This window comes from Allobosea sp. Tri-44 (assembly GCF_004123845.1).
Taxonomy (GTDB): domain Bacteria; phylum Pseudomonadota; class Alphaproteobacteria; order Rhizobiales; family Beijerinckiaceae; genus Allobosea.
The window spans coordinates 1-53,954 of sequence record NZ_NBDP01000053.1 but is presented as its reverse complement, the minus strand read 5'-3'; the positions used below and the strand labels follow the sequence as shown (position 1 = coordinate 53,954).

The 53,954-nt window shown below is 65.1% G+C and carries 63 protein-coding genes and 1 tRNA gene (1 of these 64 running past the window's edge); 27 read left to right on the top strand and 37 right to left on the bottom strand.

The window, feature by feature from the left end:
- Together B6S44_RS25295 and B6S44_RS25290 are read right to left on the bottom strand one after the other, a co-directional pair.
- A protein-coding gene (locus B6S44_RS25295) for an FAD-binding oxidoreductase (protein WP_129159643.1) crosses the window boundary here: on the bottom strand, positions 1–114 show its 5' end (the start). It extends 1,314 nt beyond the left edge of the window; 114 of the gene's 1,428 nt are visible here — the first part of the coding sequence; its start codon is at positions 112–114; the stop codon falls past the left edge of the window.
- On the bottom strand, positions 111–1,439 hold the full coding sequence (locus B6S44_RS25290; RefSeq protein ID WP_129159642.1) for a cytosine deaminase: 1,329 nt from the start codon (positions 1,437–1,439) through the stop codon (positions 111–113). The genes B6S44_RS25295 and B6S44_RS25290 overlap by 4 nt, the downstream gene beginning before the upstream one ends.
- A 184-nt stretch (positions 1,440–1,623) precedes the next feature.
- On the opposite strand from B6S44_RS25290, the gene folD reads away from it, so the two are divergent.
- Positions 1,624–2,478, top strand: coding sequence for a bifunctional methylenetetrahydrofolate dehydrogenase/methenyltetrahydrofolate cyclohydrolase FolD (folD, locus tag B6S44_RS25285; protein WP_129159641.1), 855 nt, complete (start codon positions 1,624–1,626; stop codon positions 2,476–2,478).
- Positions 2,479–2,647: 169 nt separating this feature from the next.
- On the opposite strand, the gene lpdA is transcribed toward folD, so the two are convergent.
- The 12 genes from lpdA to B6S44_RS25225 form a co-directional block, all read right to left on the bottom strand.
- On the bottom strand, positions 2,648–4,048 hold the full coding sequence (gene lpdA / locus B6S44_RS25280; RefSeq protein WP_129159640.1) for a dihydrolipoyl dehydrogenase: 1,401 nt from the start codon (positions 4,046–4,048) through the stop codon (positions 2,648–2,650).
- A 21-nt stretch (positions 4,049–4,069) separates the two neighbouring features.
- Positions 4,070–4,501 (bottom strand): VOC family protein, encoded by a 432-nt coding sequence (locus B6S44_RS25275; RefSeq protein WP_129159639.1) that lies wholly within the window; start codon positions 4,499–4,501, stop codon positions 4,070–4,072.
- Between the two features lie 63 nt (positions 4,502–4,564).
- A complete protein-coding gene (locus B6S44_RS25270; protein WP_129159638.1) occupies positions 4,565–4,951 on the bottom strand; it encodes a phosphopantetheine adenylyltransferase in 387 nt (128 codons plus the stop codon).
- 10 nt (positions 4,952–4,961) lie between these two features.
- Positions 4,962–6,248 (bottom strand): 2-oxoglutarate dehydrogenase complex dihydrolipoyllysine-residue succinyltransferase, encoded by a 1,287-nt coding sequence (gene odhB, locus B6S44_RS25265; protein ID WP_129159637.1) that lies wholly within the window; start codon positions 6,246–6,248, stop codon positions 4,962–4,964.
- Between the two features lie 37 nt (positions 6,249–6,285).
- Positions 6,286–9,243 (bottom strand): 2-oxoglutarate dehydrogenase E1 component, encoded by a 2,958-nt coding sequence (locus B6S44_RS25260; protein WP_129159636.1) that lies wholly within the window; start codon positions 9,241–9,243, stop codon positions 6,286–6,288.
- 131 nt (positions 9,244–9,374) lie between these two features.
- Positions 9,375–10,259 carry a succinate--CoA ligase subunit alpha gene (sucD, locus tag B6S44_RS25255; protein WP_129159635.1) on the bottom strand — a complete coding sequence of 295 codons (885 nt, stop codon included), beginning with the start codon at positions 10,257–10,259 and terminating at the stop codon, positions 9,375–9,377.
- Positions 10,260–10,268: 9 nt separating this feature from the next.
- Entirely contained in the window at positions 10,269–11,465 is a 1,197-nt protein-coding gene (sucC, locus tag B6S44_RS25250) for an ADP-forming succinate--CoA ligase subunit beta (protein WP_129159634.1), read from the bottom strand.
- Between the two features lie 88 nt (positions 11,466–11,553).
- The gene (gene mdh, locus B6S44_RS25245) at positions 11,554–12,516 is read right to left on the bottom strand and encodes a malate dehydrogenase (RefSeq protein WP_129159633.1); all 963 of its coding nucleotides are present in this window, start codon (positions 12,514–12,516) and stop codon (positions 11,554–11,556) included.
- 245 nt (positions 12,517–12,761) lie between these two features.
- Positions 12,762–13,361 carry a TetR/AcrR family transcriptional regulator gene (locus tag B6S44_RS25240; RefSeq protein ID WP_248309755.1) on the bottom strand — a complete coding sequence of 200 codons (600 nt, stop codon included), beginning with the start codon at positions 13,359–13,361 and terminating at the stop codon, positions 12,762–12,764.
- A 6-nt stretch (positions 13,362–13,367) separates the two neighbouring features.
- Entirely contained in the window at positions 13,368–13,847 is a 480-nt protein-coding gene (locus B6S44_RS25235; protein WP_129159632.1) for a GNAT family N-acetyltransferase, read from the bottom strand.
- Between the two features lie 11 nt (positions 13,848–13,858).
- The gene (zapE, locus tag B6S44_RS25230) at positions 13,859–15,037 is read right to left on the bottom strand and encodes a cell division protein ZapE (RefSeq protein ID WP_129159631.1); all 1,179 of its coding nucleotides are present in this window, start codon (positions 15,035–15,037) and stop codon (positions 13,859–13,861) included.
- 80 nt (positions 15,038–15,117) lie between these two features.
- Positions 15,118–15,981: a LysR family transcriptional regulator gene (locus tag B6S44_RS25225; protein WP_248309754.1), complete on the bottom strand. Its 864-nt coding sequence runs from the start codon at positions 15,979–15,981 to the stop codon at positions 15,118–15,120.
- A 96-nt stretch (positions 15,982–16,077) separates the two neighbouring features.
- Between B6S44_RS25225 and B6S44_RS25220 the strand changes: the two genes are divergently transcribed.
- Both B6S44_RS25220 and B6S44_RS25215 read left to right on the top strand, forming a co-directional pair.
- The gene (locus B6S44_RS25220) at positions 16,078–16,674 is read left to right on the top strand and encodes a LysE family translocator (protein ID WP_129159629.1); all 597 of its coding nucleotides are present in this window, start codon (positions 16,078–16,080) and stop codon (positions 16,672–16,674) included.
- Positions 16,675–16,835: 161 nt separating this feature from the next.
- The gene (locus B6S44_RS25215; RefSeq protein ID WP_164985959.1) at positions 16,836–17,453 is read left to right on the top strand and encodes a GNAT family N-acetyltransferase; all 618 of its coding nucleotides are present in this window, start codon (positions 16,836–16,838) and stop codon (positions 17,451–17,453) included.
- A gap of 21 nt (positions 17,454–17,474) precedes the next feature.
- On the opposite strand, the gene B6S44_RS25210 is transcribed toward B6S44_RS25215, so the two are convergent.
- Positions 17,475–18,197, bottom strand: coding sequence for an AprI/Inh family metalloprotease inhibitor (locus B6S44_RS25210; protein WP_129159627.1), 723 nt, complete (start codon positions 18,195–18,197; stop codon positions 17,475–17,477).
- Between the two features lie 168 nt (positions 18,198–18,365).
- On the opposite strand from B6S44_RS25210, the gene B6S44_RS25205 reads away from it, so the two are divergent.
- Complete coding sequence (locus B6S44_RS25205; protein ID WP_129159626.1) at positions 18,366–18,794, top strand: RidA family protein; 429 nt, start codon at positions 18,366–18,368, stop codon at positions 18,792–18,794.
- Positions 18,795–18,971: 177 nt separating this feature from the next.
- On the opposite strand, the gene B6S44_RS25200 is transcribed toward B6S44_RS25205, so the two are convergent.
- Entirely contained in the window at positions 18,972–20,549 is a 1,578-nt protein-coding gene (locus B6S44_RS25200) for an OpgD/OpgG family glucan biosynthesis protein (RefSeq protein WP_129159625.1), read from the bottom strand.
- Positions 20,550–21,248: 699 nt separating this feature from the next.
- Here B6S44_RS25200 and B6S44_RS25195 point away from each other — a divergent pair.
- From B6S44_RS25195 to B6S44_RS25165, 7 genes are all read left to right on the top strand, one after another.
- The gene (locus B6S44_RS25195; protein ID WP_129159624.1) at positions 21,249–22,394 is read left to right on the top strand and encodes a type III PLP-dependent enzyme; all 1,146 of its coding nucleotides are present in this window, start codon (positions 21,249–21,251) and stop codon (positions 22,392–22,394) included.
- A 232-nt stretch (positions 22,395–22,626) separates the two neighbouring features.
- Positions 22,627–23,163 carry a GNAT family N-acetyltransferase gene (locus tag B6S44_RS25190; protein ID WP_129159623.1) on the top strand — a complete coding sequence of 179 codons (537 nt, stop codon included), beginning with the start codon at positions 22,627–22,629 and terminating at the stop codon, positions 23,161–23,163.
- 159 nt (positions 23,164–23,322) lie between these two features.
- Positions 23,323–24,264, top strand: coding sequence for a carbohydrate ABC transporter permease (locus B6S44_RS25185; protein WP_129159622.1), 942 nt, complete (start codon positions 23,323–23,325; stop codon positions 24,262–24,264).
- A complete protein-coding gene (locus B6S44_RS25180) occupies positions 24,261–25,112 on the top strand; it encodes a carbohydrate ABC transporter permease (RefSeq protein ID WP_129159621.1) in 852 nt (283 codons plus the stop codon). The genes B6S44_RS25185 and B6S44_RS25180 overlap by 4 nt, the downstream gene beginning before the upstream one ends.
- A gap of 13 nt (positions 25,113–25,125) precedes the next feature.
- Positions 25,126–26,460: an ABC transporter substrate-binding protein gene (locus tag B6S44_RS25175; protein ID WP_129159620.1), complete on the top strand. Its 1,335-nt coding sequence runs from the start codon at positions 25,126–25,128 to the stop codon at positions 26,458–26,460.
- 106 nt (positions 26,461–26,566) lie between these two features.
- Entirely contained in the window at positions 26,567–27,397 is an 831-nt protein-coding gene (locus tag B6S44_RS25170; protein WP_129159619.1) for a phosphodiesterase, read from the top strand.
- Positions 27,398–27,495: 98 nt separating this feature from the next.
- Positions 27,496–28,932: a homospermidine synthase gene (locus B6S44_RS25165; protein WP_129159618.1), complete on the top strand. Its 1,437-nt coding sequence runs from the start codon at positions 27,496–27,498 to the stop codon at positions 28,930–28,932.
- Positions 28,933–28,991: 59 nt separating this feature from the next.
- On the opposite strand, the gene B6S44_RS25160 is transcribed toward B6S44_RS25165, so the two are convergent.
- Both B6S44_RS25160 and B6S44_RS25155 read right to left on the bottom strand, forming a co-directional pair.
- Entirely contained in the window at positions 28,992–29,297 is a 306-nt protein-coding gene (locus B6S44_RS25160; RefSeq protein WP_129159617.1) for a hypothetical protein, read from the bottom strand.
- A gap of 236 nt (positions 29,298–29,533) precedes the next feature.
- Positions 29,534–30,532, bottom strand: a complete 999-nt coding sequence (locus B6S44_RS25155; protein ID WP_129159616.1) for a hypothetical protein — start codon at positions 30,530–30,532, stop codon at positions 29,534–29,536.
- Between the two features lie 499 nt (positions 30,533–31,031).
- On the opposite strand from B6S44_RS25155, the gene B6S44_RS25150 reads away from it, so the two are divergent.
- From B6S44_RS25150 to B6S44_RS25140, 3 genes are all read left to right on the top strand, one after another.
- On the top strand, positions 31,032–32,066 hold the full coding sequence (locus tag B6S44_RS25150) for an aspartate-semialdehyde dehydrogenase (protein WP_129159615.1): 1,035 nt from the start codon (positions 31,032–31,034) through the stop codon (positions 32,064–32,066).
- 170 nt (positions 32,067–32,236) lie between these two features.
- A complete protein-coding gene (locus tag B6S44_RS25145; protein ID WP_248309786.1) occupies positions 32,237–33,151 on the top strand; it encodes a DMT family transporter in 915 nt (304 codons plus the stop codon).
- Positions 33,152–33,222: 71 nt separating this feature from the next.
- The gene (locus tag B6S44_RS25140) at positions 33,223–34,086 is read left to right on the top strand and encodes an alpha/beta hydrolase (protein ID WP_129159614.1); all 864 of its coding nucleotides are present in this window, start codon (positions 33,223–33,225) and stop codon (positions 34,084–34,086) included.
- On the opposite strand, the gene B6S44_RS25135 is transcribed toward B6S44_RS25140, so the two are convergent.
- Complete coding sequence (locus B6S44_RS25135) at positions 34,083–34,757, bottom strand: TetR/AcrR family transcriptional regulator (protein WP_129159613.1); 675 nt, start codon at positions 34,755–34,757, stop codon at positions 34,083–34,085. The genes B6S44_RS25140 and B6S44_RS25135 overlap by 4 nt on opposite strands.
- 149 nt (positions 34,758–34,906) lie before the next feature.
- Here B6S44_RS25135 and B6S44_RS25130 point away from each other — a divergent pair, with 149 nt between their 5' ends.
- From B6S44_RS25130 to B6S44_RS25110, 6 genes are all read left to right on the top strand, one after another.
- Entirely contained in the window at positions 34,907–36,112 is a 1,206-nt protein-coding gene (locus B6S44_RS25130) for an HlyD family secretion protein (protein WP_129159612.1), read from the top strand.
- Positions 36,113–36,345: 233 nt separating this feature from the next.
- Positions 36,346–37,935 carry a DHA2 family efflux MFS transporter permease subunit gene (locus B6S44_RS25125; RefSeq protein ID WP_129159611.1) on the top strand — a complete coding sequence of 530 codons (1,590 nt, stop codon included), beginning with the start codon at positions 36,346–36,348 and terminating at the stop codon, positions 37,933–37,935.
- 170 nt (positions 37,936–38,105) lie between these two features.
- Positions 38,106–38,639: an iron response transcriptional regulator IrrA gene (gene irrA / locus B6S44_RS25120; protein WP_129159610.1), complete on the top strand. Its 534-nt coding sequence runs from the start codon at positions 38,106–38,108 to the stop codon at positions 38,637–38,639.
- On the top strand, positions 38,636–38,923 hold the full coding sequence (locus B6S44_RS29505; protein ID WP_164985958.1) for a (2Fe-2S)-binding protein: 288 nt from the start codon (positions 38,636–38,638) through the stop codon (positions 38,921–38,923). The genes irrA and B6S44_RS29505 overlap by 4 nt, the downstream gene beginning before the upstream one ends.
- 108 nt (positions 38,924–39,031) lie before the next feature.
- Entirely contained in the window at positions 39,032–39,520 is a 489-nt protein-coding gene (gene bfr / locus B6S44_RS25115) for a bacterioferritin (protein WP_129159609.1), read from the top strand.
- 125 nt (positions 39,521–39,645) lie between these two features.
- A complete protein-coding gene (locus B6S44_RS25110) occupies positions 39,646–40,185 on the top strand; it encodes an MOSC domain-containing protein (protein ID WP_129159608.1) in 540 nt (179 codons plus the stop codon).
- 122 nt (positions 40,186–40,307) lie between these two features.
- On the opposite strand, the gene B6S44_RS30125 is transcribed toward B6S44_RS25110, so the two are convergent.
- The 4 genes from B6S44_RS30125 to B6S44_RS25090 form a co-directional block, all read right to left on the bottom strand.
- Entirely contained in the window at positions 40,308–40,967 is a 660-nt protein-coding gene (locus B6S44_RS30125) for a cold-shock protein (RefSeq protein WP_129159607.1), read from the bottom strand.
- 177 nt (positions 40,968–41,144) lie between these two features.
- Positions 41,145–41,864: a carbonic anhydrase gene (locus B6S44_RS25100; protein WP_129159606.1), complete on the bottom strand. Its 720-nt coding sequence runs from the start codon at positions 41,862–41,864 to the stop codon at positions 41,145–41,147.
- A 72-nt stretch (positions 41,865–41,936) separates the two neighbouring features.
- Complete coding sequence (locus B6S44_RS25095) at positions 41,937–42,251, bottom strand: DUF167 family protein (RefSeq protein WP_129159605.1); 315 nt, start codon at positions 42,249–42,251, stop codon at positions 41,937–41,939.
- 5 nt (positions 42,252–42,256) lie between these two features.
- Complete coding sequence (locus B6S44_RS25090) at positions 42,257–42,547, bottom strand: YggT family protein (RefSeq protein WP_126115610.1); 291 nt, start codon at positions 42,545–42,547, stop codon at positions 42,257–42,259.
- 108 nt (positions 42,548–42,655) lie between these two features.
- Between B6S44_RS25090 and B6S44_RS25085 the strand changes: the two genes are divergently transcribed.
- A tRNA-Ala gene (locus tag B6S44_RS25085) sits at positions 42,656–42,731 on the top strand.
- 242 nt (positions 42,732–42,973) lie between these two features.
- Here B6S44_RS25085 and B6S44_RS25080 read toward each other — a convergent pair.
- From B6S44_RS25080 to B6S44_RS25045, 9 genes are all read right to left on the bottom strand, one after another.
- The gene (locus B6S44_RS25080; RefSeq protein WP_129159604.1) at positions 42,974–43,273 is read right to left on the bottom strand and encodes a PRC-barrel domain containing protein; all 300 of its coding nucleotides are present in this window, start codon (positions 43,271–43,273) and stop codon (positions 42,974–42,976) included.
- Between the two features lie 41 nt (positions 43,274–43,314).
- Positions 43,315–43,632, bottom strand: a complete 318-nt coding sequence (locus B6S44_RS25075; protein WP_129159603.1) for a hypothetical protein — start codon at positions 43,630–43,632, stop codon at positions 43,315–43,317.
- The gene (locus tag B6S44_RS25070) at positions 43,629–44,066 is read right to left on the bottom strand and encodes a hypothetical protein (RefSeq protein WP_129159602.1); all 438 of its coding nucleotides are present in this window, start codon (positions 44,064–44,066) and stop codon (positions 43,629–43,631) included. Before B6S44_RS25070 ends, B6S44_RS25075 begins: the two co-directional genes overlap by 4 nt.
- 289 nt (positions 44,067–44,355) lie before the next feature.
- Entirely contained in the window at positions 44,356–44,529 is a 174-nt protein-coding gene (locus tag B6S44_RS29500; protein ID WP_164985957.1) for a hypothetical protein, read from the bottom strand.
- A complete protein-coding gene (locus B6S44_RS25065; protein ID WP_129159601.1) occupies positions 44,526–45,005 on the bottom strand; it encodes a hypothetical protein in 480 nt (159 codons plus the stop codon). Before B6S44_RS25065 ends, B6S44_RS29500 begins: the two co-directional genes overlap by 4 nt.
- A 37-nt stretch (positions 45,006–45,042) precedes the next feature.
- A complete protein-coding gene (locus tag B6S44_RS25060; protein ID WP_129159600.1) occupies positions 45,043–45,678 on the bottom strand; it encodes a hypothetical protein in 636 nt (211 codons plus the stop codon).
- Positions 45,679–45,712: 34 nt separating this feature from the next.
- Positions 45,713–46,081: a hypothetical protein gene (locus tag B6S44_RS25055; RefSeq protein WP_129159599.1), complete on the bottom strand. Its 369-nt coding sequence runs from the start codon at positions 46,079–46,081 to the stop codon at positions 45,713–45,715.
- Positions 46,082–46,084: 3 nt separating this feature from the next.
- The gene (locus tag B6S44_RS25050; RefSeq protein WP_129159598.1) at positions 46,085–46,423 is read right to left on the bottom strand and encodes a hypothetical protein; all 339 of its coding nucleotides are present in this window, start codon (positions 46,421–46,423) and stop codon (positions 46,085–46,087) included.
- A 4-nt stretch (positions 46,424–46,427) separates the two neighbouring features.
- Entirely contained in the window at positions 46,428–46,808 is a 381-nt protein-coding gene (locus B6S44_RS25045; protein WP_129159597.1) for a hypothetical protein, read from the bottom strand.
- A gap of 91 nt (positions 46,809–46,899) precedes the next feature.
- Here B6S44_RS25045 and B6S44_RS25040 point away from each other — a divergent pair, with 91 nt between their 5' ends.
- From B6S44_RS25040 to B6S44_RS25030, 3 genes are all read left to right on the top strand, one after another.
- Positions 46,900–47,139 (top strand): helix-turn-helix domain-containing protein, encoded by a 240-nt coding sequence (locus B6S44_RS25040; protein WP_129159596.1) that lies wholly within the window; start codon positions 46,900–46,902, stop codon positions 47,137–47,139.
- Positions 47,114–47,629 carry a hypothetical protein gene (locus tag B6S44_RS25035; RefSeq protein ID WP_129159595.1) on the top strand — a complete coding sequence of 172 codons (516 nt, stop codon included), beginning with the start codon at positions 47,114–47,116 and terminating at the stop codon, positions 47,627–47,629. The genes B6S44_RS25040 and B6S44_RS25035 overlap by 26 nt, the downstream gene beginning before the upstream one ends.
- Before the next feature lie 282 nt (positions 47,630–47,911).
- Positions 47,912–48,664, top strand: coding sequence for a hypothetical protein (locus B6S44_RS25030; RefSeq protein WP_129159594.1), 753 nt, complete (start codon positions 47,912–47,914; stop codon positions 48,662–48,664).
- Positions 48,665–48,672: 8 nt separating this feature from the next.
- Here B6S44_RS25030 and B6S44_RS25025 read toward each other — a convergent pair whose 3' ends face one another.
- Positions 48,673–49,095: a hypothetical protein gene (locus B6S44_RS25025; protein WP_129159593.1), complete on the bottom strand. Its 423-nt coding sequence runs from the start codon at positions 49,093–49,095 to the stop codon at positions 48,673–48,675.
- Between the two features lie 520 nt (positions 49,096–49,615).
- Here B6S44_RS25025 and B6S44_RS25020 point away from each other — a divergent pair.
- From B6S44_RS25020 to B6S44_RS25010, 3 genes are all read left to right on the top strand, one after another.
- Positions 49,616–50,443 carry a GAF domain-containing protein gene (locus B6S44_RS25020; protein ID WP_248309753.1) on the top strand — a complete coding sequence of 276 codons (828 nt, stop codon included), beginning with the start codon at positions 49,616–49,618 and terminating at the stop codon, positions 50,441–50,443.
- A 114-nt stretch (positions 50,444–50,557) separates the two neighbouring features.
- Positions 50,558–50,821 (top strand): DksA/TraR family C4-type zinc finger protein, encoded by a 264-nt coding sequence (locus B6S44_RS25015; protein ID WP_129159592.1) that lies wholly within the window; start codon positions 50,558–50,560, stop codon positions 50,819–50,821.
- A gap of 183 nt (positions 50,822–51,004) precedes the next feature.
- Positions 51,005–51,214: a hypothetical protein gene (locus B6S44_RS25010; protein ID WP_129159591.1), complete on the top strand. Its 210-nt coding sequence runs from the start codon at positions 51,005–51,007 to the stop codon at positions 51,212–51,214.
- A gap of 105 nt (positions 51,215–51,319) precedes the next feature.
- Here B6S44_RS25010 and B6S44_RS25005 read toward each other — a convergent pair whose 3' ends face one another.
- The 4 genes from B6S44_RS25005 to B6S44_RS24990 all read right to left on the bottom strand — a co-directional run bounded on the left by B6S44_RS25005 (position 51,320) and on the right by B6S44_RS24990 (position 53,302).
- Positions 51,320–51,532: a hypothetical protein gene (locus tag B6S44_RS25005; RefSeq protein WP_129159590.1), complete on the bottom strand. Its 213-nt coding sequence runs from the start codon at positions 51,530–51,532 to the stop codon at positions 51,320–51,322.
- Positions 51,533–51,622: 90 nt separating this feature from the next.
- Complete coding sequence (locus B6S44_RS25000) at positions 51,623–52,405, bottom strand: SOS response-associated peptidase (RefSeq protein ID WP_129159589.1); 783 nt, start codon at positions 52,403–52,405, stop codon at positions 51,623–51,625.
- Entirely contained in the window at positions 52,372–52,989 is a 618-nt protein-coding gene (locus tag B6S44_RS24995) for a hypothetical protein (RefSeq protein WP_129159588.1), read from the bottom strand. The genes B6S44_RS25000 and B6S44_RS24995 overlap by 34 nt, the downstream gene beginning before the upstream one ends.
- Entirely contained in the window at positions 52,928–53,302 is a 375-nt protein-coding gene (locus tag B6S44_RS24990; RefSeq protein ID WP_129159587.1) for a hypothetical protein, read from the bottom strand. The genes B6S44_RS24995 and B6S44_RS24990 overlap by 62 nt, the downstream gene beginning before the upstream one ends.
- Positions 53,303–53,954: the final 652 nt, after the last annotated feature.

The following is a 53,954-nucleotide window of genomic DNA, read 5'->3' as shown; positions in this document are numbered from 1 at the left end:
CGGCGAATACCAGAAGAAGTCGCGGCTCTTCTGCTTGACGAGCGCCGGATTATCCTCGGTACGGATGCCGTTCAGGCGACGCTTCAAAGCGTCGATGTCGTAGCGTGCGGTCATGCTGAGCGGCTCATGAGGTGATCGAGTTCGCGATAATCGGGCAAGGAGCGGTCGATGGCGCGGCCATTGACCAAAACGGTCCGGTCGGCCTGCGGCCTGGCGAAGAACTCCGTCCAGTCGCGGGCGCGTGTCAGGATCAGATCGGCAGGACCGCCGGCTGCGAGGCGGCCGGTGCCGGGGAGCCTCATGACCTCGGCCGGCGTGGCGGCGATCGCCTTCGCCCAGTCGCGATCGGAATGGTCAAGCTGGAGGATGCGGGTGCCCTCGCGCAGCGTCTCGACGAGGTCGAGATCGCCATAGGCGTAGAACGGATCGCGGGTGTTGTCGGAGGCGATCATCACCGGGACGCCCGCCGCCTTCAACTCATGCAGCGCAGTGACGCCGCGCCAGCGCGGCGTGCGTCCCCGCTGGCGGTCCTGCAGATACATGTTGCACATCGGCAGCGAGACCACGGCGATACCGGCCTCCCTGACCTTCGCAATGATGCGCGCCTCATCCTGCGGCGCCTGCAAGGAGAGCGAGCAGCAATGCCCCGCCAGGATCTTGCCCTGAAAACGGTGGCGCAGGGCCGCATCGGCGATGTGCTCGAGCGAACGCGCCGCCGGATCATTGGCCTCGTCGACATGGAAGTCGAGATCGAAGCCATGCTCGATCGCGGTCCGGAAGAGCGTATCGAGCGCGGCGTCGAGTTCCGGCACCATATAGGTGACGGCGCCGAGCAGGTTGTCGCCATAGGTGGTCACGGCGCGGGTTATCGCCTGCATATGCGCGGGATCGGTGACGGCATCGACGCCGAAGAGCGGAGAGGCCTGCAATGCGATCCGCCCGGCCCATTCGGCCCGCAACTCTGCATAGACCGGCCAGGAGATCTCGATCTGCTTGCCGAGCGAGTCGAGATGGGTGCGGATCGCCGCCGTGCCATGGGCATAGGCACAGCGCAAGCCGAACTCCATGCGGGCCCGCACGTCTCCCGCGGACCAGTTCGCCTCGCGATCGGCCGCGACAGCGCTCAGCGCACCCATGAAGCTGCCATCCGGATTGGGTCGGCGCGGCCAGATGTGGCCCTTGTCGAGATGGGTGTGGACATCGACCAGCCGCGGCAGCGCGATGCCGCCATCGAGATCGAGCGCCGGCGCAGCGTCGAGCGCGGGCGTGCCCGCCGGCAGGATCGAGCCGATGACGCCGTCCTCGACTATGATGTCCAGCAAAGCGAGACCGTCGCGGTCGCTCGCCAGGCTGCCGGCTTCGACCAGACAGGCAGGCGCCCTGGCATTGCGCAGCACATAGCTGCCGGAAGCCGGGATCGCCGCAAAGCCGGTGGTCACGTCACTGTCTCCGGCTAGCAGGCCGCTTGCTGAATCACGCGCCGACCATGCTGGCTCGACGCGTTGCGATCAAGCGGCAGCGACGACATCCCCGCCCGCGCCACACTCAGGACGCGACGGCCCTTGTCCGTTTCGCCGCGATGCAGCATGAGGACGGCTCGAAATGCGCAGGACGGAGCTGGTCATGACGGCACGCATCATCGACGGCAAGGCGGCGGCGGCGGAGCTGCGCGCCGAGATCGGCCACGAGGTCGCAGCGCTCAAGGCCGCCGGCAAGCCCTCGCCCGGCCTGCACGTCGTCCTCGTCGGCGAGGACCCAGCCAGCAAGGTCTACGTCGCCTCCAAGGAGAAGCTCGCGGCCGAGATCGGCATGAACTCGATCGCCCATCGCCTGCCGGCCGAGACCACCGAGGCGGCGCTACTCGCCAAGATCGCCGAGCTGAACTCCGATGACGGCGTCGACGGCATTCTCGTCCAGCTGCCGCTGCCGAAGCACATCGATACCGGCCGTATTATCGACGCGATCGACCCTGCCAAGGATGTCGACGGCCTGCACCCGATCAATGCCGGCCTGCTCGCCGGCGGCAAGAATGGCCTCGTTCCCTGTACGCCGCTCGGCTGCATGTTGCTGCTGAAGCAGACGCTGCCGTCGCTCTCGGGGCTGGAAGCCGTCGTCGTCGGCCGTTCGGAGCTGGTCGGGCGTCCCGTCGCGCAATTGCTGCTCCAGGCCGACTGCACCGTCACCATCGCCCATTCGCGCACGCGCGACCTCGCGGCCGTGGTGAAGCGCGCCGATATCGTCGTCGCCGCAGTGGGACGCCCGCGGATGGTCAAGGGCGACTGGCTGAAGCCCGGTGCCACGGTTATCGATGTCGGCATAAACCGCATGCCCGACGGCAAGCTCGCCGGCGATGTCGACTATGCCGAGGCGGCGCAGGTCGCCGGCGCGATCACGCCGGTCCCCGGCGGCGTCGGCCCGATGACCATCGCCTGCCTGCTGCGCAACACGCTGACGGCCTATCGCGCGCGGCGGGGCTGAAGCCCTCGCGTCGTACGAATACGACGCCATTCCAGTTCGTCATGCTCGCCCTTGTGGCGAGCATCCACGTCTTGAACACTGCACTGCCCGAAAGAAAGCGTGGATGGTCGGGACAAGCCCGACCATGACGGGTACGTGCGTGAGGGCGCTGCCGCGGTAGCGGCCCCGATCACATATGGATCGGGCGCTTATCGACGGCGAGCGCCGCTTCCTTGACCGCCTCTGCCAGCGTCGGATGGGCGTGGCAGGTGCGGGCGAGATCCTCGGCGGAACCACCGAACTCCATCAGCACGGTCACCTCGGCGATCAGGTCGCCGGCATGCGGGCCGATGATGTGGCAGCCGAGCACCCGGTCGGTCGCCGCATCGGCGAGAAACTTGACGAAGCCGTCGGTATGCTTGATCGCGCGCGCCCGGCCATTGGCCGTGAACGGGAATTTGCCGACCTTGTACGCCACGCCCGCCGACTTCAGTTCCTCCTCGGTCTTGCCGATCGCGGCGACCTCGGGGCCGGTGTAGACGATGCCGGGAATGGCGTCGTAGTTCACATGGCCGTGCTTGCCGGCGAGGATCTCGGCGACGGCGACGCCCTCATCCTCGGCCTTGTGCGCCAGCATCGGTCCGCGCACCACGTCGCCGATCGCGTAGATGCCCGGCACATTGGTCTGGAAATGATCGTCGATGACGACCCGGCCGCGCTCGGTCGCGACGCCGGCCTTGTCGAGGCCGAGCCCATCCGTGTTCGGGCGCCGGCCGATCGCAACCAGCACGATGTCGGCGTTGAGCGTCCTGGCCTCGCCGCCGGCGGCGGGCTCGACGCTGACGGTGGCGCCGCCCTTCTTGGCCGTCTCGACCTTGGTGACCTTCGAGCCGAGATGGAAGGTGAAGCCCTGCTTCTGCAGCATCCGCTGGAACTGCTTGGCGATCTCGTCATCCATGCCGGGCAGGATGCGGTCGAGGAATTCGACCACCGTGACCTTGGCGCCGAGCCGGGCCCAGACCGAGCCGATCTCGAGCCCGATCACACCTGCACCGACCACCAGCAGCTCCTTCGGCACGGAGCCAAGTTCGAGCGCACCGGTCGAGGTCACCACCGTCTTCTCGTCAGTGGTGACGCCCGGCAGTGCCGCGGATTCCGAGCCGGTGGCGATGACGATGTTCTTGGTTTCGAGTTCCTGCGTCTTGCCGTCCTCGCCGGTGACGACGACCTTGCCGGCTGCCGGGATCGAGGCCGTGCCGTGGAACGGCTCGATCTTGTTCTTCTTCAAGAGGAAGGCGACACCGTTGACGTTGGCGTCGACCGTCTCCTGCTTGTGGACCATCATCTGCTTCAGATCGAGCTTGGGCTTAGCCGTGATGATGCCGAGGCTGGGGAAGGTGTGGGAGACCTCGTCGAACATCTCGGAGGCGTGCAGCAGCGCCTTCGAGGGGATGCAGCCGACGTTCAGGCAGGTGCCGCCATGGGTCTTGCGCTTCTCGACCACAGCGACCTTGAGGCCGAGCTGGGCGGCACGAATGGCGCAGACATAGCCGCCGGGGCCGGTTCCGATGACGACGAGATCGTAGGACATGGTCTCTCTTTCGTTCAGACTTTACGATTGCTGTTGCGCCAGCGGCGCGTTGAAGGCCCAGACATGGCAGAAGGGATCGCGCAGGCGGCCATAGCGGACGCCCCAGAACACGTCGCTCGCCGGCATAACGATTTCGGCGCCCGCAGCCGCAGCCCTGGCGATGGCGGCGTCGACATCGACCGGCTGCGGCAGGTTGATGCTTATCGTCATGCTGGCGCCGCTACGCGAGCTCGGCGCCAGCACATCGCCGCCGAACTCGGGGAATTCGTCGTGCAGCATCACCTCGCTGCCGAAGAGCGCGAGATTGGCATGCATCACGCGTCTGCCGTCCTCGGCCATGGCCTTGAAGCTGCACTGCGCGCCGAAGGCCTTCTCGTAGAAGGCGATCGCCTCGTCGCCGCCCTTGACGCAGATATGCGCCTGGATCGGTGGCGGGTTGGGTCCGAAGGCCATGCTCCGTCTCCTAAGCGGATCCAACGATCACATCGGGCTGCGTAGGCACTTCGTTACCCCACCCTATCGATGCGACGGCGCCAACCGCGCGACGATCGCCGGCACGAGGGCCAGAAGCCCGACGATGTCGGCGATCACAACCTTCCTGATGGCAGGGCCATAGCCGCCGACGAGGAGCGCGATCACGATGAAGCTCGCCATGCTCGCGCCAGCGACGAGCACGGCTACATCGCGCAGTCCAGGGCGGAGGGCGGCCGCCAGCAGCAGCGCGCCCACAATCCCGAACAGCAGAGCGCGGTGCCGCAGCAGGATTTCGAGATCGGGATTGGCGATCTCGAAACCGTAGAGCGAGCGTAGCCAGCCGACCCCGGCCACGCCGATCGTCGGCAACAGGTTGATGATGCCGGCAATGGCGAGGCCAACAGAGACGAGCTTTGCCGGGATCGCCATCAGGCAGGTCTCAGAGGTCGAGCACGAGGCGCGCCGGATCCTCCAGGCCTTCCTTGACGCGGACAAGGAAGGTCACCGCCTCCTTGCCGTCGATGATGCGGTGATCGTAGCTGACCGCAAGGTACATCATCGGCCGGATCACGATCTGGCCGCCGACGACCATCGGCCGCTCCTGGATCTTGTGCATGCCCAGGATCGCTGATTGCGGCGCGTTCAGGATCGGGGTCGACATCAGCGAGCCGTAGACGCCGCCATTCGAGATGGTGAAGGTGCCGCCCTGCATCTCCTCGATCTTGAGGGCGCCGTCACGAGCCTTCTTGCCGAACTCGCCGATCTTCTTCTCGACGCCGGCAATGGAAAGCTCGTCGGCATCGCGCACCACCGGCACGACCAGGCCCTTGTCGGTGCCGACCGCGACGCCGATGTGGTAGTAGTTCTTGTAGACGATGTCGGTGCCGTCGATCTCGGCATTGACCGCCGGAAGCTCTTTCAGCGCCTGCACACAGGCCTTCACGAAGAAGCCCATGAAGCCGAGCTTCACGCCGTGCTTCTTCTCGAACACGTCCTTGTACTGGTTGCGCAGCGCCATGACATTGGTCATGTCCACCTCGTTGAAGGTGGTCAGCATGGCGGCGTTGGTCTGCGCCTCCTTGAGCCGGCGCGCGATGGTCTGGCGCAGCTTGGTCATCTTGACCCGCTCTTCGCGCGAGGCGTCGTCTGGAGCCGACGGCGCCCGGACCTGAACCGGAGCAGCAGGCGCCGCAGAGGCAACAGCCGGGCCGGTCGCGATCGCCGCCAGCATGTCGCCCTTGGTGACGCGGCCATCCTTGCCGGAGGCGGCAACCTTGGACGGGTCGACACCGCTCTCGGCGGCAAGGCGCGAGACGGCTGGGCCGGAATCGGCAGCCTTCGTCGCCGGCTTGATCTGCGTGTCGCCCGCAACCTCGCCGGCCTTCTTCTGCGCGTCGGCGGAGGTCTCGGCGCCGGCCTTGCCGGCGGCCTGGGCCACGGCGGCGTCGGCCTTCTTCTCGTCCTTTGCCGGGGCGGCGGCCTTGCCGTCGCCGGCCGAGATCATGCCGAGCAAGGCGCTGACACCGACGGTCTCGCCTTCCTTGGCAACGATCTCGCCGAGCACGCCGGCGGCCGGCGCATTGACCTCCAGCGTCACCTTGTCGGTCTCGAGCTCGACCAAGGGCTCGTCCGCCTTCACCGCGTCGCCCGGCTTCTTGAACCACTTGCCGATGGTGGCCTCGGAGACGGATTCGCCGAGGGTGGGAACGCGGATTTCGGTCGCCATGTCAGGCCTCTTCTCGTGTCTTTAATCAGGCGAAGGATCAGACCGCGAAGGTCTCGTCCAGGAATGCGTTGAGCTGGGCTGTGTGCTTCGACATCAGGCCGGTCGCGGTCGCGGCCGAAGCCGGGCGGCCGACATAGCGCGGCCGCTTCGACTTCGAGCCGGCATGGCCCAGCACCCACTCCAGATAGGGCTCGACGAAGGTCCAGGAACCCTGGTTCTTCGGCTCTTCCTGGCACCAGACGACGTCGGCGCTCTTGAAGCGCGCCAGCTCCTGCGCCAGCGACTTCAGCGGGAACGGATAGAGCTGCTCGACGCGCATCAGATAGACATCGTCGATACCGCGTTTCTCACGGTCTTCGAGCAGGTCGAAATAGACCTTGCCCGAGCAGAGCACGACACGGCGAATCTTCGAATCCTTGACCAGTTTGGTGGTCGACTTGCCGCGCTCGGCATCGTCGTGCAGCACGCGGTGGAAGGTCGAGCCCTCCGCCAGTTCGCTGAGGTCGGAGACGCAGCGTTTGTGGCGCAGCAGCGACTTCGGTGTCATCAGGATCAGCGGCTTGCGGAAGTCGCGCTTCAGCTGGCGGCGCAGGATGTGGAAATAGCTCGCCGGGGTCGAGCAGTTCGCGACCTGCATGTTGTCCTCGGCGCACATCTGCAGGAAGCGCTCGAGCCGGGCCGAGGAGTGCTCCGGACCCTGGCCCTCATAACCATGCGGCAGCAGGCAGACCAGGCCCGACATGCGCAGCCACTTGCGCTCGCCCGAGGAGATGAACTGATCGAACACGACCTGCGCGCCATTGGCGAAGTCGCCGAACTGCGCTTCCCAGCAGGTCAGCGCGTTCGGCTCCGACAGGGTGTAGCCGTACTCAAAGCCAAGGACCGCCTCTTCCGAGAGCATCGAATTGATGACCTCATAGCGGGTCTGGCCCTCGCGGATATGGTTCAGCGAGGTATGGCGTGCCTCGGTCTCCTGGTCGATCAGCACCGAATGACGCTGCGAGAAGGTGCCGCGCTCGCAATCCTGGCCGGAGAGCCGCACCGGATTGCCATCGAGCATCAGCGAGCCGAAAGCGAGCGCTTCCGCCGTCGCCCAATCGATGCCCTGCCTGCTCTCGACCGCCTTGCGGCGGTTGTCGAGGAAGCGCTGGATCGTCTTGTGGACGTTGAAGCCTTCCGGGATTTCGGTGATCTTCTGCGTGATCTCCTTCAGCACCGCTTCAGGCACGCCGGTCGCACCGCGGCGCGGATCGTCCTCGTCGGCGCGGATCGCCTTCATCCCGGCCCAGCGGCCGTCGAGCCAGTCGGCCTTGTTCGGCTTGAAGGCCTGGCCGGCGTCGAACTCGACCTCGAGCTTCTCCTTCCAGGCGGCGCGCATCTGGTCGAGCTCGCCGGGCTGAATCACGCCCTCGGCCTCGAGCTTGGTGCCGTAGAGCTCCAGCGTCGACTTGTGGCCGCGGATCTTGCGGTACATCAGCGGCTGGGTGAAGCCGGGCTCATCGCCTTCGTTATGGCCGAAGCGGCGATAGCAGAACATGTCGATCACGACCGGCTTGTGGAACTTCTGCCGGAACTCGATCGCAATCTTGGCGGCGAAGACGACCGCTTCCGGATCGTCGCCGTTCACATGGAAGACCGGGGCCTCGACCATCTTCGCCACGTCGGACGGATAGGGCGAGGAGCGCGAATAGCGCGGATAGGTGGTGAAGCCGATCTGATTGTTGATGATGAAGTGCAGCGAGCCGCCGGTGCGGTGGCCCTTCAGCCCGGACAGGCCGAGGCACTCGGCGACAACGCCCTGGCCGGCGAAGGCGGCATCGCCATGGATCAGCAGCGGCAGCACCTTGGAGCGCTCGACGATGTCGCCGAACTGGTCCTGCTTGGCGCGGACCTTGCCGAGCACGACCGGGTCGACGATCTCGAGATGCGACGGATTGGCGGTCAGCGAGACGTGGACATTGTTGCCGTCGAACTCGCGGTCCGACGAGGCGCCGAGATGGTATTTGACGTCGCCCGAGCCCTCGACGTCGTCGGGGGCAAAGGAGCCGCCCTTGAACTCGTGGAACAGCGCCCGGTGCGGCTTGCCCAGCACCTGGGTCAGCACGTTGAGGCGGCCGCGATGAGCCATGCCGAAGACGATGTCGCGCACGCCGAGCGACCCACCGCGCTTGATGATCTGCTCCAGCGCCGGAACCAGCGACTCGCCGCCGTCGAGGCCGAAGCGCTTGGTGCCGGTGAACTTCAGGTCGAGGAACTTCTCGAAGCCTTCGGTCTCGATGAGCTTGTTCAGGATCGCCTTCTTACCCTCGCGGGTGAAGGCGATCTCCTTGTCCGGCCCCTCGATCCGTTCCTGCAGCCAGGCCTTCTGCTCGGGATCGGAGATGTGCATGAACTCGATGCCGATGGTCTGGCAGTAGGTCCGCTGCAGGATCGCCGTCATCTCGCGGATGGTGGCGAACTCCAGGCCGAGCACGTTGTCGATGAAGATCTTGCGGTCGAGATCGGCGTCGGAGAAGCCGAAAGCCGCCGGGGAGAGCTCCTCTGGATCCTTCTGGCTCTCGATCCCGAGCGGGTCGAGCTGGGCATGGAGATGGCCGCGCATGCGGTAGGCGCGGATCAGCATGATCGCGCGCACCGAGTCGCGCGTCGCCTGCTGGACATCGGCCGCCGACAGCGTCGCGCCGGCCGCCTTGGCCTTGGCGCCAAGCTTCTCGCCGACCGCTTTTTCGACCGCGGCCCAGTTGCCGTCGAGCGCCGAGACGAGCTCGCCGCCGGCCGGGATCGGCCAGTTCGGCCGCTTCCAGGACGCCCCCTTGGCGTTGTCGACGACTGCCTGCTTGTCGTCGTTCAGCCCGGCGAAGAAACCCTGCCACTCCGGATCGACCGACTTCGGATCGGCTTGATAGCGGGCGTAGAGATCCTCGATATAGGCCGCGTTGCCGCCATAGAGGAACCCGGTCTGCGCGAGAGCCTCGTTGATGTCCTGGCGAGCCATGGTCGTCCTGCCTTCTTCCTGCCTGCCGCTTCGTCTTGCCGTCATGCTCGGGCAAGGCCCGAGCATCTCTTTATCGAGCCTGGCTGGTCATGAGATGGTCGGCTCAAGGCCGACCATGACGCAGCCTACCCTCAACCCTTCAACACCTCGACCAAGGTCTTTCCGAGGCGAGCCGGCGACGGCGAGACCCGGATACCGGCCGCCTCCATCGCCGCGATCTTGTCCTCGGCTCCGCCCTTGCCACCGGAGATGATCGCGCCGGCATGACCCATGCGACGGCCCGGAGGCGCCGTGCGGCCGGCGATGAAACCGACCATCGGCTTCTTGCGGCCGCGCTTGGCCTCATCCTTGATGAACTGAGCGGCTTCCTCCTCGGCCGAGCCGCCGATCTCGCCGATCATCACGATCGAGGTGGTCTTCTCGTCGGCGAGGAACATCTCGAGCATGTCGATGAACTCGGTGCCCTTGACCGGATCGCCGCCGATGCCCACGGCCGTGGTCTGGCCGAGGCCCTCATTCGTGGTCTGGAACACCGCCTCATAGGTCAGCGTGCCGGAGCGCGAGACGATGCCGACCGAGCCGGGCTTGAAGATGTTGGCCGGCATGATGCCGATCTTGCTCTCACCGGCGGTGACGACGCCCGGGCAGTTGGGCCCGATCAGCCGCGACTTCGAGCCGGAGAGCGAACGCTTCACCCTGACCATGTCGAGCACCGGGATGCCTTCGGTGATGCAGATGATCAGCGGGATCTCGGCATCGATCGCCTCGCAGATCGCGTCAGCCGCGCCCGGCGGCGGCACATAGACCACCGAGGCGGTGGCGCCGGTCTTGTCGCGCGCCTCGGCGACGGTGTCGAAGACGGGCAGGCCGAGATGCAAGCTACCGCCTTTGCCCGGTGACGTGCCGCCGACCATCTGCGTGCCATAGGCGATTGCCTGCTCGGAATGGAAGGTGCCGTTCTTGCCGGTGAAGCCCTGGCAGATGACCTTGGTGTTCTTGTCGATCAGGATGGACATCGGTTTACCTCAAGCCTTCTTGATCGCAGCGACGATCTTCTGCGCCGCATCGTCGAGATCGTCAGCCGGGATGACATTCAGGCCCGAGGTCCGAATGATCTCCTTGCCTTCCTCGACATTGGTGCCTTCGAGGCGCACCACCAGCGGAACCTCGAGGCCGACGGTCTTCACTGCCGCGATCACGCCGCGGGCGATGACGTCGCACTTCATGATGCCGCCGAAGATGTTGACCAGAATGCCCTTCACCTTCGGATCGGCGGTGATGATCTTGAAGGCTGCTGTGACCTTCTCCTCGGAGGCGCCGCCGCCGACATCGAGGAAGTTCGCCGGGCTTTCGCCGTAGAGCTGGATGATGTCGAGCGTCGCCATGGCGAGGCCGGCGCCGTTGACCATGCAGCCGATCGTGCCGTCGAGCGCGATATAGGCGAGGTCGTATTTCGACGCCTCGATCTCCTTGGCATCCTCCTCGGTCTCGTCACGCAACTCCATCAGCTCGGGATGGCGGTAGAGCGAGTTCGAATCGAACGAGACCTTGGCGTCGAGGCACTTGACCTGGCCCTGCGTCGTCACGATCAGCGGGTTGATCTCGAGCATCGCCATGTCCTTGCCGACGAAGGCGGCATAGACTTGGCCGAGCACGCTCGCAGCCTGCTTGGCCTGCTCGCCGGCAAGGCCGAGCGCCTTGGCAACGGTGCGGCCATGGTGCGGCATGATACCGGTCGCCGGATCGACCGAGAAGGTCAGGATCTTTTCCGGCGTGTCATGGGCCACCTTCTCGATGTCCATGCCGCCCTCGGTCGAGACCACGAAGGCGACGCGCGAGGTCTCGCGGTCGACCAGCGCCGAGAGGTAGAATTCCTTCGAGATATCCGAGCCGTCCTCGATATAGAGGCGGTTGACCTGCTTGCCGGCAGGGCCGGTCTGCGCCGTCACCAGCGTGTTGCCGAGCATTTCCCTGGCGTGGCTCTCGACCTCTTCGATCGACTTGGCGAGCCTAACGCCGCCCTTGGCGTCGGCCGGCAGTTCCTTGAACTTGCCCTTGCCGCGACCACCGGCATGGATCTGGCTCTTCACCACATAGAGCGGGCCGGGCAGCTTCCTGGCCGCCTCGACGGCCTCGGTCACCGAGAGCGCCGGGAAGCCGGCGGAGACGGGCGCGCCGAACTCCTTGAGAACCGCCTTGCCCTGATATTCGTGGATGTTCATGCCTGATGTCCTGTGCCGGTAAAGGGAAAGGCGGCGGCGGGAAGGCCAGCGGCGTCGCTGCCGCCGGCCATCACGCCACCCGTCTGTCTCACGCCAATGACGGATCGACGCTCTTGCAGGCGTCGATGAGGCCCTGCACCGAGGCGACCGACTTCGCCAGCATCTCCTTCTCGGCGCCGTTGAGGCGGATCTTCACGACCCGCTCGACGCCCTTGGCGCCGATCACCACCGGCACGCCGACGAACATGTCCTTGACGCCGTACTGGCCCCTGAGCGCGGCAGCCGCCGGCAGGACGCGCTTCTGGTCCTTGAGGTAGCTCTCGGCCATGGCGATCGCCGAGGCGGCTGGGGCATAGAAGGCCGAGCCGGTCTTGAGCAGGTTGACGATCTCGCCGCCGCCCTTGCGAGTGCGCTCGACGATGGCGTCGAGGCGCTCCTGGGTCGTCCACTTCATCTTGACGAGGTCGGGCAGCGGGATGCCGGCGACGCCGGAATAGCGGACCAGCGGCACCATATCGTCGCCATGGCCGCCGAGCACGAAGGCCGAGACGTCCTTGACCGAGACCTTGAACTCGTCGGCGAGGAAGTGGCGGAAGCGGGCCGAGTCGAGCACGCCGGCCATGCCGCAGATCATGTTGGGCTTGAGGCCCGAGAACTTCTGCAGCGCCCAGACCATCGCGTCGAGCGGGTTGGTGATGCAGATCACGAAGGCCTTGGGGGCGTAGGTCTTGATGCCCTCGCCGACCGACTTCATCACCTTGAGGTTGATGCCGATCAGATCGTCGCGGCTCATGCCGGGCTTGCGCGGCACACCTGCGGTGACGATCACCACATCGGCGCCCTTGATGTCCTCATAGGACTGCGTGCCCTTGTAGCCAGCGTCGAAGCCGTCGACCGGGGCGGACTCGGCGATGTCGAGGCCTTTGCCCTGAGGGATGCCCTCGGCGATGTCGAACAGGACGACGTCGCCCAGCTCCTTGAGGCCGGCGAGGTGAGCGAGCGTGCCGCCGATCTGTCCGGCGCCGATGAGGGCGATCTTCTTGCGGGCCATTGCCGAATCCTTGTTGTTGGATGCGAGAGCAGTTGAAGCCAAAAAGCCGACGGTTCTTTGACCCAAGCCGCTTCCGGGCTCAACCCCGCGCACGAAGGGACATTGGAATAGTCCGAAATACCCGCCTAGCGCCTTAAAACACGGAATACCTAGGAAAAACAATATGTTAGAAGCTAATCACCCGTGATCCGCCGTCAAGCCGTCTCGCAATGGGGCAGTTACAATTTACAAATTCTGTCATTTTCTTAGATCACGCCGGTCGCAAGCGTACGCAGCGCCACCCTGATTAAAGTGGCGAGCCTGGCGTCGACCGAGGCCTGCGGCACATCCGCCTCGAGCTCCAGCGAAGCAGGGTGGATGAAACGGTGCGTGGCATCGATCACGAAGGCGATAGCACGGTCGCGATCCCGCGGCTCGAAGGCCCCTGTGGCGATGCCGTCGTCGATCACGCGTTCGAATAGCGCACGCACGCGGGTACGGTTGCGCCGGCTGATCGCATGGCGCTTCGCCACCGCCTGCGACAGCGCCGCGAACAAATGCGGCTCCTCGTGCAGCAGATTGCGGTTCGCCTTGGCGAGCGCGAGAATCAGGCGCTCGAGCTTGTCCTCGGCCGGGTCCGGTCCATCCGCGATGTCGGCGAGCGAGCGCTCGGCCGCCTTCAGCCAGACATCGACGACGGCATCGATCAGCGCCGTACGGGAGGGGAAGTAGCGATAGACATTGGCGTGCGTCATGCCCGCCTCTTCCGCCACCGCGACCACGGTGAAACGGCGCAGGCCGTGCTGGCGCAAATGCTCGCCGGCGACCGAGAGAATGCGCATCTCGCTCGGTTCACGGGACGGCATCTGCACTCAGCCTTGCTCGGTCGAAGGAGTGAGCAACTTCACCATCACGATGACCCGCTCCTGCCCTTGAAGCTCATCGCGCAGATGCACGAACCCCAGCCGGCGATAAAACCCTTCGGCATTGATCGATGATGGCACCGAAATCTGCCTGGTGCCCTGTGCGTCGGCACATTCTTCGATGGCCTGCATGAGCCGGGCGCCAATGCCCAGCCCTTGCCCGTCGGGCCGTACGAAAACGCTTCGCACCCAGCTGCCATGCAAGCTCGCCGTCCCGATGATTCCACTCTCGACAGTCGCCACCAGAACGATCCGATCAACTAGCCTCGCCGCGATTTTCTCCGGAGAGAAATTCTCGATGACAGAGGCCATGATACTGGCGGCATAGTACTGCGCGTTGGTCTCGCGCAGGCAACGCAGCACGATCGCACTGATCTCCTCCACGTCCGCGGGCGTCGCCTGCCTGATCTCGACCGCGCCATGAGACATGGGATGCGCCGTCACGTATCGACCAAGCCGGTCGTATCGCCGCTCGCAGCCGAATCGGCCCGCCCATGCGGCAAGGCGAGATATTCCTCCGAGCGCATCTCGATCAGGCGCGACACCGTCCGGTCGAACTCGAAGGCTTCGCGGCCGGCCTGCGCGACGTAAAGGCCTGTCGGCTCAGCCGCCGCCGAGGCGACGAGCTTCACATGGCTCTCATAGAGCGTGTCGATCAGGATGATGAAGCGCTTGGCCTCGTTGCGCCGTTCGATGTCCATGATCGGGATCCCGTCAAGGATCAGCGTATGGAAGCGCTGGGCGAGCGCAAGATAATCCGAAGCGCCATAGGCCTGCGCGCAGAGATCGGAAAAGCTCGCCCGTGCGACCGCGCCGGCCGCCTGCGGCAGCTTCAACTCATGGCCCTTGATCGAGATCGTGGTCGGCGCGCCCTGCGCCACGCCGGAGAGCTGGCTGAAGGCCTTGTCGAGCGCAGCCCTGGCCTTGTCGTCGGCGGGAACGTGATAGGTCGGCGCGCCGCCGAGCTTCTCCAGCCGGAAATCGGTGCGGGCCTCCAGCTTGATGACGTCGACCTTGCTGGCGAGCAGGTCGATGAAAGGCAGGAAGAGCGCGCGGTTGAGGCCCCCTTCATAAAGCCGTGACGGCTCGACGTTGGAGGTCGCGACCACAATGACGCCGTCGGCGAACAGCTTCGTGAACAGCCGCCCGAGGATCATCGCGTCGGCGATGTCGGTGACGGTGAACTCGTCGAAGCAGAGCAGGCTCGCCTCTTCCGCCAGCTCGGCCGCCACCGGGCCGATCGGATCCGGCTCCTTGACCGTCCCGGCCTTGAGCGCCTGGCGATAGGCGTGGATGCGTTCGTGCACATCGGCCATGAAGGCATGGAAATGCACCCGCCGCCGCGCCGTAACCGGGACCGTCTCGTAGAACAGGTCCATCAGCATGGTCTTGCCGCGGCCGACCGAGCCCCAGATGTAGAGGCCCTTGACCGTATCCGCATCCGGTTGCTTGCGGCCGAAGAGCCAGCCAAGCGCGCTGCTCTTCTTCGCCAGCTTGCGGCTGGCGAGCGTTTGCGACAGCGCCTGCAGCCGCCTGATGACGGCGATCTGCGCCGGATCGCGCTCGATCGCACCTGAGGCGACCAGGGCGTCATAACGTTCGGGGAGCGTGGCGGACATGGCCTTGAGGCAGGAAAGGACGTCGTCCTTGGGGTTACGGCAGGGCGGGCCGGCCTGCAACCCTCGCCGAGGCCAGCAAGCTATGCGGCCTGCCGCGGACGCAACCAGCCGGTCCGCAGATGGCGGGCGAGCTCGCGCGCTGCTTCCGAGGGCTGCGAGCGCGACAGATGTAGTGTGATCGCGAAGGGCGGCAGGTCGGGCAATCCTTCTGCCGACCCGAGAATGTCGAGATCGGGCGGAACCGTGCAGGCGAGCCAGGCGGTGACGGCAAGGTCGGTCCGGACGGTCGCGGTGGTCGCGTCGATATTGCCGTTCTCGAACACACTGCGCCAGCCGCGCCCTTGCGCATCCAGCGCTTCGGTCACCGCCGGCCGGAAAGCGCAGCTATCGGCGACCAGCGAGAGCGGCAAGGGTTGCTTCAGATGGGCGGTGCCGGCCCGGGCGCCGACCCAGACCAGCCGCTCGATGCCGAGGCACTCGCCGCCCGCTGCTGCGAGCGGCTCCTCGACCAGGGCAAGATCCACCTCGCCCTTGCCGAGCGCTTCCAGCAATTGCGGCGAGGAGGCGCAGACCAGCGAGATCTCGACCAACGGGCTCGCTTCTGCAAAACCCTTCAGGATCGGCGCCAGACTTGCGCCGACGAGGTCATAGGGCACGCCGAGCCGCACCGTACCGCCGAAACTGGTGGTCATCTCTGCCCAGATCTCGTCGTTGAGACCGATGAGCCGACGCGCCTTGGCGAGCAGCCGCTCGCCCGCCGCGGTCAGCTTCAACCCGCGCCGCTCGCGCAAAAATAGGACCTGCCCGAGGCGCCGCTCAAGCCGCATGATCTGCTGGCTGACGGCGCTCTGCGTCAGATGCAGCGCATTGCCGGCCACGGTCATACTGCCATGGTCGGCGGCTGCGACGAAGGCCCGGATCAGTTCGAGGTCGAGATTACGCATCTCCAGCATTATGAACCGTAATGCTGAACCGCTTCAACATTCGTTTTGATCATTCTCTAGGCGAACTTAATCCCGTGGCTCCGCCTGGAGCCACCCATGTCGCTGGAATCGATCCTGCCGCTCATCGCCTTCGCCGCCGTCTCGACGGTGACGCCGGGCGCCACCACAACGCTCGCCACCGCCTCCGGCGCGCATTTCGGCTTCCGCCGCTCCCTGCCCTTCATGATCGGCGTCGCCATCGGGCTGGCCGCGATGGCGGTGGCCGCGGCCGCAGGGCTCGCCGGCCTGCTGCTGGCGCTGCCCTCCCTCGAATTCGCGATGAAGCTCGCCGGCTCGGCCTATCTGCTCTGGCTTGCCGTCAAGATCGCCCGCAGCGGCCCGCCGCATCTGGATCGCAGCATCGCAAAGCCGACGAGCTTTGTCGGCGCCCTCTGGATCCAGCTGCAGAACCCGAAGGGCTGGGCGATGACGCTCGGTGCCGCCGCATCCTTCGCCGGGCTCGCCCACAGCGCAGCCGAACTTGCCGCCCTGCTCGGAACCGTCTTCGGCATCCTTGCGCTTTTGTCGTTGATGCTCTGGTGCGTCGCCGGCCTGCTTCTGGCGCGGCTGCTGCGGCACGACTGGCAGTGGCGCCTGCTCAATGTCGCGCTCGCGCTGGCGCTGGCCGCATCAATCGCCACGATGTGGCGTTAGCGCACAGTCTTGACCATTTTCGCCATTTTTACAGGCATTTAGCCGTAAATTGCCGCAATCGCGCCTCTTGTATTCCCTGATCGGAGGCTCATCTTGCTCTCCGAGTTAGGGAAGATTCGCCTCCTTTGGGCAGCGCAACCGCGCTTTCACAGGAGTTGCAATTGAATCGTTCGATCAAAGCTGGCGCCAAGGCCAGACATGGCGAGGTCAGGCGTCTCTGGCCTGCCGAGCGCGATCTCTTCACCGCCCATCTCCTTCGCCTCGATGCCGCGACGCGGCGCGAGCGCTTCGGGACGGCGGTCACAGATGATTTTCTCAAGAGCTACGCCGAGACCACCTTCGGCGTCGGCGGACTCGTCTACGCCTATGTCGAAGCCGGCGAAGTCCGCGGCGCCGCCGAATTGCGCGGACTCGAGGAGATCGTCATCCAGACCGGCGAGGCCGCCTTCAGCGTCGAGCGTGACTGGCGCCGGCGCGGCATCGGCGAGGCGCTGTTCGGCCGCCTGATCACCGCATCGCGCAACCGCAACATCCGCACGCTCTACATGACCTGCCTGCCCGAGAACGCCGCGATGCGAAACCTCGCCCGCAAGTTCGAGGCCGAGATGGTCGGCGGCTACAACGACGTCGAGGGCCGGATCGCCACCGGCGCGGCGACGCCCTTCACCCTGCTCGACGAGGCGATGGACAACGCCCGCAGCTTCGCGACCCTGTCGCTCTCGCTGCAGCGCAAATTCTGGCCCTCGGCCCTGTTCGGGCGACCGGCCTCGCGGCACTGACACCGAAATCGGGCGCCGCGTTCAGCGGTTGAGCGAGAGCCCGGCGCCCGATTTCGTGATCGCACCGTTCATGGCGCCGCCGCTGCCGACGCGCAGGCGGGCCACCACCGCGCCGCCGCGCTGGTAGAGATAGACCTCGCCGTCGCGATAATCCCAGGCATTGACCTGCTGCAGGTCGCGATTGCTGCAGCCCGTGGCATTGGCGCGGTAGAGGTCGAGCGAGGGCGAGCTCGAGAGCTGCACCCGGCAGGCGCCGCCGGTCGCCTCCTGCGCCGTCCAGCTGCCGATGACGCCATCGCGCGACGAGACCGCGCCGCCGCGTGTTGAGCCGCCGCCCGGCGTCACGCCAGGATTGGCATTGGCGACCTGATTGCTCGGCGGCGCCGGCTCGACCGGGCGCTGCTGCACGGGCGGCTGTTGCGGCGGCGGCGCCGCCTGCGGATCGAAGAACGGGTCGTTCTGCGGCGGCATGCCCGGCGCAGGACCACCAGGCGGATAGCCGCCCGCTTGTGGCGGCGGCGCGCTCGGATATCCCCCCGGCGGCGGCAGCGGTTCGGACGTGATCGGGGCCGACTGGACCGGCGGTGCCGATTGAATGGGCTCGCCATAGACCGGCGCGCGGGCGACGGCCTGGCCCGAACCCGAGCCGTATCCGCCGAAGCGTTGCGAGCCGGCACAAGCGGTCAGCAGCAGGAGAGGCAGCAGGCTCGCAGCCCGCAGCAGCGCAGAAGTCCTCAAGCTCATCCCCGTCATTTCGATAGCCCGGCCATCCGGAGCACTGTGAAACCTGACGCCTGAACGTGACATGAGCGCGTTCAAGGCTGCAAAAAGGGCGCCGGTCAAGTCTCAACATGGTTTTGCAGCATGCGCCTAGCATGGCAGAACGATGCCCCCCGCCATCCGGACCGACCGATGAAGCCGCTCAATCCCGCTACGATCCGCGCCCCGTTTGCCCGCTACAGCCATGGCGCCGAGCTTCCATCCGGCCAGCGGCTGGTCTTCTGCTCAGGCCAGCTCGGCATCGCGGCCGACGGCACGATCCCCGAAAGCGTCAGGGAGCAGGCCGATCTCTGCTTCGCCAACATCGCCGCGATCCTGGGCGAAGCGGGGATGACGCTGAAGGACATCGTCCGGGTCAACGCCTACGTCACCGACCGCACTCATATGAAGGGCTATATGGAGTCGCGCGATGCCCATGTCGGCTCGCCGCCGCCGGCCTCGACCCTGATGATCGTCTCCGGCTTCACCCTGCCGGAGTTCAAGGTCGAGATCGAAGTCGTCGCGGCCGCTCCCGAGAAGCGGCGCAAGGCCGCGCGCACGGTTACCGCGCCGAAATTCTGAACGCGTTTTCGTTCACCTCGACCCGTCATTCCGGCCGCAGCGAAGCGGAGCGCCGGAATCCATCGTAAAGCTCGGCGTCCTACGATGGATTCCGGAGCCGCGCGCCTTCGGCGCTTGTCCGGAATGACGGCACCGTGATCGGCGGGATTGGATGGAGCCTGCGCGTCGAAGCTTCCCTCAGCCTGCATCGGGCGCCCGCCAGGGATAGCTCCAGGTCTCGGTCAGGGTCTTGCTACCGCTCTTCAGGAAGGCGCGCATCTCGGCAAGCTGGCCCGGCTCGACCACGATGTCGATGAAGGCGCGGAAGCCGTCCGTCTTCGGGTTCGGCACCAGGAAGGCCCGGTTGATCCGGCCATAGGCGATCGAGGGCACGATCTCGACCTTCTCAGGCTGCTTCAGATAGTAGCCGAGGTCGCCGCCGGCGAAGTCGACGATGAAGCGCCGGGCGTTCTCCGTCACGGGCTCGCCCGAGCCGAGCGCCTTGGGCTTGGCCTGATAGGTGTTGATCGCCCGCCCGCCGGGGTGCAGGTCGTTGGAATCGACCATGGCCGTCAGCTTGTAACCGAAGCGGAATTCGCGGCCGGGCTCGAGCGGCGTCTTCGGCGCCCAGAGCGCGACGATATTGTCGTTGGTCTCGTCGGTGGTCGGCAGCTCGATCAGCTCGACCACACCTTCTCCCCAATCACCTTGCGGCTCGACCCAGTAGGAGGGCCTGAGTTCATAGGCGAGGTCGAGATCCTGATAGTGCTCGAACGCGCGATCGCGCTGCATCAGGCCGAAGCCGCGGACATTTCGCTCGACGAAGGAGGAGGAGGCCGCGACGCGAGCATTGCGCAGCGGCCGCCAGATCCACTCGCCGGTGCTGGAATGGATCAGCAGGCCGTCGGAATCGTGCAGTTCGGTGCGGAAGTCGTCATAGAAGCGACGGTCGTTCTCGCCGGTGAAGAACATCGAGGTGAGAGGCGCCAGACCCAGCTTGTCGATCGGCTTGCGCGGGAACAGTACCGCGCCGACATCGACCACGCTGTCGCCGTCCGGATAGACATGGAAGCGATAGGCGCCCGTGACCGAAGGCGAATCGAGCAACGCATAAATTGTGACGCGCTCGGCGTCGGCCGTCGGCGTCTCGACCCAGAACTCGCGGAAGATCGGGAATTCCTCACCGCCGGGGATCCCCGCTCCGATCGCAAGGCCGCGCGCCGACAGGCCATAGCGCTGCCCGCGCCCGAGCACGCGGAAATAGCTCGCCCCGATGAAGGAGATGAGCTCGTCGAAAACGCGCGGGTCATTGAGCGGATAGTGCAGACGGAAACCCGCGAAGCCGAGATTCACCGGCAGCGGCTTGTCGAACCTGGTCCGCCCGTAGTCGAAGAGATTGGCGGCATAGGGCACCGGCGTTGGCACGCCGTCCCGGATCACGTTCACCGTCACCGGCCGGGTGAACAGGAAACCAGGGTGGAACATCTGCATGCGGAAACCGGAATTCGACTGGGCGAGCAAAGCCCGCTCCGGCCGGAAGCGGATCTCGCGCCAGGCATCGAAATCGAGCCGCGTCAGCGCCTCCGGCAGCGCGGGGCCCGCCTCATAGGGTACAGCGGCGATCTCGCGGGCGCGGCGCACGACATCCTCGAAGCCGAAGCGCGGCTGCGGCGGTGCCTGCTCCGGCTGCTGCGCCAGCAAAGCCTGCGGCGCCGCGGTGGCGCACAGCGCTGCGCTCAGCCCGGCCAGAACCCGGCGGCGATCGGTAACCGTCATGATCGAAACTTGCCCCGACTTAATACAACTCTTGGCTGGAGGCCGATCGCTCGCCTCCAGTCGCGCGAAGCGCGCTACGCCAACGACTTAGGGGATGAAATGGGGCCGGTCTAGGGCGCAGTCGCAGCCCGCATGGGCCAGCGTTAAGAGGACACTGGAACAGCACCCGGCCACTATCGCCCCGTCCTTTAAAAAATCCGGTCCCGGCCGTCAGAAAAAACTTGAAGCCGGGGTCACCCCTCCGTATATGGGGCTCACCCAATTCGCACGTGCCTGTGGCCGCGTGCTGGTCGGTGGGCATCCGGACAAGAGGCCGGACAGCCGCCAGGGATGGGAAACGGATGGAGGGGGATGGACATCCCCTCAAATCACGCTCCCGGCTCTCGCAAGAGGGCCGCTCCCGAACAGCGACCAGCAGCCGGAGGCGAAACCGGCGAACCCCGAATCTCCACGGGGGACGTAGCTTAAAGCAACGACGGAGCGGGCTTTTTTGGTCTCGTTGGTCCTCCAAAGGCCAACACCGAAGAGGCTTGTCCTTCATTGCCGGGCGTGCGGGGTTAACCTCCCAATCGACGGTGTTTCGGGTCCGGACGTCTCGTCCGCAATCCTAAGGCGTCTCCAACGCGCCTCGGATCGCGAACGACTCGAACGGCTACACGTCGTATCGGCGCCGCTTGCGCCGAAGAGGAGCAGCGTCTCATGACCGAGCGCATCCGTGAATTTCTGCGTGACCGCCGCGAGGATGGTCCCTGCGTCGTGATCGATCTCGAGGTCGTGCGCGAGAATTATGTCGCCTTCTCCCGGGCGCTGCCGGACACGCGCGTCTTCTACGCGGTCAAGGCGAACCCGGCGCCGGAAGTGCTGCGCCTCCTGGCCAAGCTCGGCTCTTGCTTCGATTGCGCCTCGGTCGTCGAGATCGAGCTCGCGCTCGCGGCCGGCGCCACGGCGGACCGCATCTCCTTCGGCAACACCATCAAGAAGGAGCGCGACGTCGCCCGCGCCATGGAGCTCGGCGTGCGCCTGTTCGCCGTCGATTGCCAGGCCGAGGTCGAGAAGATCGCCCGTGCCGCCCAGGCCACCAAGGCCGAAGGCGCGCGCATCTTCTGCCGCATCCTCTGCGACGGCGCCGGCGCCGACTGGCCGCTCTCGCGCAAGTTCGGCTGCGTGCCCGAAATGGCCGCGGACGTGCTCGAGCATGGCCATCGCCTCGGCCTCCAGGCCTATGGCATCTCGTTCCATGTCGGCTCGCAGCAGGCGAATGTGAACGCTTGGGATTCGGCCCTGGCCTCGGCCTCGGCCGTGTTCAAGGAGTGCGCCACTCGCGGTCTTTCGCTGTCGATGGTCAACCTCGGCGGCGGCTTCCCGGCGCGCTATCTGCGGCCGATCCCGGGCGTCCCGGCCTATGGCGATGCGATCTTCCAGGCGCTGTCGAAGCATTTCGGCAACCGTCTGCCCGAGACCATCATCGAGCCGGGCCGCGGCATGGTCGGCGAAGCCGGCCTGATCGAGGCCGAGGTCGTGCTGATCTCGAAGAAGAGCGAGGACGACCAGGTTCGCTGGGTCTATCTCGACATCGGCAAGTTCAACGGCCTGGCCGAGACGATGGATGAGGCGATCCGCTACCCGATCCGCACGATCCGCGACGGCGACGCCACGGTTCCCTGCGTGCTGGCCGGCCCGACCTGCGATTCGGTCGATGTCATGTACGAGAAGACCCCGTACATGCTGCCGTTCAGCCTCGAGATCGGGGACAAGGTCCTGATCGAGGGCACCGGCGCCTATACGACGACCTACTCGGCCGTCGCCTTCAACGGCTTCCCGCCGCTGAAGCAATACGTCATCTGACGAATAGGGGCTGGTTCGCCAGCCCCTCACCAATCGGGTCCGGCGAAGCGCCCTGTCACCTATCGGCAGGCTGCCCGGGAAACCGGGCGGAGCGTTCGTGCCTCCAAGAATGGAGCGCGGGCGTGGCTCCCGCCGGACCCTCTTCCACACATCCCTGTTTGCTTGTGGCCGCCTTTTCGGGTGGCGCCGGGAAGGTCCGCGACGAGGCGGGCGCTCCGGCAGGAGGTGCGTCATGATCACGATCCGCGACGAGATCGAGACCGATATCCCGGCCCGCGAGGCCCTGCTCGACCGCTGCCTCGGCGAGCGCCGCACGGCGAAGTCGAGCGAGCGCCTGCGCGACGGCCGTCGGCCAGCCGAGGGCCTCGCTCTGACGGCCGAGCGCGACGGCGCGCTCGTCGCGACCGTGCGCCTCTGGCATGTCGAGGCGAACGGCAAGCCGGCGCTGCTGCTCGGCCCGCTCGCAGTCGAGCCGGAGCTCCAGGGCGAAGGCGTCGGCAAGGCGATGATGCGCGAAGCGATCTGGCGCGCGGCTTGTCGCGGCCATGGCGCGATCCTGCTCGTCGGCGATGCGCCCTATTACGAGCGTTTCGGCTTCACGCCTGAGCCGATGGCCGATCTCGCCATGCCGGGCCCGGTCGAGCGCGAGCGTTTCCTCGGCCTAGAATTGCGCGAGGGCGCGCTTCATGGTGCGACCGGCGTGCTGAAGGCCACGGGGACGCTGGTCCCGGCCGCAGGGGCGGAGGGTCTCCGACGTCGCGCCGCCTGACATCGCAGCATCGACACCAAGCTCAGCGGGCAGGCCCTAGGGTCTGCCCGTTCTGCGTTCAGGCGCCTGCTATTTCACCGGCTTCGTTGCTTAAACGTCATCCGATCTTCACCGGACTGTCGTCCAGCAGCGCCATCACCCCCCGCGAAGGCGGGGACGATGGCGGACACGGTTCTGACGAGCAGATTGGCAAGACCGCAGGCACTGCGGCTCGCGGCCTGGCGGCCTCGCCGCCAGACGATGCTCGCCTTCGGCCTGCTGGCCCCGTCGCTCGTCCTGCTGACGCTGTTCACCTACTGGCCGGTGATTCAGGTCGCCTGGCAGGCCCTGCATAACCAGATCAAGATCGGCGGTCCGCAGGCCTATGTCGGCCTCGCCAATTTCACGGCGCTCTTCGCTGACGCTGCCTTCCGCAAGGCGCTCGCCAACAACCTGTTCTATGCCTTCGGCACGGTGATCCCGAGCCTTGTTCTGGCACTCGGCTTCGCCATGGCGCTCGCCAGGTCGAGCCGTATCAACGCGCTGTTCCGCTCGCTCTTCTTCCTGCCGGTGCTGATCCCGCTCGTCGCCGCCGCCTCGATCTTCCTGTTCATCTTCCTGCCCAATGCCGGGCTGCTCGACTACCACCTCGCCAAGCTCGCGATCTCGGGCCCGAACTGGCTCGGCGATCCCGATATCGCGCTCTGGTCGATCATGGGCCTGACGATCTGGAAGAACGCCGGCTACTACATGCTGTTCTTCCTTGCCGGGCTGCAGGCGGTCCCGGCCGACGCCTATGAGGCCGCGATCCTCGACGGCGCCAATCCCTGGCAGCGCCTGCGCTACGTCACCCTGCCCTATCTCAAGCCGACGATCGGCTTCGTCATGGTGATCGGGCTGATCAACGTCGTCACCCAGGTCGACCACGTCTTCGTCCTGACCAAGGGCGGCCCGTCCGACTCGACCAATCTCCTGCTGTTCTATGTCTACCAGCAGGCGGTCGAGAGCTACGACGCCGGGCGCGCTGCCGCCGGCACGCTCGTGATGCTGGCCCTGCTGCTGGTCATCTCGGCAAGCTCGCTGCGCACGCTCGAGCGCTCCTTCGGGGAGCGCGAGCCATGATCGAAGCCTCGAGCGGCGTGGCCAATCGCGAGATCTCGCCCAAGCTCGGCTACGCAGCGACCTTGCTGATCGCCGCGCTCTGGATGGCGCCCTTCCTCTGGATGCTGGTCGCCGCCTTCAACCCGCACACCTATGGCGGCTCCGGCATGGCCTCGCTGGTCCCGTCCTATGTCCCGACGCTCGGCAACTTCGCCGAAGCCTGGGCCTCGGCCGATTTCCCGCGCTACGGCCTCAACACCGCCGTCATCAGCTTCGGCATCCTCGCCGGGCAGATCGTGATGATCACGCTCGCCGGCTATGCCTTCGCCCGGCTGGAGTTCTCCGGCCGGACGCTCTGCTTCTATCTCTTCCTGCTGCAGCTGATGCTGGCGCCGGTCGTACTGATCGTGCCCAATCTGGCGACGATCGCGAAGCTCGGCCTCTATGACAGCCTGCTCGGCGTGATGGCGCCCTATTTCGCCTCCGCCTTCGGCACCTTCCTGATGCGCCAGGCCTTCAGGGCGATCCCGCGCGAGCTCGAGGACGCCGCGCTGATCGACGGTGCCAGCGTCTGGCAGCGCATCGGCTTCATCTACCTGCCGCTGGCGAAGCCCTCGCTGATCGCCTTCGGAATCGTCTCCGTCACCAGCCACTGGAACGAGTTCCTCTGGCCACTGATGGTGATCAACTCGCCGGATCTGCGCCCGCTCACCGTCGGCCTCGCCTCGTTTACCCGCGGTGCCGAGGGCGCGCAGGCCTGGGGCGTCATCGCCGCCGGCACCTTGATGGTCAGCGCGCCGCTGCTGATCGCCTTCGCGCTGTTCCAGCGCGCCTTCGTCAATTCCTTCGTCTCGTCAGGCATCAAATAAGGGGTTTTAGAAGATGACCAGCACCACCCGCAGATCGGTTCTCGCCGGCGCAGCCTTGGCCGCCTCCTTCGCCGTCGCACCCGCCTTCGCCCAGGCGCCGACCGAGATCGAGCTGTTCTTCCCGGTCCCGGTCGACGGCCAGCTCGCCCGCGACATGACGGCGCTGATCAAGGAGTTCAACGAGAAGAACCCGGCGATCAAGGCGACCCCGGTTTATACCGGCTCCTATGACGAGACCCTGATCAAGACCCGCGCCGCGATGAAGGCCGGCAAGCCGCCGGCGGCGGTGATCATGTCGGCCAACTTCCTGCTCGACCTCAAGATCGAGGGCGAGATCCAGAAGCTCGACGACCTGATCAAGACCGACGGCAAGACCAACGAGGCCTATATGGGCCAGTTCTTCCGCGCCCTGCATGGCAATGCCGTGCTCGACCGTTCGGTCTATGGCGTTCCCTTCCACAATTCGACGCCACTGCTCTACGTCAATGCCGACCACTTCAAGGAAGCCGGTCTCGATCCCGAGAAGCTGCCTTCGAACTGGGAAGAGCTCGCCTCCGCCGCCAAGAAGCTGACCAGGCGCGAAGGTGACCGCGTCACCCGCTGGGGCGTCATCGCGCCGTCCAATTACGACTATGGCGGCTGGATCCTGCAGGCCCTGACCCAGTCCAATGGCGGCCAGTGGTTCAACGTCGATTACGGCGGCGAGGTCTATTACGACAGCCCGTCCATGCTCGGCGCGCTGACCTTCTGGTCGGATCTAGTCGCCAAGCACAAGGTTCACCCGGCCGGCGTGCAAGCGGGCGGCGCGGTCTCGACCGCCTTCCTGTCCGGGCAGGCCTCGATGGTGCTGCTTTCGACCGGCTCGCTCACCCATATCCGCACCAACGCGAAGTTCCCCTACAAGGTCGCCTTCGTGCCGAAGAACGTGAAGAACGAGGTGCCGATCGGCGGCGCCTCGCTCGTCATCCCGACCGGGGTCGAGGGCGAGCGCCGCAAGGCCGCCTGGACCCTGATCAACTGGATGACCTCGCCGGAGAAGTCCGGCTGGTGGAGCCGCGCCACCGGCTATTTCGCCCCGAACATGGCGGCCTACGACCTGCCGGAGATGAAGGAGTTCATCGCCAAGAACCCTGATGCCGGCATCGCCGTCAGCCAGCTCGCCTACGCCAAACCCTGGTTCGCGACCTACAAGACCGTTCCGGTCCGCAAGGCGATCGAAGACGAGCTGCAGGCCGTGCTCTCGGGCAAGAAGCAGCCGAAGGAGGCGCTGGTCTCGGCCCAGAAGACCGCCGACGAGATCATGAGGCCCTATGTCGAGCAGACCGCGCTGAAGCTGCCGACGCAGTAAGCTGACAATAGGTCGTACCCGGGTCCAGACCCGGGTACGACTCGTTCCTTTCCGAAATAGCCGGCCTGGAGCCGGCCATGATGCCTTCCTACCGGACAAGACGACCATGCTGATCGCCCATATTACCGACCTGCACATCCGTCCGCTCGGCAAGCCGGCCTACCGCGTCTCCGAGACCAATGCCCTAACCGAGCGGGCGCTCGACGTGGTCGCCGCCCTGCGCCCGCGTCCGGACGCGTTGGTGATCACCGGCGATCTCACCGATTGCGGTCTCGCCGAGGAATATGAGCTGCTGGCGAACCTGCTCACCCGCATCGAGGTGCCCGTGCTGCTGCTCCCCGGCAATCACGACCGCCGCGAAACCTTGATGGCCGGCCTCGAGCTCGGGCCGCATGCGGTTCTCGACGACGGCTTCATCCAGTTCAGCGCCGATATCGGCGACATGCGCCTTATCGGCCTCGACACCCTTCTGCCGGGCCAGAGTGCCGGCGCGCTCTGCGACAAGCGCCTCGCCTTTCTGGAGACGGCGCTCGCCGGCGCGAACGGCAAGCCGGTCGTCATCTTCATGCATCATCCGCCCTTCGATTGCGGCATCATCCACATGGATCGCATTCGCCTGCTCGACGGCGCCGATGACTTCCGCGATATCATTAGCCGGCATCAGAATATCGAACGCATCGTCTGCGGCCACCATCATCGCCCGATCACGACGCGCTTTGCCGGCACGATCGCGCAGATCGCGCCGAGCGTGACGCATCAGGTCACGCTCGACCTCGCGCCCGAGGGTCCGGCCACCTTCCACATGGAGCCGCCGGCCTATTACCTGCACAGCTATCGGTCCGGCACCGGACTCGTCAGCCACATGGCCTATGTCGAACGCTATCCCGGCCCCTACCCCTTCGTGCTCGACGCCGATTATCCCGGAGCGCACGCCTGAAGAGCATAGGCCTGGCGCCGGCGGGATTGACCCCCGGAACGGCAGGCCATACCAGCGTCCGCTTGTTCTGCAAGTAACCAACCCAGGAGTTGAAAAGAATGACGGATTGGCCCGTATACGGCGAGATCAGCGGCCCGATCGTGATGATCGGCTTCGGTTCGATCGGCCGCGGGACACTGCCGCTGATCGAGCGGCATCTCAAATTCGACAAGAGCCGGTTCGTGGTGATCGCGCCCGACGACGACAACCGCGCCCTTCTGGACGAGCGTGGCATCCGCTTCATCCATGAAGCCGTGACGCTCGAGAACTACAAGACCATGCTGGAGCCGCTGCTGACCGCGGGCGGTGGCCAGGGCTTTTGCGTCAACCTGTCCTGCGACACCGGTTCGCGCGACATCATGGAGCTCTGCTCCAGCCTCGGCGCGCTCTATATCGACACGGTCAACGAGCCTTGGCTCGGCTTCTATTTCGACGAGACGAAAGGCCCGGGCGAGCGCTCGAACTACGCGCTGCGCGAGATGACGCTCGCCGCCAAGCGCGCCCGTGCGCCGGGTTCGACGACGGCCGTCTCCTGCTGCGGCGCCAACCCCGGCATGGCCTCCTGGCTCGCCAAGAAGGCGCTGCTGAACATCGCCGCCGACATGCGCCTCAACGTGCCGCAGCCGACCACCCGCGAGGAATGGGCCGGGCTGATGAAGCAGGTTGGCGTCAAGGGCATCCATATCGCCGAGCGCGACACGCAGCGTTCGAAGAACCCGAAGCCGCCGGGCGTCTTCGTCAACACCTGGTCGGTCGAGGGCTTCATCTCCGAGGGTGTGCAGCCGGCCGAGCTGGGCTGGGGTACCCATGAGAAGTGGATGCCGGACAACGCCCGCACCCACGAGACCGGTTCGCAGGCAGCGATCTACCTGATGCAGGCCGGTGCCGAGACCAAGGTGCGCAGCTGGTGCCCGACCCCGGGCCCGCAATACGGCTTCCTGGTGACGCATAACGAGTCGATTTCGATCGCCGACTACTTCACCGTGCGCGACGACGCCGGCAAGGCGGTCTACCGGCCGACCTGCCACTACGCCTATCATCCGGCCAACGACGCCGTGCTCTCGCTGCACGAGATGTTCGGCAATGCCGGCCGCCCCCAGGAGGAGCACCACATCCTCGAGGAGAACGAGGTCGTCGACGGCATCGATGAGCTCGGCGTGCTGCTTTACGGCCACGACAAGGGCGCCTACTGGTTCGGCTCGCAGCTCTCGACAGACGAGGCGCGCACCCTGGCTCCCTACCAGACCGCGACCGGCCTGCAGGTCACCTCGGCCGTGCTCGCCGGCATGGTCTGGGCGCTGGAGAACCCGAATGCCGGCATCGTCGAGGTCGAGGAGATGGATCTCGACCGCTGCCTTGCGATCCAGATGCCCTATCTCGGCCCGGTGCAGGGCTACTACACGGACTGGACGCCACTCGATGGCCGCCCGGGCCTGTTCCCGGAGGATATCGACACCTCCGACCCCTGGCAGTTCCGCAACATCCTGGTGCGCTGACGCCGCAACGCAAAAGGCCCGCCTCACGGCGGGCCTTTCGTTTCAAACTGGCTGCCGGCTCAGAAGCGCGGCGTCGAGAAGCTGTTGGCGAAGGGGTTGGCGCCCGAGCCGATGCGCGGCGGCAGGGTGCCCTCGCCATAGAGCTCGCCCGAAGCCGAATAAACCGGGCTCGCCACGATGTTCTGCGTCGCGTAGCGGTTCATGCTGCCGACCGGCACGACGTTTCCGGCGTCGAAATAGCTGCGCTTCTGCACGATGACGCGCAGCGGACGACGCTGCTGCTGCGCCTCGGCCACCGATGCGGCGAAGGTAACGGCTGCGACGGACAAGGCCAGGCCGGCGGCAAGGCGGGAAAGCGAACGCATGACGATCTCCTGAGGCGGTTGCCCCCGCCAAGGCTGTTGGCGGACCGGCTGTCGCTGACGATACAATTCCAGAGTTAATGCTTTTGTTGCGCCCCGCTAGAGCATGTTGCGAAAAAGTGGCAACGGTTTTTCGCGCCAAGCATGCTCTAAACTATCAAAATCGATCACGTTATCTGCACTTGGACGATTCCGTCCAAGTGCAGCGTGATCTTGTGCGCCGCCGCAACACGAGGCCGTTACCGCGCCTGCGCCTGCTTGCCGCTGGTCGGGCGCAGGGCCGGCGCCTTGGCGTCGGCGTCGAGCCAGGAGCCCTTGCGCCCGGTCGCGGCGAGCCGCGGCACCGAGCAGCCCTGCCTGCGGTTGAGCTCGGTGCGGGCGAAGCTGGCGCGCAGCTCCGGATCGTCGCCGGCGCTCAAAAGATCGATCCGGTCGATCAGGCAAGTTAGCTGTGCCCTGTCGGCAGGCTTGGCCTCGCTGCCGCACCACCAGCCCGAGAAGGACAGATGCGCCGCAGCATCGAGATGGCGGAAGGCGATGCAGGCCCGCCCCGCTGCGCCGTCGCTCAAGCCGACATCCGCGGTCTCGACGCTGCCGAACTTGGTCTCGATCGTCGTGGTTGCGCCGCTGCGCCCGACCGAAAGCCCGCGTGCCGCGCCCTCGCGCACCAGCGTGATCACGAAGGGCTGCGACAGGCCGGCGAGCGCCTTTTGCACCTGCGCGTCGCGGTTGACCTGGAACTTCAGCGACAGGAACGACTTGCCGTCATCGAACGCGCCGAAGGTCAGCGCGTCTTCGCGCCGCTGGCCGTCCTGGCTGCGCCGCGCCCCATAGGTACTGCGCTTGTCGAGCTCCGGCGATTCCAGACCGAAGAGCGCGATCGGGCGGCCGATCGTCACCCAGCCCTCCTCCCCAGCGGCGAGCGGCAGCGCCTGCTGGCGAACGTCGCGCACCGCGGGCGCCGCTGAAGCCTCCGCCGGCCCCGGCAGGCTGGCGAGCGCCGGATCCGAAGAGCCGGACGAGAGTGCGGCGACGAGCATCGCCGTCAGCCCGACACCGGTCACGGCAGCGAGGCCGCGCCAGACGAGGCCGCCGGTCAGCCCGATTGCTCCGGAGCGCAGGAGACGCCGGAGCGGCCGCATGATCCGCGCAAAGCCGGTCTCGATCGCGTCGGCAAAGTCGACCAGGCGCGCAGCGAGGTCGAAGCGTCCCGGCGCAGCGCCGGCCAGGACTTGCAAGCGCGGCTGAAGGCGCTGCCAGGTGGCGTTTATCCAGTCCCCGAACACAACAGACCCCGACCCGTTCTTCGACAGCCTGCACCCCTGCAGGCAGCCCTCGCCCCACTCGCAGCAGAGCTTTCGCCGGGGCGAGTGAGCGGGTCGTTACCAGGCACCTTCCATCGCGAAACAGGGTCAATGACGGGTAAGGAGGCAGGGTTAATGCCGCGGCGTGGCTCTGACGATTGACTTTTTACGGCGGCTTGTGTTTGGGATTGCGTGCCGGATATTCTCCTCCGGCTTCGCGATGATGTTCAGGTTGGCTCTGTGACGTTCCGTCTGACGACGAAAACCACGACCAAAACGACGGCCGGGAAAACCCGGACGTCGCACTGACACGTCGCCTCGATTCCGGGTTCTCCCCCCCGGCCGGGGTCAACCGGCCGAACCCGCAAACGAAATCAGCGGCGACGGCTCCCCGGGGAGGTTGAACCGGTTTCGCCAGAAGGAATTCTTAGAGATGAGCTTCAAGGTCGCGATCGTCGGCGCCACGGGCAATGTGGGTCACGAGATGCTCGACATCCTCGCCGAGCGTGCTTTCCCCGTCAGCGAAGTGGTGGCGCTCGCCTCCTCGCGCTCGATCGGCACCGAGGTCTCCTTCGGCGACAAGACGCTGAAGGTGAAGGCGCTCGAGCATTACGACTTCTCCGACACCGATATCTGCCTGATGTCGGCGGGTGGCGCCGTCTCGAAGGAATGGTCGCCGAAGATCGGCGCGCAGGGCGCCGTCGTGATCGACAACTCCTCGACCTGGCGCATGCATCCCGACGTGCCGCTGGTCGTGCCCGAGGTGAACGCCGCTGCGGCAGCCGGCTTCACCAAGATGAACATCATCGCCAATCCGAACTGCTCGACCGCCCAGCTCGTCGTCGCGCTGAAGCCGCTGCATGACCGCTTCGGCGTCAAGCGCGTCGTCGTCTCGACCTATCAGTCGGTTTCCGGCGCCGGCAAGGAGGCGATGGACGAGCTTTTCAACCAGACCCGCGCGGTCTTCGCCGCCGGCGAGGTCCAGGTGAAGAAGTTCCCGAAGCGCATCTCCTTCAACGTCATTCCGCACATCGACGTCTTCATGGAGGACGGCTACACCAAGGAAGAGTGGAAGATGATGGCGGAAACGAAGAAGATCCTTGATCCCAAGATCAAACTGACCGCCACCTGCGTGCGCGTGCCGGTCTTCATCGGCCACTCCGAGAGCGTCAACATCGAGTGCGAGAAGCCGGTCACGGCCGATGAGGCACGCGAGGTGCTGCGCACCGCCCCCGGCATCCTCGTCATCGACAAGCATGAGCCCGGTGGCTACATCACCCCGCACGAGGCAGCCGGCGAGGACGCGACCTATATCTCGCGCATCCGCGAGGACGCCACGGTCGAGAACGGCCTCTCGTTCTGGTGCGTCTCGGACAATCTGCGCAAGGGTGCCGCGCTCAACGCGGTCCAGATCGCCGAGGTTCTGGTCAACCGCAAGCTGATCCAGCCGCGCAAGAAGGCCGCCTGAACTCAAATCAGGCAATTTAAATATAATTTCAAGGCGGGCCTCGTGCCCGCCTTTTTGTTGCGCGGATGCATGGCGGCCGTGCCGCATTTGCGCAAGGGTTCGCCGCGATCATCGGCTAGGGTCGGCCGGCATCGAGATTCGCCGAAACCTTGCCCGATACCTTGACCAGAGTGCCTCTGCCGGTCGATCCAGCTCCGGCCGAGCCGCCGCCGCGACGCGACAACAGCCTGCGCGGCATCGGGCTGATGCTGCTCGGCAGCGTCTTCCTGTCAGCTGCCGACGTCGCCTCGAAATACCTCACGGCCACGACGCCGGCCATCCAGGTGGTCTGGCTGCGCTATGCTGCCTTCGCGCTGATCATGCTGGCGGTGGCCGCCCCTGGCGGCTTCGCGCAGTTGAGGCCAAAGCGCATGGGCATGCAGATCCTGCGCGGCGTCGCCGTCACGGTCTCCTCGATCCTCTTCGTCTCGTCGCTGAAATACCTGCCGATCGCCGACGCGACCGCGACCAGCTTCGTCGCGCCGCTCTTCGTCACGGCGCTCTCGATTCCGATCCTCGGCGAGAAGATCGGCTGGCGGCGTTGGACCGCGACAGCCGTCGGCCTGATCGGCGTGCTGATCGTCGTCCGTCCCGGCGGCAGCGATTTCCAACTCGCTTCGATGCTGCCGGTGCTGTCGGCGGTGACCTGGGCCTTCGCTCTGATCGTCACCCGGATGATGAGCGCGAGCGAGAACCCGGTCACCACCCTCGCTTGGTCAGCCGTTGTCGGCTGCCTTGTGCTGTCGGCCCTGCAGCCGCTGACCTGGCAGCCGCTGACCACCGAGGCGCTGCTGGTCGGCGTGTTCATCGGCGTATCCTCGACCGTCGGGCACTGGTTCGTGATCCAGGCCTTCAGGCACGCCGACGCCTCGCTGCTGGCGCCATTCTCCTATGTGCAACTGCTTTGGGCCTCGGCCTTCGGCTTCCTGCTCTTTTCCGTGCTGCCCGACGCCTTCACCTGGCTCGGCTCGGCGATCATCATCGCGTCGGGCCTCTACACGGCGCATCGCGAGCGCATCCGGGCGCGCCGGGTCACAGGACGATAGGCGGGCGCTGCATCCAGTTCGCGGGCAGCGCTCTATTCAGGACTCTGCCCGCACTCTAGCCTCGGTCCGCAATGGCCTCTCTTATCGCCCTCGGCCGCCGCGCCTTTCTCACGGCCGGCTCGGCACTACTGTCAGCCTGCTCGCCGCTCGGACTGCTCAATGCCCTCACGCCCGGTGATGCCGGCGGCCGCCTTGCGGCCAGCGACATCGCCTATGGCCCAGACAAGCGCCAAAGGCTCGACGTCTACGTGCCTGAACAAAGCACCGGCCGCGCACCGGTCATGGTCTTCCTCTATGGCGGCGGCTGGAACAACGGCGAGCGCGCCGATTATGCCTTCGTCGGCCGCGCCTTCGCGGCCCAAGGCTTCGTCACGGTCATCCCCGACTACCGGCTGGTGCCGCAGGTCCGCTTCCCTGCCTTCGTCGAAGACGGCGCCCTCGCCCTGCGCTGGGTCCGTGACTACATTACGAGATATGGCGGTGATGCTGCCGGCATTGCGTTAAGCGGCCATTCGGCCGGGGCCCATATCGCGATGATGCTGGCGCTCGACCGCCGTTTCCTTGCTCGCGCCGGCCTTCCGCCCGGTTTCGTACGCAGCGTCGCCGGGCTGGCCGGCCCCTATGATTTCCTGCCGCTAGACGATCCACGCAGCATCGCCGCCTTTGGCGATTACTCGCGTCTCGCCGAAACGCAACCGATCAGCTTCGCCAGCGCTCGCGCGCCCCGCACCTTCCTGGCCACCGGCGACGAGGACGAAACGGTCAGGCCACGCAACAGCATTGCGCTTGCCGCGAAGCTTCGGGCCGCCGGGGCAACGGTCGAGCTGAAGACTTATCCCGGCCTCAGCCATGCCGGCATCCTGCTCGCCTTGAACGCCGGCTTCCGAGGCCGTGCACCGGTCCTCGCCGATGTCGTGCGCTTCGCAAAAGCTTAGAGCTTCCTGGGCGACGCTCCATAACGAGCCATGAACGTGATCACCGCCTCGCCGACGACGCGCGCGATCTCGTCCTCGCTCGGCGGCGTGCGCACGGCGTTGAACAGGCGCGGACGCATCAGCGTCGACTGGGAGAGATCAACGAACTGCGCCGCCGCCAGGTTGGTATCCTCGATCACCAATTCGCCCTTGGCGACACGCTGGTCGAGGAAGGTCGCCAAGTGCCGCGCGCCCTGCATCGGGCCGCGCTCGTAGAATTCGCGGCCGAGATCGGGCATGCGCTCGGCAACACCGAGCACGATCCGGTGGGCACTCAATGCGAATGGGCCGGTCAGCAGGCGCACCAGTCCGGCACCGAAATTCGTCAGCGCCAGATTGAGATCGCGCTCCTCGGCCAGGGCCGCGTACATGCCCTGCTTCTGCTTCTCGCGCTCGCGCTCGATCAGCGCGACGAAGAGGTGCTCCTTGTCCTCGAAATAGACGTAGAGCGTGCCCTTGGAGACGTTCGCCGCCGCAGCGATATCGTTCATGCTGGCCGCGTCGAAGCCGCGCGCCGTGAACACGGCATGCGCCCCTTCGAGAATCTGGTGACGCTTGTCGGGATCGGCCCCGGCAACGCGTCGGTTGCGGGAGATCGCCTTGACGTGTCGCGGCTCCAGCGTCGCGCTCATTGTGTTCCATCCATTTCGCGCATGTTCGCGCTTGCAAAAATAATCGAACCGACCGGTTCGATTTCCTCTTGATATGCACTGCGTACGGCGCTATTTCAACCTCAATCGAACCGAGCGGTTCGAATTGTGATCGTCAGGGCATTGTCACCATGACTGTCGAATCTGCCATTGAAAAGCGCTCCGAGGACCGCCGCGACCGGCTGAAGCTGGTCGACCCCGTGCTGGAGCAGACACCCGCCCCCGTCGAAGCCCGCAAGGCCGACGAGGAGCGTGCGCCTGCCCCGCAGGCTGGCGACAAGCCGGCTCCCAAGCGCCCGGGCGCCAAGCGTATCGCCCTCATCCTCGTCGCCGGTACGGCGCTCGCCGCCGGGCTCTGGTTCGGCGTCGACTGGTGGCGCAATGGCCGCTTCATCATCTCGACCGACGACGCTTATGTCGGCGCCGAGATGGCGACGATCTCGGCCAAGCTGCCTGCCAACATCGCCACGATCTCGGTCACGCAGAACCAGGAGGTCAAGGCCGGCCAGTCTCTGGTCGCGCTCGACGCCGGCGACCAGCGCATCGCGCTGGAAAGCGCGCAAGCCAAGAGCGCCACGGCCAAGGCCACCCTGTCGCGCATCGACGCGCAGATCGAGGCCGCCCGCGCCAGCCTGCTGCAGGCGCAGGCGCAGCAGACCTCGGCCGAGGCTGCCGTCACCCGCACCGCCGCCGATTTCGAGCGCGCCAGCAACCTCGCCGCCAAGTCCTATGGCTCGCAGGCGACGCTCGATGCCGCCACCGCCGCGCGCGACCAGGCCGCCGCCTCGCTCGCCAGCGCCAAGGCCGGCGTCGTCCAGGCCCAGGCCAACATCGAGGTGCTGAAGGCGCAGCGCGTCGAGGCCGCCCGCCAGATCGACGAACTCAAGGTCGCCGAGGACAAGGCCAAGCGCGACCTCTCCTTCATGACGATCGCCGCGCCGATCGACGGTCTCGTCGCCAACACCAACATGCAGCTCGGCGATCTCGTCAGCGCCGGCAAGCGCCTGATGTCGATTGTCCCGCTCGACAAGGTCTATGTCGATGCCAACTTCAAGGAGACGCAGGTCGGCCCGCTGAAGATCGGCGACAAGGCGAAGATCACCATCGACGCCCTGCCCGGCCAGACCTTCGCAGGCACCGTCAGCGGCATTGCCGGTGGCACCGGCTCGGTTTTCACCTTGCTGCCGCCCGACAATGCCACCGGCAACTTCACCAAGATCGTCCAGCGCGTGCCGGTCCGCATCGCCCTGTCGCCTGAATCGGCGGCGAGGCACGTACTGCGTCCCGGCATGTCGGTCGTGGTCTCGATCGACCCGCGTCCGACCACCGGGCTCTAAACTCAAAGTGAGAGACGGATTCACCGATCAGGTTGATCCAACCTGATCGTATCCGGCTCTCGCCGGGCCCTCGACCCGAGGAGCCATTTTCCGACCGGGAAATGGCGATGCGCAGCGGCTCATTCGCCCCTTCTGGGCCAAAGCGCACCGCGCCTCACGGCGCTCCTCGGGCCGGGGGCCCGGCTCCAACCCCAAGCTGAAGCCCGAAGCTGAAGCCCGTCTTGGAGGCCGGCATGGCCACCGCTACGACTGCGATTCCCGCTGGTGCTCCACCGGCCGCCGACGCCATCCCGATGCGCCGAATCTTCGCCTTCCTGGCGATGGTCTTCGGCATGTTCATGGCGATCCTCGACATCCAGATCGTCTCGGCCTCGCTCGCCGAGATCCAGGCCGGACTGTCGGCTTCCAGCGACGAGATCGCCTGGGTCCAGACCGCCTATCTGATCGCCGAAGTCATCATGATCCCCTTGTCCGGCTATCTCAGCCGGGCGCTGTCGACCCGCGTCTTCTTCTCGATCGCCGCCGCCGGCTTCACCGTCGCCAGCGTGCTTTGCGCCATGTCGAGCTCGATCAACGAGATGATCCTGTGGCGCGCCGTCCAGGGTTTCATCGGCGGCGGCATGATCCCCGGCGTCTTTGCCGCGGCCTTCACCATCTTTCCGGCCTCTAAGCGCCCGATCGTCTCGCCGCTGATCGGCCTGATCGCCACGCTCGCGCCGACGATCGGCCCGACGGTCGGCGGCTATCTCAGCCATGCCTTCTCCTGGCACTGGCTCTTCCTGGTCAATGTCATCCCCGGTATCGCCGTCACCATCGCCGCCTGGAACTTGATCGACTTCGACAAGCCGGACCATAGCCTGCTCAAGCGCTTCGATTGGGTCGGACTCGGCGCCATGGCAGCTTTCCTTGGCAGCATGGAGTATGTGCTCGAGGAGGGCACGCGCCTCGACTGGTTCGAGAGCCACGAGATCGTCCTTTTCACCGGCGTGATGATCATCGGTGCCATCATGTTCTTCTGGCGGGCGCTGACGCGCGACGACCCGCTGGTCGATCTCTACGCTTTCAGGAACCGCAACTTCGCCTTCGGCTCGCTGTTCTCCTTCACCATGGGCATCGGCCTTTACGGGCTGACCTATCTCTACCCGGTCTATCTCAGTCGCATCCGCGGCTATGACGCGCTGATGATCGGCGAGACCATGTTCGTCACCGGCCTCGCCATGTTCCTGACCGCGCCGATCGCCGGACGCCTGTCGACCAAGCTCGACCCGCGCATCATGATGATGATCGGCTTCGGCGGCTTTGCGCTCGGCACCTGGCTCGCCTCAGCCATCACCGCCGATTGGGACTTTCACGAACTGTTGATCCCGCAGATCCTGCGTGGCTGCTCGCTGATGCTGTGCATGGTGCCGATCAACAACCTCGCGCTCGGCACTCTGCCGCCCCAGCAGCTGAAGAATGCATCCGGCCTCTACAATCTCACCCGCAATCTCGGCGGAGCGGTCGGCCTCGCGGTGATCAACACCCTGCTCAACGGCCGCACCGATCTGCACATCACGCGCCTGCACGAGGCCGTCGCCGCCGGTCGCCAGATCGCCGAGGAGAATCTAGCGTCGATGACCCAGCGCTTCATCGAATATGGCGACGTCGCACAGTCGATGGCGCTGAAACTGCTGACGCAGCGCGCCCACAAGCAGGCGCTGGTCATGGCCTTCGGCGACGTTTTCCTCGCCTTGACTGTCATCTTCGCATCCCTGGTGCTGCTGTCCCTGTTCATGACCAAGCCGCCAGCGGCGGCCCCCGCCGGCGGTGGCGGCGGCCACTAAGAGCGGCCAACTCCGTCCGGCGCGCGTGGTGGACAACCCCCTGATGCGTCTTGCCGCAGGTGCGAAGAGATTGACAGTCGGCTTCGGAGGCGTCAAAAATATGAGTAATATCAGTAGTTTAGATAAATTCTAAACTGCATGGGAATTGATCTGCGAGTTGGAAGGCGTTCATGAGCATTCTGTCCCTCAAGGATGGCAGCCCGGTGCGAGCCCAGGTGGACCAGATCCCCTGGCCGCAGAAGGCGCCCGCCGCCTGCCCGATCAGCGCCGTCAAAGCGCGCCTGCGTAGCGTCGGCCTCAGGCCCACCCGCCAGCGCATGGCGCTCGGCTGGTTGCTCTTCGCCAAGGGCGACCGCCATGTCAGCGCCGAGATGCTCTACGAGGAAGCGCTGCGCGCCCGCGAACCGCTCTCGCTCGCGACCGTCTACAACACGCTGCGCCAGTTCTCCGAGGTCGGCCTGCTGCGCCAGGTCTCGGTCTCCGGACCGAAGACCTTCTTCGACACCAATGTCTCGGAGCACCACCACTTCTACAATGAGGACGACGAGACCGTCGTCGACATCCCGGGTTCCGAGATTCACGTCTCGGGCCTGCCGGTCGCCCCGGAAGGCATGCTGATCTCCTCCGTCGAGGTGATCGTGCGTCTGCGCCGCGCCGATGATGAGGAGACGGTGACGAAGGTCGCCGGAGGCCGCCGGGCGTGATCGTCTGCTCCTGCAACGTTTTATCCTGCCGACAGATCAAGGGTACGATCGCGCCGGACGGGAGCGGTCCGCGCACTGCGGGCGAGGCTTATGACTGCCTCGGCTGCAGCCCGGATTGCGGCCGTTGCGCCCGTGAGGTCCGCTCTTTGCTTGTCGAGGCGCGCGCCGCCTGCGCCAGCCAGTGCCATAGCTGCGCCAGCCACGACGTCGAATGCGCTGTGCATGTCTCCGTCGGCCTGATGCTGGCCGGCATCGAAGAGAACGACGACCGCGTCGCCGCCTGATCGGCGCGGCACGATTTTCCCCCGAAGCACGCGATCCGCCCTTCCCTTTCCGCTCCGCTCGCTCTACATTAGGATCATTCTAATGTAGTCGATTGCGAGGAGAGCGGCATGAAGGGCGACAAGAAGGTCATCGAATACCTCAACAAGGGCCTGCGCTCCGAGCTCACGGCCATCAACCAGTACTGGCTGCACTACCGGATTCTCGACAATTGGGGTCTGAAGGACATGGCCAAGATCTGGAAGAAGGAATCGATCGAGGAGATGGTCCATGCCGACCGCTTCACCGACCGCATCCTCTTCCTCGAAGGCTTCCCGAACATGCAGACGCTCGATCCGCTGCGGATCGGCGAAAACGTCAAGGAAGTGATCGAATGCGACCTCAAGGCCGAGGTCGAGGCGCGCGCCCTCTATCAGGAAGCCGCCAAATACTGCCGCGAGGTCGGCGACTACCCGTCCGAGGATCTCTTCAAGAACCTGATGAAGGACGAGGAAGGCCATATCGACTTCCTCGAGACCCAGCTCGACCTGATCGGTCGGATCGGCCTCGAACTCTACACCCAGAAGCATATCGGCGGACTCGAGGGCGACGAGCACTGAGCGGCAGCGGGTCGTAGCAGTGACCAACCGGACCTGGCGACAGGTCCGGTTTTTTGTTGCGCGCCGGGCTCGCCAAGTGGGACGCGCCATGCCAGACACCAGCCCGGCAGCATGGAGATAGGCGGATGGGAACGATCGTCGCGGTGGCCCGGGATGACCGTCACCACTTCAGCAAGCCTGTCCTGTCCATGATCCGCCTGCTTGCCGGCCTGGGCATCGAGGGCGATGCCCATTGCGGCGAGACGGTGAAGCATCGCTCACGCGTCGCAGTCGATCCGACCCAGCCCAATCTGCGTCAGGTCCATCTCATTCACGCCGAGCTTTTTGGCGAACTCGCAGCTGCCGGCTTTACAGTCCGGCCAGGCGAGATGGGCGAGAACGTCACCACTCGCGGAATCGACCTGCTAGGCCTGCCCGTCGGCGCCCGCCTGCGGCTCGGGGACGAGGCCGTCGTCGAGATCACCGGCCTTCGCAACCCTTGCGTCCAGATCCAGGCCTTCCAGCCCGGCCTCCTCAAGGCAGTGCTCGGCCGGGCCGCCGATGGCAGCCTCATCCGCAAGGCCGGCGTCATGGCGATCGTCATTGCAGGCGGCGAGGTCAGGCGGGGCGACGCGATCGCGTTGACCTTGCCGGCGCTGCCGCATCGCGCGCTCGAACGGGTCTGAAGCCCTGCATAGGCCCCGGCGATGCGGCGCCATCTCGCGGACCGCCGCTCCGTCTCAAAAAAAACGGCGCGGCCCGAAAGCCACGCCGCTCGTTCAAACTGGCACCCGCAGGAGCAGGCGGGTCAGACGTAGCTGATATTCGCCGCTTCCGGGCCTTTCTTACCGGCGCGGATCGAGAAGCGCACGCGCTGCCCGTCCATCGGCGGCTGCAAGCCGCTGCGGCTCAGCGACGAAACGTGCAGGAACACATCCGGCCCACCCTGGTCCGGGGCGATGAAGCCGAAACCGCGCTCGGTGTTGAAGAACTTCACCGCGCCGTCGAACGGCCCTTCCATCGGGGCGCTGGCGCCGCGATCGAAGCCGCCGCGATCGCCGCGGTCGAAGCCGCCACGGTCGCCGCGGTCATAACCGCCGCCGCCACCCCCGTAGCCGCCGCCGAAATCATCACGGGGCGGGCGCGGCGAGAACGGACGACCGCCGCCCGCGCCACCGGCGCCACGCGGCGCAGCCGGGGTCGCGGTCGAGGCATCGATCTCGTGGACCGCGACGACCTGCAGGCCGCGCCTGCCTTCGCCGAGATCGCAGATGATGGTCGCACCGGGCTGCAGGTCCTGCGGATCCTGCGGGCCGATGGACGAAACGTGGACGAAAACGTCACCAGAGCCGTCCGCCGGAGAAGCAAAGCCGAAGCCTTTCTCCGGATCGAACCACTTGATCTTGGCTTCGACATTCTCGTGGGTGACGAACGGTGCCGGGGCGGCGGGCTTACGACGATCGAACATGCAGCTTCAACGATAGTGACCGGGAGTGCGCAATCTAGCGCAAGCTTCCGGGTTCGTCATCGGGCGGCGCAGCAAAAATTCTGGTCCGGCGAAATGCTGCCGGATTGCCGAATTTTTCCCCAGAGACGCCGTTTCAAGCGGCGGATCGTTCAAAATTCACCCGATCGGGAGCAGACGTCAACCGCTCTGGCCCGGCTCGGCTTCCGAGCAGCGGATCATCTGCACCTTCTTCGGCATCTCGCCGATCGCCGGAACGAACTGCCCTGACTGCGGATCGAGCAACATCAGCTCGCCGGTCGCGACCGCGAAATAGGCGCCGTGCAGGTGCAGGCGGCCTTTACCCTCGAGAATACTGATGCAGGGAAAGGTACGCAGATTGGCGAGCGACTGCTGGATCGAGAGCAAGGCCAGGCGCTCGACATAAGCCTCGAAGCTCTCATTGCGGCTGCGCCCACCCGAGCGGCGCGCCGCCGGTTCGATCAGCGTGATCCACTTGCCGATGAAGTCGCCGGGCGAGAGCGGGCCCTGCGCGTCATCGGCGAAAGCCCTGATGCCGCCGCAGCGGCCATGGCCGAGCACGACGATATGCTCGACCCTCAGCGCCTGCACCGCGTATTCGAGCGCGGCGGACGTTCCGTGCAGTTGATCGTCGGGCGAGAAGGGTGGGACGAGATTGGCGACGTTGCGCGCCACGAACATCTCGCCCGGGCTCGCATCGAAGATCACCTCGGGCGAGACGCGCGAATCGCAGCAGCCGATCAGCATGATCTTCGGCGTCTGCCCGCTCTCGGCGAGTTCCTCGTAGCGGCTTTTCTCGCGCGTGAAACGATCATCGAGAAAGGCGCGATAGCCTTCCGTCAGGCGCTGCGGGAACGGCTCTGAAACTGGCTGGTCCATGGCGCGCAGTTGGGCCAGAAGGCGACCGCCTTCGTCAAGAGCCGACCCGAATGATTCTGCTGCAATGCAGCATCAAATCTCGCAAATCCGCTTCTGCAATCGCGCCGCCAACGCCTCGCCATCGCCGCGGACGACAATGCGCTTGAGCCGCGCGCTCGCGCCGGCCGTTAAAGATACTTGCGAGCGGGAAACGACGAGCACCTCCGCCAGGAGTGCGACCAGTGCGGCATTCGCCTCGCCCTCGCTGGGAGCGGCCCGAACCCTTGCCTTCAGCACCTGGCGGCCATCGGCCAGCGTCTCGACCCCGTCGAGGGCATCGCGCCCGCCGCGCGGCGTCAGGCGAATGGCGATCGCGAGCCCGTCCGGCGTGACCGACCAGGCGGCCATCCCGCCTAGAAGACGTTGGGATAGATGTAGCGGGTGATCACGCTCTGGATGAAGAAGATCAGCAGCAGCAGGATGATCGGCGAGATATCGATGCCACCGAGATTGGGCAGCATGTTGCGGATCGGCCGCAGCGCCGGCTCGGTGAGGCGATAGAGGAAATCCCAGACCGTGGAGACGAACTGGTTGCGGGTATTGACGACGTTGAAGGCGATCAGCCAACTCAGCACGGCCGAGGCGATCAGGATCCAGACATAGAGGTTCAGCGCCAGCATCACGACGTCGAGAACGGCACGCATCGAACAGCATCTCCGAGAAGGCCGGGCGCTCCGCCGGAAGCGCCCACAAAACTCCTGCCGCAAGCGATTGACAGGAGCGCGACGCAGGGCCTAGAAGGCCAGCGCCTTGGGGCTGTAGCTCAGATGGGAGAGCGCTGCAATCGCACTGCAGAGGTCAGGGGTTCGAATCCCCTCAGCTCCACCAAGGTTTTTCGCTAAATAGCCGGAATTAAACGGGATTTGGCGGGACCAATCGGCGTTACCCCAACATTTACCCCAACACGCGTCGAAGGCAGGCGTCGTCTTCATTTGAGCGCCTGACCTTTTCGGCTGACGATGCGCAACGAGATCATCGCTCGCGATCGATAAGCGCTCAGGCGATTCGCCCCTGCCCCTGGCCCCGACTTCTCGCCGGCGCTCACGCCAAACCTTCAGCCGAACACTGCTTCAGCGGTCGATGTGCTCGGGCATCGCCTTCAGCTGATCTTTGGTCCAGCTCACGAGCGCGTGGACGTTGCCATCTTCGTCGCGCATGAAATCGAGTTCACTCAGAGGGACCGCCACCGGCTTTGCGCCAATGCCGAGGAAGCCGCCGACATCGATCACAACGAGGCTTGTTGGACCGAAACCGTGGAGGTGCGAGACCGATCCGATCTCGTCATCCCCGGGGCCGTAGATGGTGGCTCCATCAAGTGCGTCGGCAGTCAACTCGGTGCTGGAAAGTCGGATATGCTTGGAGTGGTCCATGATTTCCTCCTCATGCTCAAACTCACGAACGAGCAGAGGCCTCAGGCGTTCCGTTGCAAGCGCTCGCCGGCCGCCATGAGTTGCCGTGCCAGTCGTGCGCTGTCCCGCTTCGCCTGAGCCGCGCCATCAGCATAGGTCGCTCCCGGAGGCAGCTGGAGTGCCGCGCAGGTCCGAGGCGGCATCGTAGCCGCATCATCCTTCAGCGTGACGCACAGCCGGTTAAGCGCGACGATCAGTAGTCCACCCGAGGAGGCCTCAACGACCTCACCCTCGGGATGCTCAACCAAGGCGCAGAAGGCCCGCCAGAGGGCTGGCCTATCGTCGCTGCCGATGGCGTCGGTAATGTCCCGAAGTTTCATGTGACGATCCCGCCGTACAGGTGTTGAACTCCGCGCAGCTCGGCGAGGCCATCCGCATCAGCAATGCCGTGGTCGTTCGGCTCGCCTTCGTCATCGCACTGTGCGCCCTCGTCCTCGCAGCATTCCTCGCATTCGTCCAAAGCTATTGGTGAAGGCGTACCAGCGAGTGTCGGCTCCAGATCGCAATCGCCATCAAGGGTATCAGCAACAGCGATGAGATTGACGACGACCGCATCGAGCCGCCTGCGTATCCCCTGGCCCGTTTCCGATCGGATGGCGAGTTGCCGAGCGATGAGGTCCAGCATGTCTCGCACATCGCGGCGCTCATCCTGCGTCAACGGATCCAGCAGACCGTCAAGCTCGCCGTGAAACAGTGGGCCGATTTCTCGGCTCAGTGCGGCGGCAGCGTGTTCATTGAACCCGACCAGGCTCATGACCGCGCCCTCGCCTCGACACGCTGCTTGAACGCGACGGCATACGACCAATCGCAGTTCGATTGGAAATCGATGCAGCAAGCCCATCTGCGCATGTGGTCGCCGAAATTGGCCTCGTCGTGCCATCGGGCCGCGTACCAGTCAGGCCATCCAGGCACAGCCTCGAATGTCGCCCCGCAGCAATCGAGGTAGGCCATCGTGCGAGAGACTTGCTCGGCTTCGCTCCGTTCCTCGCGGGAGGCGATGGTCGCGCCGACTAGCGGGACCTCGCTGAATAGGTGCTGACGGTTCATACGCGGCGCTCCATCGGAATAACGCTCCTGCCGATGACCAATTCCCCGTCGACATAGACGACGGGCAGATGGCCATAGAACGAGTACGTCGGAAGGCTGACGGGCTTCACGCCGTAGGAGCGCGCGGGCTTGCCCTTGCCGCGCCGGCTGTTGATGCGGATCGGGCTCATGACATTGCCATCGCTTGCAGGCTGTCCCGAACGAGCCGCAGCGGCTTTTGGGCGGCTGCGTCGATGAATTCGGCATCGCGGGACAAGATGACATCGAGCAACGCCGCCGCCCCGGCCGGGGTCCGTGGCGGGGTCGCGTAGCACGTGTCAGAGACTGCGGCCCAAGCGTCGTAACGTCCGTCGAATTCGAGGGACAGCGCCTTGGCTTCGGGACTGTCTTCCGGCATCGAACAGTATCGCTCCCAGGCCGCCGCGTCTGCTTCCGTCAAACGGTGAAACTGCGCGCACAAGTCGAGTAGCTTGGCGTCGGGCGAATCTGCAGCGCCTCCGGATTGCGAGAGAGTATCCGGCGCGTAGGGCGCCGCCTTGCCCATTGCGGCTGCGGTGGGCAAGCTGATGCAGCCAGAAATCAGGGCTGGCACAGCCGCAGAAGCGAGCGCGCCTTTAATCGCGGTACGGCGATTGAATGGGGACATGAAAGAGCACTCCTCTAGGAAGGGAGGGGTTGAAGGGTCAGTTCTGGGGGATCCCGAGGATTACCGAAGCAGCCTTGGCTAGGCTGGCGGTCGCCTCTTCAGCGCACTCGGCCAGCATGTCCGGCTCGCTGGCCATGAGCATGATGACGGCATGCAGGCCTGCCGCAGTCGTGGGCGTCGTTGTGAGCGCCTTCGTCAGCGCGTCGGCCTCTCGGCTGCACCACGCTTGGCTGATCCCCTCCAGCTCTCTGACCTGCTCGCGCTTGTCAGCTTCGCCCTTGCGACCAGAATAGTCCGCTGACGCTTTCAACGCCGCGGATCGCGCATTGCGGGCTTCCTGGTCGAGCGGCGCGAACTGATCGAAGAAGCGGTGAATCCAGTGTGCGCCGACACCGTCAGCGGTCTGGCCGCGAAATTCCATAATGGGCCTTGTACCAGCAGCCTCCGCCGCGGCGCCGCATGCGTTCCCAGCCTCTTCCAGGGCAGCCAACCACTTCGCCTGGACTGGCCGCCATTCGGCGATTGCCCGAAGCGCAGGGTCGTCCGCGGCTACGGGTGGCGCCGCCTGGGCGCCGATCACTATGGCAGGCACAGTTGCGAGGCCACCCATCAGCGAGCGGCGATTGAGAGCAGGCAAGCCTGTAGCGGCTGCCCGAACGGTGGAGTTCGGCATTGGATGTCTCCAGCGATGTTGCAGGCGGTGAGGGTTAGTGCTTCTCGGGGCGCGAGAGGTCGCGCGCTAGGTCGGCGATATCCGCAGGGCTCTCGCCGCAGCGGCAGGCGTGCATGATCAAGCGATGCGCTCGCTCGTGGCTTGCCCACCGATCGGATGGGCGGCGACGCCGCAGTTCCGCCACCACCATGTCGATCTCGGTGGCGATACCTTCGAAGCGGGCGCTAAGATACTCGTGAAGAACGGTGCCCTGAATTCGCGGCGAGTTGGTCTTAGAGGCAATCGCATCCTCGGCAGCCAGCAGGGCGTCGTAGAGCGCATCCAACTCCGAGACAGTGAGTCCGGAAAGCGGCAGCGCGGGAGCGGTCTGCGGGCCGTATACGGCAGTGACGATAGGCGTCATGTCTCAGGCTCCAGTCGGGCGGTTGAATATCTGTCGGCGTTTCCACTCGCGGCTGGCCTCGCGCTCCATCGTTGCGAAAGCCCGCTCGGGAGCGGCGCAGTTGAACTTGAAGCAGCCAGATCGGCCGAACACGCGAATCTCGTAGCGTTTGCTCTTGGCGCGCAGCGGCTGGTGATAGATGTCCGCCAGCACATCGGCGCCGTCATGCGCCTGCGCCTCCAGGATCGGTTCAGGATAGTGCTTCGGGTTCGGGTCGAACCACGTGACGCGCGACCAGACCAGGGGCGAGCCATCCTTGGCCGCAATGACGATCCGGTCGCGAAGGGATACGAGGTCGGTCATCGTCTCACGCTCCGATCTGGTTGAGGGCGGTATGCAGCCGGTCGACTGCGGCGAAGTTCATGCGGTCGCGGTAGTGCTCACTGGCGATAGCCTGCTGAATGGCGGCGGCATCATTTCCGAAGGAGGCGGCCAGCCGGGCGCTCTCGACAGCGCGGGCAGCCAGAGCGGCGCGGGTGCGGGCTTCCTGTTCGGCGCGCTGGCGCAGGGTGTACGCCTCACTCTTCGCTTCCGCCCAAGCCTTCCGCAGAGCGCGTGAGCGCTGTTCGTTCCGCTGGGCTGCCGTGTGGCAGATCATCAGGGCGAAGCGAGCGTGCTGGAAAGCCCGGCGCATGATGGCAGCCTTCTCGAAGACGATGCCTGTTGAGTTCTGCGCTGCAAGGGCCATGTGATGGGTGTCACCTCGTTCGTGATGTGCTAGACATAACGGACGATGCATTGCACGTCAAGTGCTAGACATAACGGATTATGCGCAGTACATGAAAACGGCAGCAATGGTGAAGGCCGGCCGCGAGTTGGCCGGGTGGTCGCAGGCGGAGTTGGCCGAGAAGGCCGGGCTGTCTGTGCCGACAATTCAGCGGATGGAGAATTCGCAATTCGGACCGCTGCGCAGCTCAGGGGCAAACCTGGAAAAGCTGCGCGCTGCCTTCGCCGCGGGCGGCGTAACATTCGTTTCGTCGGACGGACGGGACTGTGTCTGTCTCGATCGAGGCGCGTAACCGCGAGGTGTTGATGCGGGCCGAAACCGGAGATCTATTCGAAATGGCACCAAACGACGTGAACGTTTCGGCGGCGGTGGGCTTCGACTATTCCGCGCTGCCGGCTGAGCATGTCGAAGGAGCCCGAGCTTGCGCGCAGTGGGTTCGCGGCGCCATGGCGAAGCTGGAGGCTGACACGATCGAGACCATGACCGTCGTCGGTGCAAGGCTGCGGGAGCAAGTGCCTTCCGCCCCTTTACCATCGACGGGCTCGGATCTGCCGAAGACAGTACGCGACTGTCTGTCGACGATAGCAACTGCCCGAAATGAAAAGTTCGTCGATCAGCGCAAACTCTACGAAGGAATGCTGGAGCTTTGCCGACCGGAAATCGAAGCAGCCGCACGCTCAGCATTTTTGGCCAACAAAGATAGCGACCTGCCAACAGAGCGCGAGAAGGCGCTAATTGCGGCGAGCACCGCGGCTAAGGCGATAATCGGGATGGCCAACTGAGAGCCGGCACAACCGGGCCGATGCGCATGGGAGGGCAGTTTATGAGCAACATCGGCGTTGCCTGTGGGGTAACATTCGCCGCGATACTTCTGGCTGCAGCACACGCGTTTGCGGCTCCGGCCTCATACCACGGGACGTCAAAGGTCACGGCTCGCGGCAGCTCAAGCTACGAAATCGCCCGCGGCGGGTGCGGCTCGCGCGGCGGGCCAGGATACCGCAAAGCAAATGGCAAGTGCGCGGGCTGGAACGACTGAGGGCCTGGCGGTTTGGGGGGCAATGACCATGAAGTTTGTGCTTGCGGCCATCGTCACCGTGACGACGGCGGGGTGCGTCACCGATCGGGTGCGGTTCAATGCGGGCCCAGGACAAACAGCGCTTGTGCGGGACGGCAAACCAGCTGTCTCTTCGGTCGGCAAGGATTCGGTCGTCCTATTGAGCCGAACTGGACGCGACATTCCGGCAGGTCAACGCGTCGGTTTTGTACTCGCGATGCAGAACCGCGGGAAGGGACCGCTGAATTTTACAGTTTCCGAGGTGCGGGTGGAGCAGTCGTTCGGAGCCGGCGGCACCAGTCAGCCGCTTGAGGTGCTGACCTTCGAAAAGCTCCAGCAGGAAGAGAAGACGCGACAGGTCGTGTCGGCAATCCTGGTCGGCGTCGCTGCTGGGGCCAATGCTGCGGCAGCATCGCAGTCCGGCTACTATCGGGCTAACACCACCTTCTATACCCCTCGCGGAACTTACGTTGCCACGACAACCGGCTATAGCCCCACCGCAGCAGCCATCGCGTCCTCAAACGCATCGGCGCAGAACGCCGCTATGATCGAGTCGTCGATTGCACAGGGCCAAGCCAACATGGCTCGTCTTGAGCAGGACTACATCAAAGACCACACCCTGCTGCCGGGTGAATGGTATGGCGGCACTGTCGGCATTGCCCCACCCACCGGGGAAGCCAAGCAGAAGACCTATCAAATCCGCGTCCACGTTGGCTCCGACGTTCACGTTTTCGATGCGGTCCAGGAGCCGACGAGCGGATAACCTTTCCCTCAGGTCTCGTGGCTAAGCAGGCGGATCACGCGCATGCTGGCGAGTTTGGCGATGCCGGACAGGGCGGGCTGGACGGCATCAACTTGGGCATCTTCGCCCTTGATCTTCTTGAGGGTGTCGAGGAACCGACCCGTGTTCAGGGCGGTATTAACGACAAGCCGCAAGGCGCGCTCGCTGATCTTCTCGCCTCGCTCAGCATCGAGCTGGACCGCTCTCAAAGAACGCCCTGTGGACTCTGCTGTGTTGCTGGTAAATGCGGGCGCATAGTTTGCGTCCGCATTCCACCGAGCATTGGCAGAGACTGCCCCGGCTTTGGCCTCAGGGTGAAGCTCTTCATAAATCGCTTTGCGCCGCGCCGTCTGGCTGGCCCGCTCGGCGGGAGACAGTTCGGCCCGGCACAGGTTCTCGTCGATCACCGCCATTTCAGCGTGGAGTTCGTGGGGCGGCTCGGCAACCGCAGCGAGTACGCCGGAGGAGCCGGAAAGCGTATCGCGAGCACGGTTTCCTGCGCATACACCCCCAGGGACTTTCATTCGAACATTCCGATCCCATCTGTTGAACAGGCAGAAATCGAAGGACCGGACTACGCATGTCGTGCGATTGCGAACGGCTCGCCGAGCGATCTATCGCGAGATCGAAAAGCAGCTCCCAAAGCGCGGAGGTGACGTCGACAATCGAGACCTGCAGTGCGTCTTGGTCAACGGGCAATTGGATCTTCTGAGAATTGCAGCCTCTCTCACGAGGCGGTTTTGCGTGCTTGCCGACAACCTTGAAACGGTTATCACTGACGGCCCAGCAGCCGAGCGATTTTTGCGCGAGCAGCGGACCGCTAATCTCACTAGGGCCATCTAGGCCGTCCATGCCGATTTTGGCAGGCGGCAAGGCGGCCCGGATCCGGGGGTACGCAATTTTGAGCGCAACGCCTTCGTGAATTTGTAAGCATTGGCGTGGTCGATTGGTGCCGTGCAGATGCGGTTGCCTTTACCATCTCCCGGGCCTGATGCGACGCGCGAACAGGCGCGTCTCGATGCGCTTGCGCGTTATGGCGTGCTCGACACGCCGGCTGAGGCATCGTTCGATCGCCTGACCAGGCTGACGAAGCGCATCTTCGGCGTGTCGATGTCGACCATGTCTTTCATCGATGGCCACCGGCAATGGTTCAAGTCGCAGCAAGGCCTCGGCGCTAGCGAGACCGACCGCGCCCCGGCGTTCTGCAATGTCACGATCCAACAGCCGGCAACGTTGATTATCCCGGACGCCACCGCTGACGAGCGCTTCGCTACCAACCCCTTCGTGGTCGGCGAGCCTTATGTCCGCTTCTACGCCGGTGTTCCGCTGCGCTCATCCGACGGCCACGCTATTGGCACACTTTGCGCGTTTGACCCAAGGCCGCGGGTATTCAGCCAGCAGGACAACGAGACGCTTGCCGACCTCGGCGGTGTGGCGATGGACATCCTTGAACTCAGGCGACGCGCTTCGGCCGGCAAGACCGGAGCGATCCCCGGCGAAAGCTTCGAACCGTCACTGGCCAGAGAGTTCGCGCACGGCCGTAGCGTGCTGAAAGCCGGCCGGATTATCTTCAACAACAGCCGCGCGGCAGTCCGCTGTACGGTGAGACAACTGTCGCCGGAAAACGCTGTGATCCACGTAATCAACACGGCGAAGATACCGGATCGCGTGGCCCTTTTGATCGATGCCGATGCCATGTCCCGACTCTGCTCGGTGACGTCTAGGGCCGAACAGCACCTCGCGCTCGCCTTCGAGAGCTGATGCAACACCACTCGTCCTCATCCTGTTGAGCGGATAGCGCCTGTCCTTACTCACCGCGTGGGGAACCAAAGCGATCGATCTTGATTTATGGGGATCGGAGCGGAGGGCACGGCGATGGCTAGCGGCTGGGCTCCTGACGGGGCAGTTCAAGATCAGATTGACGATTCCATTGCAGATGCGGTGCGATTGGCTCGCGCCAAGTTGGCCACTGGTCCCGGCGAAATTTACTGCCAAGTGTGTGGCGAGGAAATTCCCGAGGCCCGCCGCAAGGCGACGCCGAGCGCGCGCACGTGTGTCGATTGCCAATCTGGCCTCGACCGCCGCCCAATCCTCGGCGGAATCAATCGCCGCGGCAGCAAGGACAGCCAGTTGAAGTGACCCAAGCTGACGTCCATGGTTAAAGGGTGCGCGTTTCGGGCTGCAGGACCGAGCTGATACATGAAATGCTCCACGATCCCGAAACCCCTGGCTAACCACCCGCTTGCGCTCGGCCGCGCCGCCCTCGCACCCCCAAGGAGACGCCGTAATCTGGAGGGATGAAGCTCCGCTTAGGACAAGGCAATGCCAGACAAGCAGGCCATTGAAATCCCAGTTGTCCGAGTCGCCTCGGTCGAAGTCAGTGGCGACCCGACGCAGGATTCCTTGATTACCTTCAGCACTGAGGCGGACGCGGACGTTGTCCTGCGCTTGCCCCCGACGGTCGTGGCGGAGCTGGAGGCCCTACTCGCGCGCGCCAGCCTGGAACAGGCGAAGCGGCTGCCGAAACAGTGACCCGACCGAGCAGCATCCTCCTCGCCGCGCTGGCCGTGACGACATTTACGGCTTTGATCGCGGTCTGGCTGAGATGGCGAGTGGGGTGGTAGAATGGCTTGATGATCACGCCGGTTGATGAGGACTGCGGCTACTGTTGCGGGCGTCCAGGTAGCGCTCGATAGCGTCCCCGTAGGCAACCATTAGTAGATAATCGACGGAGCCCTCGGGAGCGTTCCTCAGTCGCTCGATGTTCTCCAGAGCATCGACATATTCCTGCTCGGTATCGATGACTACGACGGGTGCCTCAGGATGGCCGGGTCGACAATTGCTGGTCATGCACCTCTTCTCCGATCGTCTTAGAATACTGGCTAACGCCGTTTTGCCAGCCTGTTGCAGGCGCGTTCTCCTGCTCGCGGGGATTGGCTGTCAGAACAGATCACCCTGCGCTGGCGGCTTGACCGCTGGGAACAGCGCAGGATCCGTCGGATCATCCTTCTTCACGCCACGTGCGACTATCGATAGCGAGCCGTTGGGCAACGGGCGCTGCTGCAGCGCCTTCGCCTGATCCCAGGGCGCTGTCATCCACGTCTCACACTCCTCCGGGGTCGTCAGGATCACCGGCATGGCCTTGGGGTGGACCGTGCGAACATCGGCGTTCGGGTCAGTCGTGAGAAACCCGAACAGGTCGAGGGTCTCTTCGCCATCCTTGATCTTGCGGACGCTGGTCCATTGAGAGCACCAGATCCCGGCAAACATCGCGGTGGGGCGCTCTTCTCCGAAGGCGAACCAGACGTCGCCGCCCTCAAATTTGTTGAACTCGCTGAAGCTCGTGAAGGGCACGAGGCACCGGTTCTGGACGCCTAGCCAGCGCAGCCAATGCTTGCTGTCGGTGCGACGGATATTCGTCGTCCCCCGGTCCGGTTCCAGACGCACCAGCTCCTCGAAATCCACCGTCTTGCCTTTTGCGCGCAGCTTCTCCGCACGCTCGGTTGCTGCGTCGTACTGAGCCTTGCGAGACGACGGCATGCCCCAGCGGACCATGGCCAACTCAGGTCCCGCTGCAGCGTTCCGAATGATCGGAGCGGGCCTGTCGGGATTAATGTTCGGCATCGGCGGCAGGTTGGCAAAGTTCGCGCCGCCGTCATTGAACGGCGCGAACAGCTTGCGCATCGCCTCTACGTTGCGGGTGTGGCTGTAGAGGTTGCACATGCCTCGCGTCTCTTGCTCCGCTCGATGAAGTCGGCGCTGATCGCTTCATCGCCGCCCATCATGAGTTCATCAGCATCGTAGGGATTGAGCAATGCCCCGCCGAACTGCTGGATGAACGCCTCCGCTGTCTCGGGATCCTTCATCTCAGCCCACAGAAACCCGGCCTTCTTGAAGCAGTCGATTTCGACCCCGCGGCCGCCCTTGCCAAGCCACTTGGCCGCCTGCGCAGCCGCGTCAGCAAGCTCTACCTTCGGCATGCTGACCAGCACATGGAAAGGCCGGTCCCATGTGTCGATGAAGTAGTAGGCCCCACCCATCTCGTCGAGGCCGTCATACGGGCCGGAGATCCCGCAGCCCTGCTGTGCCAAGAGCCGCTCAGCCTCTTCCACGATGACCAGGTGCCGGGTCTTCAACTGAGGTATCCAGCGGTTCTGGATCACGCCCAAACCGTGGAGCTCGTTGAAGGTCGCCTGATAGAGATGGCCGCTCTCCTTGATCCCGGCGACGATCTTCGCCAAGGCTTCAATCGCTTCCGATCCGACGGCGCCTCGTGTCTCGTTTGGGTTCGGCAGGCAGTTGTTCATCCTTGCCTCCTTCGATCAGGGTCAGACCGGACATGCTCGGCGGCAGGTCCGGCGGCGAAGTGCAGCCGATATCCATGAGGTAGGCACCGCACTTTCGGCCGTACTTCTGCGGCTTGCGCGCCGCGTTGCTCGGGTCCCACGCACAGGCCGATCTGAAGGCGCCGAGCAGCCATCTCAACGTCGCGTTCTCGCCGTACACCCAGGCCAAGCCAGCCAGCCGAGCGTCCTTGCTGCGAGTGCAGAATTGGCAGCGGAAGCGCACGACCACCCAGGGAAAGTCGATTAGCGACGTGTCTTCGTTCGGCGGTTCCATGGGCGTCATGCATCAGTGGTGACCTCGCGCGGGGGCCTGGCGCCTTCGGAGAACACGCCCTGAATGAAGCCCCTCCAATTCGTCGCGCTCCGGCAATGGCTCGGCTGACATGTTCCGCGTCCTCAGATATGAGAACATAAAGAGAACGAGAGAGGCGGAGAGTCAACCCTGACGCCAGTTCGAAACCCGCGCCGCGCTTACAACAAGGACGGCTCGATGGTGCAGCCGGCGACAGTCGGCTCCGATCGAGCGCGAGGGCGTCAGAGAGCCGAGGTGTGGTGCAATGACTGCCACCACCATGCTGAAATCAGCATGGACGGGCTGCCTGACGGCCTTCCTATCCCGGACATCTGCTTGCGCTACCGCTGCTCGAAATGCGGCAGCAAGAACCTGATGTCCCGAGGTAGCATCGAAGAGCACTATGAGATGGTCGAACAGCAGCGGGCCGGGAAGGGCATCGGGACCAGGTCAAAGCCCAACTCGTGACCAAGCCGGCTTGGTCGATCGCTGGGCAATGTCAGCAACGGGTCCTGGCCGTGTCAAAACGCCTTGGACCGAGAGGAGAGATGATCGACCGTGGCGGAGATGCCAGATTGGCCTGTTTCGCTGCTCCACTCGCTCGTCGTGACCTCTCCGACCGCGGGTGGCTCCT

Bases quoted from the DNA above. Each gene is read 5' to 3' on its own strand.
- B6S44_RS25100 (WP_129159606.1), bottom strand. From the start codon at position 41,864: ATGGACCAGCCAGTTTCAGAGCCGTTCCCGCAGCGCCTGACGGAAGGC.
- B6S44_RS25150 (WP_129159615.1), top strand. From the start codon at position 31,032: ATGAGCTTCAAGGTCGCGATCGTCGGCGCCACGGGCAATGTGGGTCAC.
- B6S44_RS25000 (WP_129159589.1), bottom strand. From the start codon at position 52,405: ATGTGCAACCTCTACAGCCACACCCGCAACGTAGAGGCGATGCGCAAG.
- irrA (WP_129159610.1), top strand. From the start codon at position 38,106: ATGAGCATTCTGTCCCTCAAGGATGGCAGCCCGGTGCGAGCCCAGGTG.
- B6S44_RS25030 (WP_129159594.1), top strand. From the start codon at position 47,912: ATGAAGTTTGTGCTTGCGGCCATCGTCACCGTGACGACGGCGGGGTGC.
- sucD (WP_129159635.1), bottom strand. From the start codon at position 10,259: ATGTCCATCCTGATCGACAAGAACACCAAGGTCATCTGCCAGGGCTTC.
- B6S44_RS25240 (WP_248309755.1), bottom strand. From the start codon at position 13,361: ATGCCGTCCCGTGAACCGAGCGAGATGCGCATTCTCTCGGTCGCCGGC.
- B6S44_RS25025 (WP_129159593.1), bottom strand. From the start codon at position 49,095: ATGGCGGTGATCGACGAGAACCTGTGCCGGGCCGAACTGTCTCCCGCC.
- B6S44_RS25160 (WP_129159617.1), bottom strand. From the start codon at position 29,297: ATGCGTTCGCTTTCCCGCCTTGCCGCCGGCCTGGCCTTGTCCGTCGCA.
- B6S44_RS25050 (WP_129159598.1), bottom strand. From the start codon at position 46,423: ATGACCGACCTCGTATCCCTTCGCGACCGGATCGTCATTGCGGCCAAG.
- B6S44_RS25130 (WP_129159612.1), top strand. From the start codon at position 34,907: ATGACTGTCGAATCTGCCATTGAAAAGCGCTCCGAGGACCGCCGCGAC.
- B6S44_RS25260 (WP_129159636.1), bottom strand. From the start codon at position 9,243: ATGGCTCGCCAGGACATCAACGAGGCTCTCGCGCAGACCGGGTTCCTC.
- B6S44_RS25005 (WP_129159590.1), bottom strand. From the start codon at position 51,532: ATGACCAGCAATTGTCGACCCGGCCATCCTGAGGCACCCGTCGTAGTC.
- bfr (WP_129159609.1), top strand. From the start codon at position 39,032: ATGAAGGGCGACAAGAAGGTCATCGAATACCTCAACAAGGGCCTGCGC.
- B6S44_RS25200 (WP_129159625.1), bottom strand. From the start codon at position 20,549: ATGACGGTTACCGATCGCCGCCGGGTTCTGGCCGGGCTGAGCGCAGCG.
- B6S44_RS25210 (WP_129159627.1), bottom strand. From the start codon at position 18,197: ATGAGCTTGAGGACTTCTGCGCTGCTGCGGGCTGCGAGCCTGCTGCCT.
- B6S44_RS25110 (WP_129159608.1), top strand. From the start codon at position 39,646: ATGGGAACGATCGTCGCGGTGGCCCGGGATGACCGTCACCACTTCAGC.
- B6S44_RS30125 (WP_129159607.1), bottom strand. From the start codon at position 40,967: ATGTTCGATCGTCGTAAGCCCGCCGCCCCGGCACCGTTCGTCACCCAC.
- B6S44_RS25270 (WP_129159638.1), bottom strand. From the start codon at position 4,951: ATGGCGATCCCGGCAAAGCTCGTCTCTGTTGGCCTCGCCATTGCCGGC.
- B6S44_RS25075 (WP_129159603.1), bottom strand. From the start codon at position 43,632: ATGAAACTTCGGGACATTACCGACGCCATCGGCAGCGACGATAGGCCA.
- B6S44_RS25015 (WP_129159592.1), top strand. From the start codon at position 50,558: ATGGCTAGCGGCTGGGCTCCTGACGGGGCAGTTCAAGATCAGATTGAC.
- B6S44_RS25275 (WP_129159639.1), bottom strand. From the start codon at position 4,501: ATGGCCTTCGGACCCAACCCGCCACCGATCCAGGCGCATATCTGCGTC.
- lpdA (WP_129159640.1), bottom strand. From the start codon at position 4,048: ATGTCCTACGATCTCGTCGTCATCGGAACCGGCCCCGGCGGCTATGTC.
- B6S44_RS25045 (WP_129159597.1), bottom strand. From the start codon at position 46,808: ATGGCCCTTGCAGCGCAGAACTCAACAGGCATCGTCTTCGAGAAGGCT.
- B6S44_RS25095 (WP_129159605.1), bottom strand. From the start codon at position 42,251: ATGGCCGCCTGGTCGGTCACGCCGGACGGGCTCGCGATCGCCATTCGC.
- B6S44_RS25180 (WP_129159621.1), top strand. From the start codon at position 24,261: ATGATCGAAGCCTCGAGCGGCGTGGCCAATCGCGAGATCTCGCCCAAG.
- B6S44_RS25065 (WP_129159601.1), bottom strand. From the start codon at position 45,005: ATGTCCCCATTCAATCGCCGTACCGCGATTAAAGGCGCGCTCGCTTCT.
- B6S44_RS25080 (WP_129159604.1), bottom strand. From the start codon at position 43,273: ATGGACCACTCCAAGCATATCCGACTTTCCAGCACCGAGTTGACTGCC.
- B6S44_RS25190 (WP_129159623.1), top strand. From the start codon at position 22,627: ATGATCACGATCCGCGACGAGATCGAGACCGATATCCCGGCCCGCGAG.
- odhB (WP_129159637.1), bottom strand. From the start codon at position 6,248: ATGGCGACCGAAATCCGCGTTCCCACCCTCGGCGAATCCGTCTCCGAG.
- B6S44_RS25175 (WP_129159620.1), top strand. From the start codon at position 25,126: ATGACCAGCACCACCCGCAGATCGGTTCTCGCCGGCGCAGCCTTGGCC.
- B6S44_RS25125 (WP_129159611.1), top strand. From the start codon at position 36,346: ATGGCCACCGCTACGACTGCGATTCCCGCTGGTGCTCCACCGGCCGCC.
- B6S44_RS25185 (WP_129159622.1), top strand. From the start codon at position 23,323: ATGGCGGACACGGTTCTGACGAGCAGATTGGCAAGACCGCAGGCACTG.
- B6S44_RS24990 (WP_129159587.1), bottom strand. From the start codon at position 53,302: ATGGAACCGCCGAACGAAGACACGTCGCTAATCGACTTTCCCTGGGTG.
- B6S44_RS25040 (WP_129159596.1), top strand. From the start codon at position 46,900: ATGAAAACGGCAGCAATGGTGAAGGCCGGCCGCGAGTTGGCCGGGTGG.
- B6S44_RS29500 (WP_164985957.1), bottom strand. From the start codon at position 44,529: ATGAGCCCGATCCGCATCAACAGCCGGCGCGGCAAGGGCAAGCCCGCG.
- B6S44_RS25055 (WP_129159599.1), bottom strand. From the start codon at position 46,081: ATGACGCCTATCGTCACTGCCGTATACGGCCCGCAGACCGCTCCCGCG.
- B6S44_RS25235 (WP_129159632.1), bottom strand. From the start codon at position 13,847: ATGTCTCATGGCGCGGTCGAGATCAGGCAGGCGACGCCCGCGGACGTG.
- zapE (WP_129159631.1), bottom strand. From the start codon at position 15,037: ATGTCCGCCACGCTCCCCGAACGTTATGACGCCCTGGTCGCCTCAGGT.
- B6S44_RS24995 (WP_129159588.1), bottom strand. From the start codon at position 52,989: ATGAACAACTGCCTGCCGAACCCAAACGAGACACGAGGCGCCGTCGGA.
- B6S44_RS25070 (WP_129159602.1), bottom strand. From the start codon at position 44,066: ATGAGCCTGGTCGGGTTCAATGAACACGCTGCCGCCGCACTGAGCCGA.
- mdh (WP_129159633.1), bottom strand. From the start codon at position 12,516: ATGGCCCGCAAGAAGATCGCCCTCATCGGCGCCGGACAGATCGGCGGC.
- B6S44_RS25195 (WP_129159624.1), top strand. From the start codon at position 21,249: ATGACCGAGCGCATCCGTGAATTTCTGCGTGACCGCCGCGAGGATGGT.
- B6S44_RS25135 (WP_129159613.1), bottom strand. From the start codon at position 34,757: ATGAGCGCGACGCTGGAGCCGCGACACGTCAAGGCGATCTCCCGCAAC.
- B6S44_RS25060 (WP_129159600.1), bottom strand. From the start codon at position 45,678: ATGCCGAACTCCACCGTTCGGGCAGCCGCTACAGGCTTGCCTGCTCTC.
- B6S44_RS25170 (WP_129159619.1), top strand. From the start codon at position 26,567: ATGCTGATCGCCCATATTACCGACCTGCACATCCGTCCGCTCGGCAAG.
- B6S44_RS25220 (WP_129159629.1), top strand. From the start codon at position 16,078: ATGTCGCTGGAATCGATCCTGCCGCTCATCGCCTTCGCCGCCGTCTCG.
- B6S44_RS25010 (WP_129159591.1), top strand. From the start codon at position 51,005: ATGCCAGACAAGCAGGCCATTGAAATCCCAGTTGTCCGAGTCGCCTCG.
- folD (WP_129159641.1), top strand. From the start codon at position 1,624: ATGACGGCACGCATCATCGACGGCAAGGCGGCGGCGGCGGAGCTGCGC.
- B6S44_RS25090 (WP_126115610.1), bottom strand. From the start codon at position 42,547: ATGCGTGCCGTTCTCGACGTCGTGATGCTGGCGCTGAACCTCTATGTC.
- B6S44_RS25140 (WP_129159614.1), top strand. From the start codon at position 33,223: ATGGCCTCTCTTATCGCCCTCGGCCGCCGCGCCTTTCTCACGGCCGGC.
- B6S44_RS25225 (WP_248309754.1), bottom strand. From the start codon at position 15,981: ATGCGTAATCTCGACCTCGAACTGATCCGGGCCTTCGTCGCAGCCGCC.
- B6S44_RS25165 (WP_129159618.1), top strand. From the start codon at position 27,496: ATGACGGATTGGCCCGTATACGGCGAGATCAGCGGCCCGATCGTGATG.
- B6S44_RS25205 (WP_129159626.1), top strand. From the start codon at position 18,366: ATGAAGCCGCTCAATCCCGCTACGATCCGCGCCCCGTTTGCCCGCTAC.
- sucC (WP_129159634.1), bottom strand. From the start codon at position 11,465: ATGAACATCCACGAATATCAGGGCAAGGCGGTTCTCAAGGAGTTCGGC.